The following is a 57,486-nucleotide window of genomic DNA, read 5'->3' as shown; positions in this document are numbered from 1 at the left end:
GGTTCAACATGATCGTGCTCTACACCGCGCTGCGGGCGATTCCGACGGAGTTGTACGAGTCGGCCCGGCTGGACGGCTGCTCCGAGGTGCAGATCGCGCTCCGGATCAAGATCCCGCTGCTGGTACCGGCGCTCGTGATGACCACTGTCTTCACCATGATCGCCACGTTGCAGGTGTTCAGTGAGCCGATGGCGCTCTCGCCGCTGACCAACTCGATCTCGTCGACCTGGACGCCGCTGATGAAGGTCTACCGCGATGCCTTCGCCACCGACGACCAGTACGCCGCCGCCGCCACCTCCGTACTGATCGCGGCCATCACCCTGGTGCTCTCCTTCGGCTTCCTGCGGCTGGTGCAGAACCGGGCATTCGGACAGGAGCGCTGAGATGGTGATCGAAAGCGCCGAGAGCACCACCACGAGGCCGGTGCCGGCCACCCGGACCGCCGCGAGCGGTCGGCCGAGCCGGCCGGGGCGGGCCCAGCTGGTGCCCACCGCCCTACTGCTGATCGGCGCGCTGTACTGCCTGCTGCCGGTCGCCTGGGTGCTGGTCGCGTCGACCAAGAGCGGGTCGACCCTGTTCACCACCTTCACCTTCGCCCCGAGCACCTCGCTGCTGAGCAACCTGACCGACCTGTCGACGTACGGCGACGGGATCTTCTGGCGGTGGATGCTCAACACCGCCCTGTACGCGGGCGTCGGCGCGGTACTCTCCGCGGCGGTCTCCGGGCTCAGCGGCTACACCCTGGCCAAGTACCAGTTCGTCGGCCGGTCGGTGGTGTTCAACGTGCTGATCGCCGGGGTGCTGGTGCCGGGGATCATCCTGGCCGTACCGCAGTACCTGCTGCTCGCCAAGGTGGGGCTCACCGACACGTACTGGTCGGTGCTGCTGCCCAGCATCGTCAGCCCGTACGGCATCTACCTGGCCCGGATCTACGCCGCCGCGGCGGTTCCCGACTCGGTGATCGAGGCGGCCCGGGTCGACGGGGCCAGCGAGTTCGGGATCTTCCGCCGGGTGGCGATGCCGATGATGGTGCCCGGACTGATCACCGTCTTCCTGTTCCAGTTCGTCGCCATCTGGAACAACTTCCTGCTGCCGTTCATCATGCTCGCCGACGACGACCGGTTCCCGGTCACGCTCGGGCTCTACACGCTGCTCAACCAGGGTTCGACCCAACCCGCGCTGTACCGGCTGGTGATCACCGGGTCGCTGCTGTCGATCATTCCGTTGGTGGCACTCTTCCTGTCGCTCCAGCGGTACTGGCGGGTGGACCTGATCTCCGGATCGGTCAAGGCGTAGGCGAGGTGTGTCACAACCGCCGATACCGCTGCCGCCGGCCGACACGGGGACAATGGCAGCGTGACCGCGCCTGATCGAAGCCGTATCCGCCGTGCCCGGCCCCGCCCGACCATGGACGACGTGGCGGCGGTGGCCGGGGTCTCCCGGGGCACCGTCTCCCGGGTGCTCAACGGGGGGCACAACGTCAGCGGCCCGGCGCTGGACGCGGTCCGCCGGGCGATCCGCAAGACCGGGTACGTGGTCAACCAGCACGCCCGGAGCCTGGTGACCCAGCGCTCGGACTCGGTGGCGTTCATCCTGTCCGAGCCGCAGGACCGGCTCTTCGAGGATCCGAACTTCAACATCCTGCTCCGCGGCTGCACCCAGGAGCTCAGCGAGCACGACATCACGCTGCTGTTGACCATCGCCGGTACCCAGGAGGACCGCAAGCGGGTCGGCCGGTACGTCACCGCCGGCCACGTGGACGGGGCGCTGGTGATCTCCAGCCACGCCGGCAGCCCGCTGCTGGACGAGTTGGAGGAGCGTGGCCTGCCCTTCGTGGCCTGCGGGCGGCCTCTCGGGCGGGACCGGGACGTCAGCTACGTGGCCGCCGACGACCGGGGCGGCGCCCGGCAGATGGTCAGCTACCTGCGGTCCCGGGGACACCGCACGATCGCCACCATCACCGGTCCGCTGGACACCTCCGGCGGGGTGGACCGGCTCGCCGGCTACCACGACGTACTCGGGGAGTCCGATCCGCGTCTCGTGGTGACCGGCGACTACACGCACGCGGCCGGCGAGGCGGCGATGGAGCAGTTGCTGCGCCAGGTACCCGACCTGGACGCGGTCTTCGTCGGTTCGGACCTGATGGCCACCGGGGCGATTGCCGCGCTGCACCGCGCCGGCCGGCGGGTGCCGGACGACGTCGCGGTCGGCGGCTTCGACGACTCCAAGGTCGCCACCACCTCCGTGCCCCGGCTGACCACCATCCGGCAGCCGTATGGCCGGATCAGTGCCGAGATGGTCCGGCTGCTCCTCAACCACCTGGCCGGCGACTCGTACGCGGCGGTCATCTTCCCCACCGAGCTGGTGGTCCGGGAATCCGCCTGACCCCCGGCCCGGATGCGGGCCGCCCGGCCGGCCGGCGGTTATGACCTGGGATACAAACCACTTAACAAACCGTACGTACGTACTGTTAGCTGGGTGGCGTGCAGCTCCTTCCCGCACCGGGCGCGGCCCGGATCCTCACCCTCGCCAGCCTGGTCAACACCATCGGCCGCGGCGTCTGGCTGACCGCCACCGCGCTCTTCCTGACCCGCTCGGTCGGGCTGTCGGTGGCGCAGGTCGGCGTCGGGCTCACCATCACCGCCGCGATCGGCCTGCTCGCGAGCACGCCGATGGGCTACCTCGCCGACCGGTACGGCCCGCGCGGCATCCAACTCGCCGCGCTGGTCGCCTCCGCCGGCTGTGGTGTGGCGCTGATCGGCGTCCGGTCGTTCCCCGGGTTCCTGCTCGTCGGCGCCGGAACGGCGGTCGCCGACGCTGCGGCCCGGAGTTCCCGGGGCGCCCTGATCGCCGGAGCCGTCCCGCCCGACCAGCGGGTCCGCACCCGCGCCTACCTGCGGGCCACCACCAACGTCGGGATCTCGGTCGGCACCGTGCTCGCTGGGTTCGCCATCGCCGCCGACAGCCGCGCGGGATACGTCACGCTTATCCTGATCGACGCGGCCACCTACCTCGTGGCGGCAGCGATCACCGCCCGGCTGACGCCGCTGCCGCCGATGCCGGCCCCGGTGCACGGTCCCCGGCTCGTCGGGCTGCGGGACCGGCCGTTCCTCGCCTTCACCGCGCTGGACGGCCTGATGTCGATGCACTTCGGCCTGCTCAACATCGCGCTGCCGCTCTGGGTCGCCGGACACACCTCGGCACCCCGGTGGCTCATCTCGGCGCTGTTCCTCGTCAACACCACGATGGTGGTGCTCTTCCAGGTACGGGCCTCCCGGGGCACCGAGGAGGTGGCGGGCGCGGCCCGGGCCTCCCGCCGGGCCGGAGTGGCGATCGCGGTGGCCTGCCTGCTCTTCGCCGCGAGTGGAGCCGTACCGACGGCCGCCGCGGTCGCGCTGCTGGTGACCGGCGCGCTGGTGCACGTGATCGGCGAACTGTGGCACTCGGCGGCCGGCTGGGGAATCTCGTTCGGGCTGGCCCCCGCCCACGCGCAGGGGCAGTACCAGGGCGTCTACGGAATGGGTCTGCAACTCGGCGGCATGGTCGCCCCGGTCGTGGTGACCACCCTCGCGGTCGGCTGGGGGATACCTGGCTGGCTGGTGCTCGGCGCGCTGTTCGTCGTACTCGGCGCGCTGGTGCCGCCGGTGGTGGGCTGGGCCGCCCGGACCCGGACAATGGAGCCGGTAACGGACCTGGCGGTTGCCACCTGACCCGGCTGCGGTACGCCGCCGGGCCGGACCCGGGCGAGGGCCGGTGATCCGCCCCGCCGCCCGCCCGATGATCTGGCAGGCTGGTAGGTGTGCTGATGGTTCCGGTACGCCAGCTCGGTGAGGCCGAGCGTGGCGCGGTGGAGCGGATCCTCGAACTCGACCCCTTCGCCGCCGCGCAGGTGGCCGAACGGGTCGCCGCGAACGGCCTGTCCTGGTGGCGGGCGGACGGCCGGGTGCTGGGCTACGGCTCCCGGGACCACATCGAGTCGCTCTGCTGGCTGGGCGGCCAGCTCACCCCCGTCTGCACCAACCGGTCGGCGATCGCGGCCTTCGCGGAGGCGCTCGGCGCGGAGGAACGGGGCTGCTCGTCGATCGTCGGGCGGGCCGACGGGGTGCTCGGGCTCTGGGAGCGGCTCTCCTCCCGGTGGGGCCCGGCGCGGGACGTACGCCCCAACCAACCGCTGCTGGCGACCGGCACGGTGCCGCAGGTGGAACCGGACCCGGACGTACATCCGGTCCGGGCGGGCGAAATCGACCGGCTCTTTCCGGCGGCGGTGGCGATGTACACCGAGGAGGTGGGCGTGTCGCCGCTGGCCGAGGATGGTGGGCGGGCGTACCGGCAGCGGGTCGCCGAGCTGGTCCGGGGACGTCGGGCGTACGCCCGGTTCGTCGACGGGCAGGTGATCTTCAAGGCCGAACTGGCGGTCGTCACCCGGCGCACCGCGCAGATCCAGGGAGTCTGGGTCGACCCGGCCTGGCGCGGCCGAGGCATCGGCGCCGCCGCCATGGCGGCGGTCGTGCGTGACGCACTCGCCCGGGTAGCCCCCACCGTCAGCCTCTACGTCAACGACTACAACACCCCGGCCCGCCGGGTCTACGAACGCTGCGGCTTCCGTTCGGTCGGCACCTTCGCCACCGTGCTCTTCTGAAGTGTAAGGAAGGGCCCCTTCTTATCGCTTTTTGTAGAAGAAGGGGCCCTTCTTAACACCTCAGCCGGCCCGGAGGTACTGGGAGGGCACGTTGGGGGCGGTGTTGAGGCGGGTCGCCGCCTTGCGGGGCCAGTACGGGTTGCGCAGCAGTTCCCGGCCGAGCAGCACCAGATCGGCATCGCCGTTCGCGACGATCGCCTCGGCGTGCTCGGGCTCGGTGATCAGCCCGACGGCGCCGGTGGGCACGCCGCTCTCCCGCCGGACGCGGGCCGCCAACGGCACCTGGTAACCGGGGCCGAGTGGGATGGTGGCGTCCGGCACCGCGCCGCCGGACGAGCAGTCCACCAGGTCGGCTCCGGCGTCGGTGAGAGCACCGGCCAGCAGCACGCTGTCCGCCACCGTCCAGCCGCCGTCGACCCAGTCGGTGGCCGAGATCCGGACCAGCACCGGTACGTCGTCGCCGACCGTGGCCCGCACCGCGCGGGTGGTCTCCAGGGCCAGTCGGCTCCGCCCGGCCAGGTCCCCGCCGTAGCCGTCGGTGCGGTGGTTCGTCAGCGGGGAGAGGAACTCGTGCAGCAGGTAGCCGTGCGCGGCATGGATCTCGACCGCCTGGAATCCCGCCGCGAGCGCCCGCGCCGCACCCTCGACGAAGGCGTCGACCACCCGGGCGATGCCGGTCTGGTCCAGGGCCTCCGGCACCCGGTACGACGGCAGGAACGGGTCGGCTTCCGGCCCCACCGGGGTCCAGCCGCCCTCGTCGTCCGGTACCCCGCCCTTCACGGTCGACCACGGCCAGTACGTCGAGCCCTTCCGCCCGGCGTGCGCGAGCTGGACGGCCGGCACCGCACCGGCAGCGGCGACGAACGCGGTGATCGGGCGCCAGGCGTCGACGTGGGCGTCCGACCAGAGTCCGGTGTCCCGGGGGCTGATCCGCCCCTCCGGTACGACGGCGGTGGCCTCGCTGATCACCAGGGCGACCCCACCCACCGCCCGGGAGCCGAGGTGCACCCGGTGCCAGTCGGTGGGCAGCCCGTCAGGACCGGCCGAGTACTGGCACATCGGCGACATCACCACCCGGTTCGGCAGTGTCACGCCCCGCATCTTCAACGGACTGAACAGAACGCTCATCGTGCTCCCTGCGGATCGCGTGTGGGTGTGAGGAAGGGCCCCTTCTTATCGCTTTCTGCATAAGAAGGGGCCCTTCCTCACACCTCAGGCTGGTACCGGGGCCGGGTCGCGGTCCCGGGTCGGTGCTTCGGCCGGCGGGTCGGCGGTTTCGGCCGGCGGGTCGGCGTCGATCAGTTCGCGCCGACCGGCATTGTCGTACGCGGTGCGGTCCAGGACACCTTCGCGGGCGGCGACGACGGTGGGCACCAGGGCCTGACCGGCGACGTTGGTCGCGGTGCGGATCATGTCCAGGATCGGGTCGATCGCGAGCAGCAGGCCGGCGCCGGCCAGCGGCAGACCCAGGGTGCTCAGGGTCAGGGTGAGCATCACCAGCGCGCCGGTCAGCCCGGCGGTCGCGGCGGAGCCGACCACCGAGACGAAGGCGATCAGCAGGTAGTCCAGCGGGCTGAGGCTCACCCCGAACACCTGGGCGACGAAGATCGCGGCCAGCGCGGGGTAGATCGCGGCGCAGCCGTCCATCTTGGTGGTCGCGCCGAACGGTACGGCGAACGAGGCGTACTCGCGCGGGACGCCGAGCCGCTCCACGGACTTCTGGGTCACCGGCATGGTGCCGACGGAGGAGCGGGAGACGAAGGCCAACTCGATGGCGGGCCAGGTGCCGGCGTAGAAGCGCAGCGGGTTGAGCCGGCCACCGAGGATGAGCACCAGCGGGTAGACCACGAGCAGCACGATCGCGCAGCCGACGTACACCGCCGTGGTGAACTTGGCCAGCGGCGCCAGCAGGTCCCACCCGTACGCCTCGACGGCGTGGCCGATCAGGCCGAGGGTGCCGATCGGGGCGAGCCGGATCAGCCACCACAGCGCCTTCTGGGTGATCGCCAGCAGCGCCTTGTTGAAGTTGACGAACGGCTCGGCGGCGGCGCCGACCAGCAGCGAGGCGATTCCGGCGACCACGGCCAGGAAGACGATCTGCAGCACGTTGTTCTCGACGAACGCGCCGACCGGGTTCTCCGGCACGATGCCGGTCAGGAAGTCCGTCCACGAACCCGTCCGTTCGGGCGCCTTGGCCGCACCGACGTCCAGGTTGACGCCCCGGCCCGGGTTGGTCAGCAGGCCGAGCCCGATGCCGACGGCGACCGAGATCAGTGCGGTGACTCCGAACCACAGCAGGGTCTTCAGCGCCAGCCGGGCGGCGTTGGCCACGCCGCGCAGGCTGACCACGCTGACCACCAGGGCGGTGAAGACCAGCGGCGGGACCGCGAGCCTCAGGAGTTGGACGAAGAGACTGCCGATGGTGTCCAGGGTGGTGCCGAGCCAGGAGACGTCGGCGGCCCGGGCCAGGTAACCCAGCGCGACGCCGAGCACGAGTCCGGCCAGAATTTGTATCGAGAATGGGATCTTGCGAAGAACAGAGGGCATCAGGGAATCCAAGAGGTCTGGGTCCGGCGGAGCGGATGTCCCGGTCAGCGGGTCCGCGGTCGCGGCCGGATGGTGGTCTGCGGTCCGGAGGGGCGCGTCAGCTCGGACAGCAGCCACTGGCCTGCAGTCGAAGATCGACATACAGGCGGACAGTCAGGAACCAGACGTTGTTCATCGCGGCATGACGATACGACGACGGAGGAGATTAGTGAAAGGACAGGAGTACGTGAGGCGCCTTACAAGCGACCGACGTCACATTCGGGGGCCGGTCGAAGGGCCGCCGGGACGGCCGGTGCGGGGCGGATCACCCGGGCCGCTGTCCGGCCGGTCACCCAGGGCGGTGGCGGGTAGGTCACCCGGGCCGGTGGCGGGTGGGTGACCCGGGCTGATGGCGGTGGGTGGGGTGGCGGCGCCGGTCGGCCGGACCGGTCCGAGCGCGATCGCGGTGGCCACTCCCCAGGCGGCCAGGTCGATCAGGAGCAGGCGTTCGACCGTACCCGTCAGGAGGCCCCGGCCGACTGCGAGCAGCGCGACCCCGGCGGTCAGCGACAGCGGCACGGCGACCACGGCGGCGACCGTGGCGAGCCGGCGCAGCGCCGGAGCCGCTCCGGGGGTCAGTGCCACCGCCAGGATGGCGAAGACGGTTCCGGCGACCGCCGCGATGCTCGCGCCGCCGTGCACCAGATCGGCGAGGGTGGTCCGGTCGAAGGGTGGCAGCGGACACTCGCTCCGGCAGCTCACCCCGGCGGACACCACCGTGGCCAGGCCGCTCGGGACGAGCAGCCCGGCCGCGAGTCGGAGCGCCGGGGGCAGTGCCACGGCGAGCAGCAGCAGGCCGGCGGCGATGGCCAGCAGACCCAGCCGGTACGTCCACGCGCTCGGGCTGGTCGAGGCGCCGGCCTCGCTGACGTAGCCGGCGAAGCCCGGGCTCGGCCCGGCGTCCACGGCGAGGGTTACCGCCACCGCACCCGCCAGCGCGCAGGCCCCGGCGGCGAGGGCAGACGTACTGCGCCGCAGATCGGCCTGCCGGGCCCTGTCCCGATCCCCTCCGGCGAGGTCGTGCGGCTCGGATCGGAATCGTTGCGCGGAGCCTTGGCGGTCACGTCGGAACGGCCCGGCGCCAGGGCGAGGATCGGTCACCGCGGCGCGGGTCGGGGCCGGGCCGCGCGGTCGGGCCACCCGGCCAACCGGTAGGCCGGTCGGGCCGACCGGTCATCGACACCGGTCTCCCGGTTGAACTGTGCCCCCGCCATGCGGCCAACCTATCCCGGCGGCCAGCGGCCGGTAGAACATCGGGTGCACAGGCCCTAAAGTGTTGGTCGATCACCACGATCCTCCCCCGGGGCTGCCGGCGCCGCCTGCCCGTGCAGGTCGTGGCCGAGCAGCCCTGCGCGGGCCGGAGTGACGAGCTGAGGCCGACATGCAACTGCCGGACGGGCTACCTGCGGACATCGACCTGACTCGGCCCAGCGCCGCCCGGGTCTACGACTACTTTCTCGGCGGCGCGCACAACTTCGAGATCGACCGGCACCTCGCCGAGCAGATCGCCGGGATGACCCCGAACCTGGCCGAGACGATGCGAGCCGGTCGGGCCTTCCTTCGCCGTGGGGTGCGGATGCTCGTCCAGGACGGGATCGACCAGTTCCTCGACATCGGCTCGGGCATCCCCACCGTCGGCAACGTGCACGAGGTCGCCCAGGCGATCAACCCGGAGGCCCGGATCGTCTACGTCGACATCGATCCGGTCGCGGTGGCACACAGCCGATCGATCCTGTCCGACAACGAGTACACCCGGGTCATCCACGCGGACCTGCGCGAGCCGGACCGGATCCTGGCCGAGGCGGAGAAGTCCGGCCTGCTCGACCTCGGCCGACCGGTCGCGGTGCTGCTCGCCGGGGTGGTGCACTTCATTCCGGACGCCGATCGGCCGGCGGAGATCCTGGCCACCCTGCGCGCCGCCACGGTGCCGGGCAGCTACCTGCTGCTCTCCCATTCGACGTACGAGGACCAGCCGCCGGAGATGCTCGACGCGCAGCGACTGTCGGCCCGTACGGCGACCGAGATCACGCTCCGCTCCCGGGCCGACATCACCGCGTTCTTCGGCGACTTCACGATCGTCGAACCGGGGGTGGTGCATCTGCCGCTCTGGCGTCCGGATGATCCGTCCGATCACGACGATCATCCGGAGCGGCTGGGCGCCTTCGGCGCGGTGGGCCGGCACGACCGCGGCGTACGGTAGCCGTGTCGACCTCCGCCCCGGCCGGTGACGGTGCCGACCGGTCCGAGCCGAACGCCATCGGCGACGAGTCGTGCGAGCCGGTTGACGAGTCGTGCGGGGCGGCCTACGAGTCCCGCGAGCCGGTTGACGAGTCCCGCGAGCAGGGGGGCGAGTTGCGTGGGCTGGGCGACGAGGAGTCGCGTGGGCCGGGCGGCGAAGAGGTGCGGCGGTGTCCGGAGGAGCGGTTCAGCGAGTCCGGCGTGCACCGGTATGCGGCGCGCTGGGCGACGGCGGTGGCCCGGCTCGGGTCCATTCCGACGAGTTGGAGCGAGAAGCAGCGGCTCCTGCTGGTGCTGACCGTCCGGCTGGCCCGGGCGGCGGTCGCCGAGCCGTTCGTCGCCGAGGCGGCGTACGAGGTGGGCCAGGCCATGGTCGACGGTGACATCGTCGATCCGGAAGTCGTCGACTGGTCGGTGCGCAGCCTCGCCGACGAGTTCCCGGCCCTGGTACTGCGGCCGGCACTTCCGGAGTCGACGATGGCGTCGCGGATTCCGGCCCTGCAGGGCGCCCTGGCGGCCGGGTTCGCCCAGGCGCTGCGGAGGCGCACGTTCGACCAGCAGGAGCGGATCGCCCAGGCCGCGTGGGCGGCGCGGGACCGGGTCGAGCGGGCGCTGCGGGACAGCGAGACACGGTTCCGGGCGGTCTTCGTCGACGTCGCGATCGGGATCGGGATCGCCGACGTCGACGGACAGATCATCGACGTAAACCGGTCCTTTGCGGAACTGCTCGGCTACACGGTGCCGGAACTACGCGAGATCAACGTCTCCTCGCTGTTCTACCAGGACGACGCGGCCGGGATGTGGGAGCTCTACCAGGAGTTGCTCGCGGGCCGGAAGGACGCGGTACGGGTCGAGAAGCGCTACCGGCGCAAGGACGGCAGCGCGGTCTGGACGGATCTGGCGGTCTCGCTGATCCGGGACGACGACGGTCGACCTCGGTTCACGGTGGCGGTGGCGGAGGACATCACAGAGCGGCGCGAGTTGCAACAGCGACTGCGCCACCAGGCATCCCATGATCCGTTGACCGGGCTGCCGAACCGGACCCTCTTCTTCGACCGGCTCGCCGAGGTCTTCGCCGGTGCGCAGCCCGACGATCGGGTCGGGCTCTGCTTCCTCGACCTCGACGGCTTCAAGGCGATCAACGACACCCTCGGCCACGACCTCGGTGATCACCTGCTGGTCGCCGTCGCCCGCCGCCTCGCCGACTGTGTGGCCGGGCAGGGACATCTGCTCGCCCGGATGGGCGGCGACGAGTTCGTGATCCTGATCAGTCAGAACGCCGGCTGCCGGGCCGTCCGGGCGGTGGCGGAGGCGGCGCTGGCCGTGGTCGCCGAGCCGGTACAGATCGGTGACCACGAACTGTCGGTTACGGCGAGCATCGGCATCGTGGCAGGCCCGATCGCGGCCACCACCGCGTCCGAGCTGATGAAGGCCGCCGATGTCACCCTCTACTGGGCCAAGGCGGAAGGCCGGGGCCGGTGGGCGACGTACGACCCCGAGCGTCGGGCCCGGGAGCAGGCCAAGTCGGCAATGGTCGTCGCGATGTCCGCAGCGCTGGAGCGGGACGAGTTCACCGTCGACTACCAGCCGATCGTCACCCTGACCGACGGGGAGATCTGCGCGGCCGAGGCCCTGGTCCGCTGGCGGCACCCCGAGCGGGGACTACTCGGCCCCGACGAGTTCATCGGCCTGGCCGAGGAGACCGGGCTGATCATCGAACTCGGCCGCTGGGTACTGACGCGTGCCTGTGAGGCGGCCAGTCGCTGGCTCCGGGACTTTCCCGACGCCCGGCTGGTGGTCAGCGTCAACCTGGCGGCCCGGCAGGCCGGCGATCCGAGCATCGTCGCCACGGTGTCCGAGGTGCTGCGCCGGACCGGCCTGCCGGCCGACCTGCTGCAACTCGAACTGACCGAGAGCGCGGTGATGGCCATTGCCGGAGAGCCGCTGCCCGCGCTGCGCAGGCTCGCCGCGCTGGGCGTACGGCTGGCGATCGACGATTTCGGCACCGGGTACTCCAATCTGGCGTACCTGCGCCGGCTTCCGATCCACAGTCTGAAGCTCGCCGGCCCCTTCGTCGACGGCATCCGGTCGAGCGACCGACAGGGTCTGGTGGACGGCCGGATCGTCGACGCGTTGGTGCGGCTGGCACACGCGCTGGGCCTGTCGGTGACCGCGGAGGCGGTGGAGACGGTCGGGCAGGCCGACCAGCTCCGGGCGCTGGGCTGCGACGCCGCCCAGGGCCGGCACTTCGGCGCGCCGGCACCGGAGAGTGAGATCACCCGGTACCTGGCGACCCGGGCGGACGGCCGACGGGAGCCGGTGGCCTGAGCCGAGCAGCTGACCCGACGGTGTGAGCGGAGCCGGTGGTTCGGTGCGGATCAATCGGCGTCAGTAGGGCACCCTGTAGGGCGTGGACATGACCGACACCGATGGCCTGGTGACCCTCCTGTGTGGCGTGACGATCGTGGTCGGCGTCTGCGGGGTGATCGTGCCGATGGTGCCCGGACTGATTTTGTGCTGGCTGGGCGTGCTGGTCTGGGCGTTCTTCGGCGACGGCGCGGGCGTGGGCCGCTGGGTGGTGCTCGGTCTGGCCACCGTGATCACGCTGATCGGGACGGTGATCAAGTATCTCTGGCCGGGTCGCAACCTCAAACGCAGTGGCGTACCCACCATCTCCCTGCTCGCCGGTGGCGTGCTCGGCATCGTCGGGTTCTTCGTCGTACCGGTGGTAGGGCTGGTCCTCGGGTTCGTTCTCGGGCTGTGGCTCGCCGAGCTGGCCAGGCTCGGCCAAGCCCGCCTCGCCTGGCCGTCGACGAAACACGCACTCCAGGCGGTCGGGCTCGCCCTGCTGGTCGAGTTGGCCGCAGCGCTCAGCATCACCGGCGTCTGGCTGGTCGGCCTCGTCCTCACCTGAGTGTCGCGGGACGGATCCGGATCGGCGTCGTCGGCACGTGGACGTGCTGCATCCCACCCGGGCCCTCCACGTAGCCCGAGCCGCTCCAGCTTGCCGCGCCGGTGACGAACGAGCCGGCGTAGCTGCGCAGCTCGGCGGCGTACCACCGGGGTTCGCCGTCGCAGACCTGTGGCTCCAGGTAGCCGAAGGCGTTCGTCTCGATGCCGTCCACGAGCTGTCGGACGCCGAGATCGACGACTCCGCGCTCCGGAACACCGTCCGGGTACGGACCACAGCTGTACCGCCCCACCAGGATGACGATGTCCGGCGTGTCGCCGAGCAGCGCGTACCGACCGGTGATCGTCAGCCCCGTCGCGGCGGCGGCGGACCTGTCGGTCTGGGCGGGCGATGCGCCACTCCGGGCGGGCGATGCGTCGGAGTGGGCGGTCGCCGGGGCGGCCGGACCGGCCAGCCCGGCCAGGGCCAACCCGAACCCGGCGAGCAGCCGTGGCAGCATCCTCGTCATGTCGTCTCCTCTCGTCGTCGTCGCCGCGCCGGATGCCGGCTCCGGCGCGGAGGCGGGTCGCGGTGCGAACGTGATCGCACGTCGTGACTGAGAGGGCACGCTAGGCCAGTGCGTCCCGTGGTGCCGGCCGAGGGCGGCGCACTGGGACATGCTGCGACTACCGACAAGCTGACCGAAGCGATCACCGACGAGGTCGACCAGGGGGAGTGGACAGCGGGTGCGGATCACGATGTTGGGCGGCTGTGCCGCTTATCCCACGGCCGAGCAGGGATGCAGCGGTTACCTGGTCGAGCAGGACGACTTTCGGTTGTTGATCGATCCCGGCTACGCCGTGTTGGCCCGGCTGCTGGCGTACGCCCCGGCCGATCGGATCGACGCGGTGTTCGTGAGTCACAGCCATCCGGACCACTGCGCCGACCTGCAACCGTTGCTGCGGGCCCGGGTGCTGACCGACCGTACCGGTCCGGCGTTGCCGGTCTTCACCCCGTACGGCAGCCTCGACCGGCTGCTGACGATAGACGAACCGGGCCTGATCGACGACGGCTACGAACTGCGGGAGTTCGATCCCGGCGCGAGGTTCGACATCGGCCCGTTCCAGGCGGTCACCTGGCGGCTGCCGCACTGGGTGCCCAACGCCGGGCTACGGATCGCGGCCGGTGGCCGGGTGCTCTCCTACACCGGGGACACCGGGCCCAGCCCGGAGCTGGTGCCACTGGCCCGGAACGCCGATCTGCTGCTCGCCGAGGCCAGCTTCGCCGACCGGCTGCCGGACCGGTACGCCGGGAACCTCTCCACCGCCACCGAGGTCGGCCGGTACGCGGCCCGGGCGGATGCGGGTGCGGTGCTGCTCACCCACCTCTGGCCCGGCGCCGATCCGGCCCGGTTCGTCGCGGCGGCCCGGGCCGGCTTCACGGGGTCGGTCACGACGGTCGAGCCCGGCCTGGTCGTCGACCTCGGTTAGCCCGGTCGCCCCAGCCGGGGACGGGAGTGGTGCGGCGGCGCGGGGCGGGCGTTGGCACGGTTGCCGCCGTGCTCGATGAGAGAGGTGACCGCGCCCCGCGCCGTCGCAATGACCGGGTCGTCCGAGGACCCGGCTTCGGGCCCCGCTTCGGGGCCCTGGTCCGGCCAGCCGGACCGGCGCGCCGAGATCGCGCGCGAAGTCGTCCGATCAGGCCAGGAAGCTGGCGCGCCGCAGTCGGCAGCGGCACGCGGTGTAGAACTCCTGCCATGTCACGGCTATGAGGATGCGCGTCATCGAGGGCGTCCGGCAAGGCAATTACCCGCCGGCCCGGGTACCGGGCGCCGGGTGGGACCGTGCGGTGACGCTGGGTGGGACCGTGCCGTGACGACGGGTTGGGACCGTGCGGTGACGCCGGGTGGGACCGTGCGGTGACGTCAGCCGGCCGTGAGATCCAGCTCGGGGAGCCGCTCGGTGGCGGCGGCCACGACGGTGTGCGCGAGCACCTGTGGCAGCGCGGCCCAGGTGGCCAGGCTCTCGATCGTGACCTGCTGCCGGTCGAGCAGTTCGACGGCCTTGCCGAGCAGGGACGGCGCTTCCCGGGGCCCGAGGTCGCCGGGTTCGGGGTAGCCCCACTGGGCGAGCAGGCCCATCCCGCGCCGGTACGTGTGCTCCCGATAGACGCCCAGGTCATGCCCCCGGTAGACCAGCGCCTTCAGGCTGACCCCCCAGCGGCGCTTGAGTTCGTGCAGCCGGTCGAAGTCGAGCCGGGCGGGCAACTCGTCGCGCAGTACGGCGCTCGGGGCCAGGAATTCGGAGGCGAACGCGCTGGCCTGCCGCTCCAGGAGCTGGCTGCCGGGTTCGGCGTCGTGGTGCATCAGCAGGTGACCGAGCTCGTGCGCGGCGTCCATCCGGGACCGGGCCTTGTCGTCCTTCGCCGGGTTGAGGAAGACGAACGGACGCTGGCCGTACCAGTGCGAGAACGCGTCGACCCGCTCGGAGACGTCGGGCAGGGCGAGGACGATCACCCCGGACGCCTCCAGCAACCGGACCATGTGCGGCACCGGAGCCGCCGCGAGGCCGAACGACTCTCGGGCGGTCGTGGCGGCCACCCGTACGTCGTCGGCACCGGCGGGTTCGGCCAGATCCAGTTGCGGCAGCCGCAGTCGGGGCAGCCGCAGGTGCCGTTCGACCACCTCGACCACCCGCCAGGCGATCTCGCCGAACGCCTCCGCCTGGTCCCGTTCGGCCTGACTCGTCGTCCGCAGGCTACGGAAGTGCGCCTGCCCGGGGGTGACCGGCGGAGGAAACCCGGCGGCGAAGAAGTCGACCGGCATCGACAGCGCCAGCGCCAGCCGGGCCAGTACCGCCGCCGACGGACGTGCCTGGCCCAGCTCGTACTGGCTGACCGCCGCCGCCGTGACCCCGATCTGCCGGGCGAGTTCGTTCTTCCGCATCCGTCGCCACCGGCGGGCCAGCGCGAGAGTGTGCGGGGCGAACGCCGCGGCGGCCGCGGCAGCGGGAACGGGCGGTCGGAGCCGGCCCGTCACGCGGACCGTCCGGCCGCACGGCCGGACTGCGGTGCGAGGTCGTGCTCGCCGCCGACGGGCAGGGTCCGAAGCTCCAGCTCGGGAATCGGGAACTCGTCGTGCCGGGGTTGCGGCACCGCGCCCTCGACCACCGGCAACGCCTGACCCGACGTGGTCGGCTCACCGAACCAGAGCAGCACCTCGAACCAGGGTGAGCCGCCGTCCCGGTTGTCCCGGGGCAGCCCGACGTAGGCGACCGCCTCGCCGGTGACGATGTCCCCGGTGTGTGCGATCCGGACGTGGCGTTTCGGCGGCACCACCCCGGCGAACACCTCGGGGAACTGCCCCTCGTCGTCGAAGGCCAACTGCCGGTCGCGGCTGTTCTCCACCGCGCCGCCGAGCCGGGCCTCGCTGCCCTCCCAGCGGATCGACTCGACGCCGCCCTGGAGCGAGTAGAGCCGTACCACGTACCCGGCGCAGAGGATCTCCAGCGAGTTGTCCTCGACCCGGACCCGGACCCCGTCCACCCCGGCGAACTCGGCCTGGCCCAGGTGCACGAGGTTGCGCCAGACGGTGGTGCCGAAACTCATGGCGTCGTCACCGAGCTCCGGCTCGTGCCGGTCCGCCGCCCGGCGGTACACCTGCTGGATCAGCCGGCCCAGCCGGTCCAGCACGCCTCGCTCGTTCAGCACCGCCACCGCGTCGCCCAGCAATCCCATGCCGGAAAACCTAGCCGATCCACCAGATGATATTGCCGAAATCAAGTGCCGACACGCCCACGACCCGGGGTGGCCCTGACAGTCGGTTGTGAGCGATCCGGCAGACCCGATCGGCAGGCTGCCGGCAAGGAGGTATTCGGGACATGATTTTTGTCGAACTCATCACGGCCAAGGGCAACCTGGATCCGGAGCAGCGTCTGCGGGTGGCCCAGCGGCTCGGGTCGATGCACGAACTGAGCGGTGGTGCCGAGGTACAGCCCGGCACGGCGGAGGTCTTCCGGTCGATGTTCCAGGTGGTGATCCACGAGCCGGCGGCGTGGGTGGTCGGCGGGGAACCGCTCGCGCCGGCCGATCCACCCCGGTACGTCGTCCGGGCGTACGTGCCGGCGCCGTGGCGCAAGGATCTCAGCCAGCCGCTCATCGCGCACGTGACGAGGGTGCTCTCGGAGTTGGGTGCGGGCGACGACCGGGCGGAACCGGGGCGTGGACCCGCCGTGCTGGTGCTGGTGCTCGGCATCTCGGAGGGCGCCATCGGTCTCGACGGGGTGCCCCGGACCTCCACCGACCTGGTGGAGATGCTCGGCGAGCCGTACCGGGACGACCTCGCGGCCGGCAGGGCGGTCAAGGATCCGCTGTGCGGGGTGGTCGTTCCGTTGAACGAGAAGGCGATCACCCTCGACCTGGACGGCACCCGGTACGGCTTCTGCTGCTCCGGGTGCCGGGACACCTTCGTCGCCCGACGACGCGGGGCGGGCGTACGGGTGTGACCCCGGGCGGGGCGGCTCAGCTGTCCCGGATCAGCCCGAGCGCGGCGTCGCGACCCAGGTGCCTGCCCCGGTCGTACGCGGTCCGGTAGCCCTCCGTGCCGAGCACGGCCGGCAGGTCCCGGGTCAGCCGGAGCACGTCGGGGTTCCGGGCGCTCGGCCCCCCGGAGAGGGCGTGCGCGGCGCCGAGGATCCGCGCCGCCCGCTCCGGATGGCCGGCGTGCCGGAGCAGGTCGGCCACGCCCACCCCGACCATGGCCACCATCGGCAGGTCGGGCATGGTGACCGCCAGGGCGTACGCCTGGCGGAGGTGCCGGGCGGCGGCGTCGAGGTCGCCGGTGGCGACGGCGAGCCGGCCCGCACCGGCCGAATACAACACCCGGTACGCCGGGTCGCCGTCCACGCCGGCCAGCGCGAGTTGGTGTGCCGCCTCGCGCAGGTCACCGTCGTACCGGGCCAGGTCCGCCAGGGCCAGCCGGGCCAGGGCGATGTGCCGGGTCGACGGCGCCTGGTCGAGCACGTCCAGCAGGTCGGCGCGGGCGGCCGTCACGTCGCCCGCGTCGACCCGGACCATCGCCGCCCAGATCCGCTGGTCGGCGTCGGTGCCGAGGACCCGGAGCAGGGTCATCGTCTCGTCCAGCGCGGCGACGGCCTCGTCGAAGTCACCGGCGGACAGCGCGGTGGAGGCCAGGGACATCAGCGACAGCGCCAGGCCCCAGCGTTCACCGGCCGCGCGGAAGCCCTCGACGGCGGTGCCCAGCGCCTGGCGGCCGTTGTGCCGGTCCCCCTCGGTGCCGAGCAGGAATGCCCGGACCAGCCAGAGCATCGCCCGGGTCCAGGGGTCGGGATGGGCCAGGTACCCGTCCAGCGCGGACAGCCCGACGCCGAACTCGCCGCCGACCAGCGCGAGGAGCGCCCGGACGAGGGCGGCGGTCGGGCCGGATCCGCGTACCGGTCCGGCCACCGCCGCCGCGTCGGCCAGGTCGCCCGACAGCATGGAGCTGAGCAGGAAACTCGCCACCGCCTCCAGTCGGATCTGCTCGGGTACCGCACCCGGTACCGCGAGCGCCCCGCGCAACCGGTTCGCCGCCTCGGCGTGATCGCCGTGGATCGTCCAGAACTGTCCGAGGGCGGCGCCGAGCCGTACCGCCGTCTCGGCGTCACCGGACTCGACGGCGAAGCGCAGGGCGGTGAGCAGGTTGTCGCGTTCGGCGCCGAGCCGGGCGATCCACGGCAACTGGCCGGCCCCGCGCAGGTGCGGCGCCGCCCGTTCGGCCTGGTCGAGGAAGCAGGCCGCGTACGCGGCCCTGGCCTCGGTGAGCCGACCGGTGGCGGTGACCCGCTCCAGCCCGTACGCGCGGATCGTTTCGAGCATGCGGTACCGGCCGTCGTCGTACTGGAGCAGGGACTTGTCGACGAGGGCGTGCAGGAGGTCCGGGCCGATCCCGACGTGCTCGGCGGCGGACGCGGTCAGGCTCGCCGGGAAGACCGCGAGCCGCCCGGCCGCCTCGCGTTCCGGTTCGGTGAGCAGATCCCAGCTCCAGGCCACGACCGCGCGCAGTGTCCGGTGCCGGGGCAGGGCGGTACGGCTGCCGCCGGTGAGCAGGGTGAACCGGTCGTCCAGCCGAGCGGCCAGGTCGTCGATGGACATCGAGCGGAGCCGGGCGGCGGCCAGTTCGATCGCCAGCGGCAACCCGTCGAGCCGGCGGCAGACCTCGGCGATCTTTCCGGCCGGAGGTACGACGGGTTGGACCGCCCGGGCCCGATCGGTGAACAGCCGTACGGCGGCGGCCGGATCGAGCGGAGGTACCGGGCAGATCGCCTCTCCGGTGATGCTCAGCGGCTCGCGGCTGGTGCCGAGCACCCGCAGTCGTGGACAGCGGCCGAGGAGTTCGGCGGCGAGCCGGGCCACCGCGTCGACGAGGTGTTCGCAGTTGTCCAGTACGAGCAGCGGCGCCGCGACCGACAGCGCCTCGACAAGCCGGGTGACCGGGTCGGCGACGCCCCGGAGCCCGAGCGCGTCCGCGACGGCGCGGGGAACCTCGCCGGGGTCGGTCAGCGGGGCCAGTTCCACCAGCCAGACCGGACCGGGCAGCTCGGCCAGCACGGCTGCGGCGAGCCGGGTCTTACCCACCCCACCCGGCCCGACCAGGGTGACCAGGCGGTACGCCCGGAGCTGTTCGTCGATCCGCCGCCGTTCGACGTCCCGGCCGACGAAACTGGTCAGCGCCACCGGCAGACCACCGGGCCCGGTGACACGACCGCTCGCGGCGGCATCCGGCCGCTCGCCGCGCAGTACCGTCAGGTGGAGTTCCCGCAGCTCCGGGCCGGGCTCGTTGCCCAACTCGTCGGCGAGGATCTGCCGGTACGCCGCATAGGCGGCCAGCGCCTCCGCCTGCCTGCCGTCGGCGTGCAGCGCCCGGACCAGCAGCCACCGCAGCCGTTCCCGCAGCGGGTGCGCCGTGGTGAGCTGCTCCAGTTCGGCTATCGCCGGCCGTACGGCGTCGGCCGCCAGTTCCGCCGCGAGCCGGTCCTCGATGGCCACCAGCCGCAGTTCCTGGAGCCTCGCGATCACCGCCCCGGCGTACCGGGCCTGGGCGACGTCCGCCAGCGGATCGCCCCGCCACAGCTCCAGCGCCTCGCGTAGGCGTGCCGTGGCGCGGGACGCGTCGCCGTCGTCCAGCGCCCGGCGGCCCGCCCGGGCCAACTGCTCGAACCGGAAGGCGTCCACCGCCGTGGCGGGGAGGTCGAGACGGTAGCCGGTCGGTGCCGAGCGCAGCACCGACCCGTCGGGGAGGAGCCGCCGCAGCCGGGAGGTGAGCGAGTGCAGGGCGTGGGTCGGCTGCCGTGGCCCGCCGTCCGGCCACAGTGCCTCGATCAGGGCCGGAGTGCTGACCACCCGGCCGGGGTCGAGGGCGAGCCGGATCAGCAACGCGCGCAGCCGTACGCCGCCGATGGGGACCGGCGTTCCGTCCGCCAGCACCTCCAGCGGGCCCAGCACCCCGATGCGCATGCGATCCACTCTGCCACCGACACGCCGGCGGACTTCGGGCGCGATCGGTTGACGTGGATCTCCGGCCGGCGGACGATCTCGGCATAGGCGTGGCGAGGGTCACAGTCTTCATCCGGCACGGTTGAAGGAGACACCGATGAGCGCACCTACCCAGCCGACCGGTACGCCAGCGGCGCCGGAGATCGGTCTCGACGAGCAACGCCTGGCCCAGCTCGGCTACCAGCAGGAACTGCGGCGGAAGCTCTCCGGGTTCTCCAACTTCGCGGTCTCGTTCTCGATCATCTCGATCCTGGCCGGTGCGATCACGTCGTACGGCATCGCGATGACGGCCGGCGGCCCGATGGCGATCACCCTGGGCTGGCTCTTCGTCGGCGGCATGGTCACCCTGGTGGCGCTCGCGATGGCCGAGATCTGCTCGGTCTACCCCACCGCCGGGGCGCTGTACTGGTGGGCGGCGGCGTTGGCCAAGCGGAACAAGGCCGCCTGGGCCTGGTTCATCGGCTGGTTCAACTTCCTCGGCGAGGTGGCGGTCACCGCGGCCATCGACTTCGGCGCGGCGATCACCACCTCGGCGTTCCTCAGCCTGACCTTCGGCCTCGAGGTGACGCCGGAGCGTACCTTCGTGGTCTTCCTCGTGATCATCGTCGCGCACGGGCTGTTGAACACCTTCGGGGTGAACCTGGTCCGGGTGCTCTCCGACGTGAGCGCCTGGTGGCATCTCGTCGGCGTCGCGACGATCGTCGGCGTGCTGGCGATAGTGCCCGACCAGCACAAGCCAATCTCGGAGGTCTTCTTCGAGGTCCGCAACGCCACCGGCCTCGACTTCGGCGGGGCGGCCGTCTACGCCGTACTGATCGGCCTGCTGATGGCCCAGTACACCTACACCGGCTACGACGCGAGCGCGCACGTCGCCGAGGAGACCCACGACGCGGCCCGCGCGGCGCCCCGGGGCATCGTGATGTCGGTGGTGGTCTCGGTGATCGCCGGATTCTTCCTGCTGTTCGCCATCACCTGGTCGATCCGGGACTACGACGCGCAGCGGCAGACCGAGCTGGGACTGCCACCGGCCCAGATCTTCATCGACGCGACCGGCGAGGAGACGGGGATCTTCCTGCTCTTCATCTGCGTGGTGGCGCAGTTCTTCTGCGGGATGGCGTCGGTCACCGCGAACTCCCGGATGACGTACGCCTTCAGCCGGGACGGCGCGTTGCCCGGCTCGCGGATCTGGCGCCGGGTCAACGCCCGGACCGGTACGCCGACCAACTCGATCTGGCTCTGTGTGGCCTGTTCGACCCTGCTGGTGCTGCCGTCGCTGTGGAACACCACCGCGTATCTGGCCGCCACCTCGATCGCGGTGATCGGCCTCTACATCGCGTACGTCGGACCGGTGTTCCTACGTCGCCGCAGCCCCGACTTCGCGCCGGGCCCGTGGAACCTGGGCCGGTGGAGTCCGTTGGTCGGTTGGCTGGCGATCGGCTGGGTGGGCGTGATCTGTGTCCTCTTCGTGTTGCCCACCTCGGGTCCGATCACGGCGACGACCTTCAACTACACGATCGTCGCCGTGGCGGTGGTGCTCGGCGCGGCCTGGCTGTGGTGGGTACTCAGCGCCCGGCACTGGTTCACCGGCCCTCGGCAGAACATCACGCCGAGCACCCCGCAGAACATCGCGCCGAGCACGGCGGAGAGCATCGCGCCGAGCACGGCGGAGAGCATCGCGCCGAGCAGCCCGGAGGAGGGGCGTTGACGGGCCGGGTCACCCCGATGCGGGTCGAGGAACTTCGGGTGGCGGTCGACGGCGGTGAGATCGACACCGTAGTGCTGGCCCTGGTCGACATGCAGGGCCGTCTCCAGGGCAAACGGTTCCACGCGCCGTACTTCCTCGCCGAGGTGCTCCGGCACGGCAGCGAGGGCTGCGACTACCTGCTGGCGGTGGACGTCGAGATGAACACCGTCGGCGGGTACGAGATGTCGAGCTGGGAACGCGGCTACGGCGACTTCGCGATGGTTCCCGACCTGACCACGCTGCGCCGGGTCCCCTGGCAGCCCGGAACCGCGATGCTGCTGGCCGATCTCGCCTGGCTGGACGGCAGCGGGGAGGTGGTCGCCTCGCCCCGGCAGATCCTGCGCCGCCAGCTCGACCGGCTCGGCACGCACGGGCTGACCGCGTACGCCGGCACCGAGTTGGAGTTCGTGCTCTACCGAGACTCGTACGAGGACGCCTGGCGCCGGGGTTACCGCGACCTGACCCCGGCGAACCTGTACAACGTGGACTACTCGCTGCTGGGCACCGCCCGGGTCGAGCCGCTGCTGCGGCGGATCCGGACCGAGATGGCCGGCGCGGGCCTGACCCCGGAGAGCGTCAAGGGCGAGTGCAACCTCGGCCAACACGAGATCGCCTTCCGGTACGCGGAGGCGCTGACCTGTGCCGACAACCACGTGGTCTACAAGAACGGGGCGAAGGAGATCGCCGCCCAGGAGGGTATGGCGATCACCTTCATGGCCAAGCCCAACGAGCGGGAGGGCAACTCGTGCCACATCCACTTCTCGCTCCGCGGGACCGACGGCTCCTCGGCGATGCTCGGTGACGGTCCGGCCCACCTCTCCGGCACGGGGCAGCGGGTGCTGGCCGGGCTGTTGGCGACGATGTGCGACTTCAGCCTGCTCTTCGCGCCGAACGTGAACTCCTACAAGCGTTATCAGCCCGGGTCGTTCGCGCCGACCGCGCTGCGCTGGGGCACCGACAACCGCACCTGTGCGCTCCGGGTGGTCGGGCACGGCCAGGGCATGCGGGTGGAGAACCGGGTACCCGGGGCGGACGTCAACCCGTACCTGGCGATCGCGGCGCTGGTGGCGGGTGCCGTACACGGGATCGAGGCCGGGCTCGACCTGGAGCAGGAGTTCACCGGCAACGCCTACGCCGACTCCTCCGCCGCCCGGGTGCCGGCGACGCTGCGCGACGCGCTCGTGCGCTGGGAGGACTCCACGACCGCGAGGTCGGCGTTCGGCGCCGAGGTGGTCGCGCACTACGCCAACCACGCGCGCGTCGAGCTGGCCGCCTTCGACGCCGCGGTGACCGACTGGGAGCTGCGACGTGGCTTCGAACGGCTCTGACCGGGGCGCCGATCCGGACGGGCGGTCGGCACCGGTCACCGACCCGGACGGGCGGTCGGCACCGGTCACCGACCTGGTCAATCCGGCGACCGGGCTGGTGGTGGCGACGGTGCCGGCGACCGGCGCCGCGCGGACGGACGCGGCGATCGACCGGGCGGCGCGGGCGTACGGGTCGTGGCGGCTGGTTGCGCCGGGGGACCGGGCCCGGCTGCTGCGCCGGTTCGCCGCCGAGGTCGACGCGCACCTGGAGGAGCTGGCCGAACTGGAGGTACGCAACTCCGGGCACACCATCGGCAACGCCCGGTGGGAGGCGGGCAACGTACGGGACGTCCTCGACTACTACGCCGGGGCGCCGGAGCGGCTGGTCGGCCGGCAGATCCCGGTGGCCGGCGGGCTGGACGTCACCTTCTACGAGCCGCTCGGCGTGGTCGGGGTGATCGTGCCCTGGAACTTCCCGATGCCGATCGCGGCCTGGGGTTTCGCCCCGGCGCTGGCCGCCGGCAACACGGTGGTGCTCAAACCGGCCGAGCTGACCCCGCTGACCGCGATCCGCCTGGCCGAGCTGGCTCTCGACGCCGGGCTGCCGCCGGACGTCCTCACCGTGCTGCCCGGCCGGGGGAGCGTGGTGGGCGAGGCGTTCGTCGCGCACCCGGCGGTCCGGAAGATCTGCTTCACCGGCTCGACCGAGGTCGGCACCCGGATCATGGCCGGCTGCGCCGCGCAGGTGAAGCGGCTGACCCTCGAACTCGGTGGCAAGAGCGCCAACCTCGTCTTCGCCGACGCCGACCTGGAGCGGGCGGCGGCCACCGCGCCGTACGCGGTCTTCGACAACGCCGGCCAGGACTGCTGCGCCCGGTCCCGGATCCTGGTCCAGCGCCCGGTGTACGACCGCTTCCTCGAACTGCTGGAGCCGGCCGTCCGCGCCTTCCGGGTGGAGGATCCGGCGCTGGAGACGGCCGAGATGGGGCCGCTCATCTCGGCCGGTCAACGGGAGTCGGTCTCGTCCTCGGTGGCTGGTGCCGAGGTCGCCTTCACCGGCTCCTGTCCCGAGGGCCCCGGCTTCTGGTACGCCCCGACCGTCCTGCTGGCCCGTTCGCCGGCCGAGCGGCACTGGCGGCAGGAGATCTTCGGCCCCGTCGTCTCGGTGTTGCCGTTCGACGACGAGGCCGAGGCGCTGGCGCTGGCCAACGACACCGAGTACGGCCTCTCCGGCTCGATCTGGACCCGGGACGTCGGCCGGGCGATCCGGGTGGCCCGGGGCGTGGAGTCGGGAAACCTCAGCGTCAACTCGCACTCGTCGGTGCGCTACTGGACGCCGTTCGGTGGAATGAAACGGTCCGGCCTCGGCCGCGAACTCGGCCCGGACGCCCTGCACGCGTTCACCGACGTCAAGAACGTCTTCATCGCCACCGACGACTAGGTGTCAACGCGGGCCGCCCGAGGCGGTCGGCGGGACGGTCGCCGGATGGCTGCCGGTCGGCGTGGCGACAGCGGCGGAGATCAGTCGTTCCGGGTCAGCAGATGTGGGGCGTGCTCGCGGACGGCAGCCAGCAACTTGCGTGCCGACGGGTTCACCATCGGCTGGCCCGCCACGGTCACCGTCGGCACGGTCTCGTTGCCGTTCGCCACCGACCGGACGTACGCCGCCGCATCCGGATCCCGCCAGATGTTGACCTTCGTGTACCGCAGCCGGGTGAAGAGCAGCTGGAACATCAACTTCATGCAGTACGGGCACCCCTGCCGCCAGTAGACGACAACGCCGTCCCGGTCCTCGGTCATGGCACTCCTCCGCTGTCGGCCCCGCTGGTCGGAGCGTAGCCGGGACCGCCCGGATCCAGACCTGCCGATCTGGTCCTCGACCACCGACGGGAGGTCGGCGAGGATGCCGGGAACGGTGGTGATCCGGAAGGGGAGTACGGCGATGACAAGTGATCGACTGGTCGGACGGGTGGCCGTGGTGACCGGCGCCGGCAGCGGGATCGGGCTGGCCACCGTACGTCGGCTCGCCGCCGAGGGCGCGTACGTGGTCTGCGTCGACATCGCGGCCGACGCCGGGCGGGCCGCCGCCGACGAGGTGGACGGCGAGTTCGTGGAGTGCGACGTGGCCGACGAGCCGGCCGTACGCGATCTGTTCGATCAGGTCGCGGCCCGGCAGGGACGGATCGACATCGCGTTCAACAACGCCGGCATCTCGCCGCCGGACGACGACTCGATCCTCGACACCGGCCTGGACGCCTGGGAACGGGTGCTCCGGGTCAACACCACAAGCGTCTACCTGTGCTGCAAGTACGTGATTCCGCACATGCTGCGCCAGGGCAAGGGGTCGATCATCAACACCGCCTCGTTCGTCGCGCTGATGGGGGCGGCGACCTCACAGATCGCCTACACCGCGAGCAAGGGTGGCGTGCTGGCGCTGACCCGGGAACTCGGCGTGCAGTTCGCCCGGCAGGGGATCCGGGTCAACGCGCTCTGTCCGGGGCCGATCGGCACCCCGCTGCTCCGGGAGCTCTTCGCCAAGGACCCGGAACGGGCCGCCCGCCGCCTGGTGCACGTCCCGATGGGGCGGTTCGGCGAGCCGGCGGAGATCGCCGCTGCGGTGGCCTTCCTGGCCAGCGACGACGCCTCGTTCATGACCGCCGCCCAGTTCGTGGTCGATGGGGGGATCACCGGCGCGTACGTCACCCCGCTGTGAGGTTGTCCGGTGAAGTCCGGATGTCGTGCGGGTCACCGAAGCGTGAGCACGTCCGGGGGCCGAGGTTAGGCTGGAGGCCATGACCGTCCGTGCGCCGCTGACTCCCGGCACGCTCTCCCCGTGGCGCCAGGTGCCGCCGCAAATCGTCCGTCCCGAGTACGTCGGCAAGAAGCGGCCGAAGGAGTGGCGAGGCTCGCACGTCCAGTCCGCCGAGACGATCGAGAAGATGCGGGTCGCCGGCCGGATCGCGGCCCAGGCCACCCAGCTCGCCGGGGAGCACTGCAAGCCGGGCGTCACCACCGACGAGATCGACCGGGTGGTGCACGAGTTCCTGATCGACCACAACGCCTACCCGTCCACGCTCGGCTACAAGGGCTTCCCGAAGTCCTGCTGCACGAGCCTGAACGAGGTGATCTGCCACGGCATCCCCGACTCGACCGTGCTGATGGACGGCGACATCATCAACGTCGACGTCACCGCGTATCTCGACGGGGTGCACGGGGACACCGACGCGACCTTCTGCGTCGGCGAGGTGGCGGAGCCGGCGCGGCTGCTGGTGGAGCGGACCCACGAGGCGATGATGCGCGGCATCCGCGCGGTCGTACCGGGCCGGCAGATCAACGTGATCGGCCGGGTCATCGAGTCGTACGCCAAGCGCTTCGGCTACGGCGTCGTCCGGGACTTCACCGGGCACGGCATCGGCGAGGCCTTCCACAGCGGCCTCTACGTGCCGCACTACGACAGCCCCCGGCCCACCGACATCATGGAACCGGGAATGACGTTCACCATCGAGCCGATGATCACCCTCGGCACCCACGAGTACGACATGTGGGACGACGGATGGACCGTGGTCACCAAGGACCGGCGCTGGACCGCACAGTTCGAGCACACGATCGTGGTCACCGAGGACGGTCACGAGATCCTCACCCTGCCGTGACGGACGCCTCCACCCGGGTCAGCGACCACCACCACGCGGACGTCTCCGGCGGCTGGCTGCGGCCCGCCGTCTTCGGGGCGATGGACGGCCTGGTCACCAACATCGCCCTGATCGCCGGCGTCGGCGGGGGAGGCGCCGAGCCCCGGAACATCGTGCTGACCGGGTTCGCCGGCCTCGTCGCCGGGGCGATCTCGATGGGTCTGGGCGAGTACACCAGCGTGCAGTCCCAGAACGAGCAGGTGGCCGCCGAGGTCGCCAAGGAGCGCCGCGAACTGGCACGGAATCCGGCCGGCGAGGCCCGGGAACTGGCCGACGCCTGGGCGGAACGCGGCCTGCCCCGCGATCTGGCCGAGCAGGTGGCGGACGCGCTCCGGCACAACCCGGAGGAGGCGCTCCGGGTGCACGTCCAGGAGGAACTCGGCGTCGACGTCGACGAGCGGCCCAGCCCGTGGACCGCTGCCTTCTCCTCGTTCATGTGCTTCTCGGCGGGCGCCCTGGTGCCGCTGGTGACGTACCTGCTGGGGTTCTCCAGCCTGTGGCTGGCGTTGGTGGTGGGCGGTCTCGGCCTGTTCGTCGCCGGTGCGCTGGTCGCCCGGTTCACCAAGCGGAAGTGGTGGGTGAGCGGCGGTCGGCAACTCCTGCTCGGCGCGGCGGCCACCGCCGCGACATACCTGGTCGGCCGGCTGATCGGGGTCGGTGTCAGCTGAGCCGGGATCAGTCGCCGAACAGGTCGGCGACCGTTCCGTCCACCGGGCGACCCCGGGCGGCCAACTCCGTGGCCTGGTCGCGCAGTACCGTGCCCAGTTCGGTCATGTCGGCCCCGGCCAGTCCGGTCCGGATCACCGCGTCGGCGTCGGTCCGGAAATAGGTGCGGGTGAAGAATCCGACCACGGTCGCCGCGGCCAGCCGGGCGGCCCCGAGCATCAGCAGCGCGGCATCGGTCTGGTACCACTCGGCTAGCCGGACCGCCCGGGTGTGCGCCGCGAATCCCCGGCACCACGCCTGCCGGGCGAGCGAGGTGAACTCCGCCGGGCGGGCCGCGGCCAACCGACCCAGGTGCGCGTCACGCAGCGCCGGCAGCCATCCGGTGGGATCGTGCAGCGGCTTCGTGCTGACGTACCGGTCCGCGACGAGCGGCCACGACGTCGAGAGGGTACGGGCCTGGGCCAGGTAGTCGTCCGCGCCGACCGGGGCGAGGTCGACCAGCACCCCGTCCAGCCGCCGGGTGGCCGGGCGCGGTCCCGTGCCCGGCCGGTAGGTGACCGCGACGAGGTTCACGTCACTGGTCTCGTCGTCGTCGCCGTGCGCGAGCGGGCCGTACACGCCGATCGCCAGGATGTCGGCCGGATACCGTCGGCGGGTCTGCCCGGCCACCTGCTCGGCGAGCAGGCGGCGGGGATTGGCGAGGTACGGATTCTCCTCCGACATCACGCCATTGTCGTGGATCTACCTCTGGCCGGGCAGGGTCGGTGCGAGTCGGAAGATGCGGATGTCGCGACCACCGGCCCGGCGCACGTAGGTCTGGTACGCCGGCCACTCGGCCACCAGCAGTTGCCAGAGCCGGTCCCGTTCCGCGCCGTCGACCAGGTGGGCCCGGACCGGTACCCGGGTGCCGGCGACGGTCACCGTGGCGGACGGCTCGGCGAGCAGGTTGAGGGCCCAGGCCGGATGCTCGGCCCGGCCCCAGTTGGACCCGATCACCACGTAGCCGTCGCCGTCCCGTACGTAGAGCAGCGGGTTGGTCCGCGGCTGTCCGGACCGGCGCCCGGTGGTGGTGATCAGCAACGACGGGATCAGGCCCAGCGCGACCACCCGACCCCGGGTCAGGCGCGCGACCAGGCGGTCGGCCGGGACCAGCAGCGGGGTGAAGGCGGCGAACCAGCGCCGGTGGCCGAGCCGGCGGACGAGTCTGCCCAGTGCGGATGCCGGCCTTCCCAGAGTGGACATCGACACAGTGTGCCGGCTGCGGGGTGCCGATGACACCACCAATCGGTGAGCGGCGCCGAATCGGGCCGCCCGGTGAACCCAGGTCAGCCCGGCTGGCGGCCGATCAGGCCGGTCGGCCGGGGAACGGCACGGTGGCCGGGGTGACCCCGGCCGCCCGCCGCCACCTGGTCGCGCGTACCGCCGTGTCGGTGAGCCCGTTCAGCGCGCTGTTGCGTTGCGCTCCCTCGGTGGCCGTCAGGGCGGCCCGCCACACCGCGCCGGTCCGCTCCTCGACCTCGACCGCCAGCCGGAGCGCGCTGGCCTCGTCGGTGACCGGAAACGGCAGGGCGTACGCCGGGGAGGCCACCGGAACCGGGCCGCCCTTGTCGGTCAGCAGCAGAATCAGGCTGTCCCGGCGGCTGCGGTGTGCGGCCTCGGCGGACCGGGCCTGGCTGGCCGCGTCGCCGTCCAGGTGCACCCCGATCGGCCCGTACGCGTAGATCGCCGCGTGTTCGGCGGCCAGCGCCGCCGCCAGTGCCTCGGACATCAGGCCACCCTCCCCGTCCGCCCGGCGGCGGTCGTCGTCCGGTCCACGGCCGGCCCGATCACGGTCGTCGTCCGGCCGGCGGCCGGCTGGGCCGTGGCGCGGTACCCGGTCATCGGAGCACCTCCAGATGGCTGGCCCGGGCCGCGGTGATCGACCCGACCAGCGCGGACCGGTTGGCCGGGGCCTCGGTGCACGCCTTCGCGGCGGCCTCCCGGCCCTGCTGTTCGGCCTCCCGTAGTTGCCCCAGGGCCGTGGCGGCGGTTCCGGCGCCGGGATCTCCGGCGGACGTCGAGGGCGCGACGGTGGCACTGGGCAGCGCCGTCCCGGTGACCCGGGCCAGTTCCGCGGCGTGTGCCCGGTGAGCCTCGGCGACCGGGCGGAGCGGGCCGTCCAACTCCGGGAACGCCGCGATCGCCGCCTCGTACCGGGCGGCGAGGTCGAGCGCCCCGCCGATCAGTGGCGCGAGTGGATCCGGAGCGGGCGGTGGGTCGGGCTCGTTGTCGAACAGACCGCATCCGGTCAGCGAGCCGGTGGCGCCGACCAGCGCCACCAGGGCGGTTGCTCGTACCACGTCGCGCCGGGACCGCCCCGCCGTCCCGTTCTTCTGGTTCGTGTCTCCGGTCCGCACCGATCAAGTCAACACCATCGGTGGTTGCGACGGCGTTAGCACGGGCGTCGTGGCCGCCTCGTCGGTGCGCCGATCGGGCCCCCGGCGGGCCAGCGCGTTACGCTCTGCGCAGCCGCCGGGCGAATCGGTCCGGTGGCACGCTGGTATGGCTGCCGGGACGGGGCCGATGATCGCGAGAGGGGGGCGGAGATGACGCAGCGTGGCCGTGCCACCGGCCGACCCAAGGCGGGTCCCCGCGCTTCGGGGCGCCCCCGCGACGACTCGTCCGCGCGCCGGCTCCGGCTCCGTGCCGTCATCGAACCCGTGGTGAACGCCGCCGGCTACGACCTCGAGGACCTTTCGGTGTCCCGGGCCGGTCGCCGGTACGTGGTCCGGGTGGTCGTCGACGGCGACGCGGGCGTCAGCCTGGACGCGGTGGCCGATGTCTCCCGGGCGCTTTCCAAGGCGCTCGACCAGGCGGAGGAGACCGGCGGCGATCTGGTCGCCGGGGAGTACCAGCTCGAGGTGAGTTCGCCCGGTGTGGACCGGCCGCTGACCCTGCCCCGGAACTGGCGGCGCAATGTCGGCCGCCTGGTGAAGGTGACCGTGCGCGGTGCCGGCGAGCCGGTGACGGCGGCCCCGGGTAACCCGGGAACGGCGACCGACCCGACCGGACGACCGACGACCGAACGACCGACTACCGACCGGCAGGTGACCGCTCGGGTGGTCGCCGCCGACGAGCACCGGGTGGTGCTGGACACTGACGCCGGACCGACCGGATGGGCGTACGACGACCTGGGGCCCGGCCGGGTCCAGGTGGAGTTCAACCGGCTGGACGAGATCGCGGAAGACGATCTGACCGACGCTGGCGATGATGACTATGACGACGACGTCGAAGACGGCGACGACGAAGATGTGGAGGGCGAGGAGCGGTGAACATCGACCTCGCGGCGTTGCGCGCCCTTGAGCGCGAACGGGAGATCCCGTTCGACACGATTCTCGCGGCGATCGAGACCGCGTTGCTGACGGCGTACCGGCACACAGAGGGGGCCCAGGCGAATGCCCGGGTCGAGATCGACCGTAAGACCGGCGCGGCCCTGGTGTACGCCCAGGAGCAGGACGCCGAGGGTGCGGTGGTCAGGGAATTCGACGACACTCCACACGATTTCGGTCGGATCGCCGCGATGACCGCGAAGCAGGTCATTCTGCAGCGGCTTCGGGAGGCCACCGACGAGGTGCACTTCGGCGAGTACGCGGGCCGGGACGGTGACCTGGTCACCGGAGTGGTGCAGGCGCACGAGGCGCGCAGCGAGAAGGGCATCGTCTCGGTCGACCTGGGCAAGGTGGAGGCGGTGCTGCCCCAGGCCGAGCAGGTTCCGGGCGAGCTGTACGAGCACGGGCAGCGGCTGCGGTGCGTGGTGGTGCACGTGGTGAAGGGCTTCCGAGGCCCGCAGATCACCCTGTCCCGTTCGCACCCGAACCTGGTGAAGAAGCTGTTCGCCCTGGAGGTGCCGGAGATCGCCGACGGAACGGTGGATATCGCGGCGATCGCCCGGGAGGCCGGTCATCGCACCAAGATCGCGGTTCGGTCCACCGTGTCGGGAGTCAACGCGAAGGGCGCCTGCATCGGCCCGATGGGTCAGCGGGTCCGCGCGGTGATGAGCGAGCTGCACGGTGAGAAGATCGACATCATCGACTGGTCGGAGGACCCGGCGACGTTCGTGGGCAACGCCCTGTCGCCGGCCAAGGCGCTCCGGGTCGAGGTCGTGGACGCGGCGACCCGGACGGCGCGGGTGACCGTACCTGATTTCCAGCTTTCGTTGGCTATCGGACGGGAAGGGCAGAATGCCCGTCTCGCCGCCCGCCTCACCGGCTGGCGGATCGACATCCATGCCGATACCGAGCAGGTGCCGAGTTCGGCACCCGCCGGCCGGCAGGGCGGTGCTGATCACGCAGCCGAGGCGGACGGAGCGATCTCGACCGGGTAGGGGTAGACTTTCTCAGTGGTACGACGCGCGTCGCCGGAGCGCACCTGTGTGGGCTGTCGGCAGCGGGCGCCGGCCGGCCAGCTGCTGCGGATTGTCGCGGTCGGCGATGAGACTGGTCACAGCCTCCGACCCGATCCGGCCCGTAGGCTGCCGGGACGGGGGGCGAACCTGCATCCCGACCCGGCCTGCTTCACGCTGGCGCTGCGGCGTCGGGCCTTTGGGCGGGCGCTGCGTATCGCTGGCGTCCCAGACGCGAGTGAGTTGGCCGAGCACCTCCAAGGCGTTGACAAACACGACCGGTCACCCGGCCGGGCGGAATCGACGCAACGGAACCCAAGCAAGGTAGGACGACCGACATGAGCACACGATGAAGTCCCAGAAATGACCAGGCTTCAAGTGCACGAGTGAGGTTGCTGCGGGTGCTGCCCGCACGACCTCGGAGTGAGGAGTGCAGTGGCAGGCAAGGCCCGCGTACACGAGCTGGCTAAAGAGCTCGGGGTCGAAAGCAAGACCGTTCTCGCCAAGTTGAAAGAGATGGGCGAGTTCGTCAAGTCCGCGTCAAGCACCGTCGAGGCCCCGGTGGCCCGGCGGCTGCGTGGCGCCTTCGTCGCGTCTTCGGAGCCGGCGGCACCCGCCGCTCCGTCAGCGCCTCCGGCCCCCAAGGCGACCCCGACCCCGGGTCCCGGGGAGCCAAGAGTCTCCGCCAAGCCGGGACCGCCCCGTCGGGTGGTGCCACCGGCGGCGAAGCCCAAGGGCCCCGTTCCGGGTCCGCCGCAGCCGGCGGCTCCGGTCGCCAAGCCGGCGAGTGCCCACGACATCGAGCTGGCCGCGGCCGAGGCTCGGGCCACGGCGTTGAAGGCCGAGCAGGAGGCGGCGGTCAAGGCCGCCCAGGCCGCTCGGCAGCAGCGCAACGACACGGTCCGGCGGGAGCCGCCGGCCGAGGGTGGCCCCACGTCCCGGCCGAGGCCGAACCCGGGCGCCGTTCCGCCGCGGCCGGGTTCTCCGGCCGGCGCGCGGCCCGCGCCGCCCGGTGCGCCGACGCCCGGTCCGGCCCGGCCCGGTGGCCGTCCGCCGGCTCGTAGCGGCGGCAACAACCCGTTCGGCATCACGCCGGGCGGACAGCGTCCCGCGGCTGGGGGCGGCCCTCGGCCCAACCCGGCCAACATGCCTCCTCGGCCGAGCCCGGCTTCCATGCCGCCCCGGCCCAGCCCGGCTTCGATGCCGACGCAGCGCCCCGGTCGTCCCGGTGGCGGCGGTCCTGGCCGTCCTGGTGGCGGTGCCGGTGCCGGTCGTCCCGGTGGTGGCGGCGGCGGGTTCCGCGGCGGCCCCGGTGGTGGCGGTGGCGGCGGCGGGTTCCGTGGCGGTCCCGGTGGGGGCGGCGGCGGTGCCGGCGGTGGCGGTTACCGAGGTGGTCCCGGTGGCGGTGCCGGTGCCGGTGGTGGCGGCTACCGAGGTGGTCCCGGTGGGGGCGCACCGGCCGGTGGCGCGGGTCGCCCCGGCGGTGGCGGTCGCGGCCGTGGCGGCGGTGCCGCGGGTGCCTTCGGGCGTCCGGGTGGCAAGCCGACCCGTGGTCGCAAGTCGAAGAAGCAGCGCAGACAAGAGTTCGACAATCTGTCCGCGCCGACCATGAGCTCGGGCGCCCCGCGCGGCCAGGGCCAGGTCATTCGGCTGCCGCGTGGTGCCTCGCTGTCGGACTTCGCCGACAAGATCAACGCGAACCCCGGTTCGCTGGTCCAGGAGATGTTCAACCTGGGCGAGATGGTCACCGCGACCCAGTCCTGCTCTGACGACACCCTGAACCTGCTGGGTGAGCACCTCGGCTTCGAGGTGTCGATCGTCAGCCCGGAGGACGAGGACCGCGAGCTGCTCGCGCAGTTCAACATCGATTTGGACGCCGAGGTCGCCTCCGAGCGGCTGGTCACCCGACCGCCGGTGGTGACCGTGATGGGTCACGTCGACCACGGTAAGACCAAGCTGCTCGACGCGATCCGTAAGGCGAACGTCGTCGAGGGCGAGGCCGGCGGCATCACCCAGCACATCGGTGCCTACCAGGTGCACGTGCCGCACGATGGTGTGGACCGGGCGCTGACCGTCATCGACACCCCGGGTCACGAGGCATTCACCGCCATGCGTGCCCGTGGTGCCCAGGTCACCGACATCGTGGTGCTGGTGGTCGCCGCCGACGACGGCGTCATGCCGCAGACGATCGAGGCGCTCAACCACGCCAAGGCGGCGGACGTACCGATCGTGGTCGCGGTCAACAAGATCGACAAGCCGGACGCCAACCCGGACAAGGTCCGCCAGCAGCTCACCGAATACGGTCTGGTCGCCGAGGAGTACGGCGGCGACACCATGTTCGTGAACGTGGCGGCCAAGCCGGGCATCGGCATCGAGGAACTGCTCGAGGCGGTCCTGCTCACCGCCGACGCGTCGCTGGAGCTGACCGCTCCGATCGACGGGCCGGCGCAGGGTGTGGCCATCGAGGCGCACCTGGACAAGGGTCGCGGTGCGGTTGCCACGGTGCTGGTGCAGAAGGGCACCCTGCGGGCCGGCGACTCGATCGTCGCCGGTGGGGCGCACGGTCGGGTCCGGGCCATGCTCGACGAGAACGGCAAGCAGGTCGCCGAGGCCGGGCCGGCGCGTCCGGTCATGGTGCTCGGTCTGACCGCGGTGCCGGGTGCGGGCGACACGTTCCTGGCGGCCGAGGACGACCGGACGGTGCGGCAGATCGCCGAGCAGCGGCAGGCACGGCGGCGGGCGGCGAGCTTCGCCAACTCCCACCGGCGGCCCAGCCTCGAGACGATCATGGAGCAGCTCAAGGAGGGCGAGAAGACCTCGCTCAACCTGGTGCTCAAGGGCGACGGTTCCGGTTCGGTGGAGGCGCTGGAAGACGCGCTGTTCAAGCTGGACATCCCGGAGGAGGTCCAACTGCGGATCATCCACCGGGGCGTCGGTGCCATCACCGAGAGCGACGTGATGCTGGCCAGCGCCTCGTCCGAGGCGGTGACGATCATCGGCTTCAACGTCCGGGCCTCGAACAAGGTCCGGGAGATCGCCGACCGCGAGGGTGTGGAGATCCGGTACTACACGGTCATCTACCAGGCCATCGAGGAGATCGACGCGGCGCTCAAGGGGCTGCTCAAGCCGGAGTACGAGGAGGTCGAGCTGGGCAGTGCGGAGATCCGCGACGTGTTCCGCTCGTCCAAGATCGGCAACATCGCCGGTTGTATCGTCCGGTCCGGTGTCATCCGCCGGAACGCCAAGGCGCGGCTGCTGCGGGACGGGGCGGTCGTTGCCGACAACGTCTCGATCAGCTCGCTCAAGCGGTTCAAGGACGACGCCACCGAGGTCCGCGAGGGCTTCGAGTGTGGTCTGACGTTGAGCAACTACAACAACGTCCAGGTTGGGGACATCATCGAGACCTTCGAGATGCGCGAGAAGCCGCGCGCCTGATCGAGATCGATGTACCGGTGGCCGGGGCCCGACGGGTCCCGGCCACCGGCCTGTCCGGGGGCGGCGGACCGGAAAAGCGATGATCAGCGAGGGCGGTATGCCGTACCCTTCCGGCCGTGTATACCGGAACCGCCGTTTTCGACCTGCTGCTGCCCGGAGACTCGCGCTCCCTGAAAGCGAAGAGGTCGTACGTCCGCCCCATCGTCGCCGCACTGCGGAAATTCGAGGTATCGGCCGCCGAGGTGGGCGCGCTGGACCTACACGGCCGGGCCCAGATCGCCGTCGCCGTGGTGGCCTCCGAGGCCGAACACATCAGCACGGTGCTGGACTCCTGTGAACGCCTGGTCGCCGGGCGGCCGGAGATCGAGTTGCTCTCCGTACGCCGACGGTTGCACGGCGCGGATGACTGATCCCGCGCTCCGTCACCCGTACCCCGGCCAGGCCCGCTGATGTCGACGGCGGCGGCACGGGCCCGGCGCGCGCAGGTAGTGTTCAGCAAGTCGGGCGGTCCGGCCGCGGCGCGTGGCGCCGTCGGTCCGGCCCGGAAGCGGGATGCCGTGGAGGTGCGGAGATGACGGACCAGGCGAAGGTGCGCCGGCATGCGGAACGCGTGCGGGAGCTGGTGGCTTCGGTGGTGCGTACCCAGGTCAAAGATCCCCGACTCGGCATGATCACGATCACCGACGCGCGGATCACCCCCGACCTGCGGGAGGCCACGGTCTTCTACACGGTGCTCGGCGACGCCTCCGAGCAGGCCGCCACCGCCGCCGCGCTGGAGAGCGCCAAGGGACTGCTGCGGAGCACCGTGGGCAAGGCACTCGGGTTGCGGCACTCGCCGAGCCTGGCGTTCGTCCTCGACAACGTGCAGGACCAGGTCAAGCAGATCGACGAGCTGCTGACCGCGGCCCGCACCGCCGACGCCGAGGTGCAGCGGCTGGCGGCGCAGGCCGAGTACGCGGGCGAACCGCAGCCGTACCGGGTCGAGGACGACGAGGACGCAGGCGAGGACGCGGACGACGACGAGGACCGGCCGTCGGCGGGCGGAACCGGAGCCCGGCCGTGAGCGGCGGAGCGTTGCTCGCCGACGCGCCCCGGCCGGCGGCGACGGAGCAGCCGACCGAGGCGGAGTGGGCCGCGGCGGTGACCGCGATCACGCAGCTGCCGGCCGATGGCCGGATACTGCTGATCTGTCACGTGAACCCGGACGGCGACGCCCTGGGCAGCATGCTCGGGTTCGGGCTGGGACTGCGCCGGCTGGGCGTACGCCAGTTGCAGGCCACCTTCCCCGGGCGCCCGGAGGTGCCGGAGCCGTTCCGGGAGATGCCCGGCCTCGACCTGCTGGTACCGGCCACCGAGGCGGACCCGGATCCGGACCTGGTGATCTGCTTCGACGTCGCCGCCGTGTCGCGGCTGGGTGACCTGGCCGACCGGCTGGACCGGGCCGGCGCCTCCGTGGTGCTGGACCACCACGCCTCGAACACCCGGTTCGGCGGGATCCACCTGGTCGACCCGGACGCCGCCGCGACGTCGGTGGTGGTGGAGAAGTTGCTCGTCCGGCTGGGAGTGCCGCTGGACCAGGGGATCGCCGAGTGCCTGTACGTCGCCCTGGCGACCGACACCGGCTCGTTCCGGTTCGACATGACCACTCCGGCGGTGCACGAGATGGCCGCCCGGCTGCTGGCGACCGGTATCCGACCCGGGGAGATCTCCCGGCGGATCTTCGACACCCGGCCGTTCGGCGCGGTCCGGCTCTACGGGGACGTGCTGGGGCGTACCCAGCTCGAACCGCTGGAGGCTGGCGGACACGGGCTGGTCTGGACGTACGCCACGCTGGCGGACCTGGCTCGGCACGAGCAGCGCCCGTACACGCTCGAGCCGCTGATCGACTCGGTGCGCTGCACCGCCGAGGCCGACGTGAGCTGCGTACTCAAGCAGGTCGCCGAGGGGGAGTGGGCGGTCTCCATGCGCAGCAAGGGCGCGATGGACGTGAGCCGGGTGGCGGTGGCCCTGGGCGGTGGCGGACACCGCCTCGCGGCCGGTTTCACCGCCTACGGGTCGGCGCCGGAGGTCATCGAGGCGATCCGGGCCGAACTGCGCCGGGACGGGGTCGAGCTCGACCGGGGCGGGGCCGAGGCGGCGGGAACCACTTCCGACCTGCAAGATCAGGAGTAACCGGGCGGGCGTCTAGCTTTCCGCCGGGGGGTACCACAGGGACAATTGGCGGATGGAACAGCAACCGGAGCTCGCCGCCGATGTGCCCCGGGCCTGGGACCGACCGGTCGTTTCGGTTCCCATCCTCACCTTTCTGTCCCTGGTCGGCGGGCAGCTCCCGTCGTTCTCGCCTCAGGCCAACCTCTACACGATCGGCACCGGCGGTGCGCTGGTGTGGCTCGGGCTCTCCAACCGGATGCCCCGGCGGACCGTCCCGCAGCGGCTGGGGTCCGGGGCCGTCTGGTGGATGCTGCCGGTCATGATCTTCGGAGTCTTCGAGGCCGGCACGTTCATGCTCGGCTCCCGGGACGACTTTCCGACCTTCTCGAAGATCGCCGACCCCCTGCTGGACGATTCGTTGATCCGCTCCGCCGTCTACTTCGCGTGGCTGTCGGCCTTCTGGGGACTGGTGCGCCGATGAAGCTTCTCGCGATCGGCGGGTTCACGGCGGCCCTGCTGTTGTTCGTGGTGGTGGAGTGGGCGGCCCGGCGGGAGGGGTCCCGGATCCCGACCCTCGGCGACGTCTGTGCCTACGTGATGCAGTACGAGGTCGGCCCGGTGCCGGTCGGCCGGATCGCCCTGTTGGGATTCTGGTGGTGGATGGGCTGGCACTTCTTCGCCCGCTGAGCAGGACCTACTGCCCAGTACCGTCCCGGATGGCGGGAATGGTGCACAGGATGTGGACCTGAACGATAGCTTGGGTAGTGGACCTGAACGATACCTAGGGTCGTGACCGCGCCCGTCCCACCCGCGCCGGGTGCGGCACTCCCATCGAGCATCGCCTGCCTCCAGGGTCAACCGACCCGGGCTCACGCTGTCCCGGCCACCTTGTCCGGCGATCCCGGACCTGCCACCGAGGACGATCAGCAGGACCCGCCGCAGTGGACCGCGTTCACGCGGACCATGTGCCCTGGAAGGAGCCCTCCCATGGCGGCCAAGCCGAACAAGCCCAAGCCCGAGAACACCGACGAGGCCCGCGAGCAGGCCCGTCGCGCAGTCCAGATGTCGATGGACACCCGTCAGTGATCGAGGTCGGGGTGGAATGACCACTCCGATCCCGCTTCCCGGGCCGGACGGCCCGGACCGCTCTCGGTCGACCACGATCCGCGTACCGGCCATCCGGTCGGGAAGTTCCGCCCGCACCGGCACGTCGGACGGCGTCAGCCCGTCCCGGTAGCCGGTGCGGACGTGATGGCGGCCCGGGTCACTTCCGCCAGGAGGGCAGCATCCGCTGGGACATCTCGCGCCAGAACCGCTGGATCTGGTGACGTGAGGTGAACCAGGAGACCGAGGCCGGCAGCCCGCGCCACCGGGCCGCAGCCAGGTCGATCTGGCGGGCGCAGAAGACCTCGTCCATCGGGTACACGAGGCCGTCGCTCTGCGGCGGCAGGGGGCAGAGCCGGTACGGGCAGTCGCCGAGGCAGGTCGACCCGGGCTCGGCCGGCCGGCTGGCCCGGGAGTTGCGGCCGGGCTGCATCGGGGTCGGGTCGACGGTGAGGCAGGGTGGCAGGTCGCCGCGGTTGGCCTGGACGAGCCGGCGGGCGCGCTCGGCCGGCGGGCTGTCCGGCCGGTCGGCGAGGTTCAGCAACAGCATCACGTCCGCGAGCAGGCGCTGCGCCTGTCTGGTCAGGACCATCCAACCCACCGCCTCCGGGCACCAGGAGTCCTGGTAGCGCCGGACGTTCGACTGCGAGGTGTACGAGCCGATCCGCCGGACGATGTCCTGCTCGTCGACCCAGCAGTACCGCTCCGGATGCCCGCTCCGAAGTGCCTGGACGCAGAGGTCTCCGGCCTTCCGGACGAACGGGTGCACGTCCGGCCGGTCCGGCGCCGGGGCCTCGGTGCCGCCGCCGGCGATGCTGAGCCAGAAGTCGACAAGCCCGCGTGGGTCGGTCGCCGGCCCGAACGGCGGGAGTCCCCGGCGCGGGTCCTCCGGCAGCGACAGCAGGGTGAGTGCCTGTACGAGTGCGAGCTGGGAATACCAGAACCGGCTCTGCCGCAGCGCGGTCTCGGCATGTTCGACCAGCCGTTGCCGGTGTGCGGAACGGTCTTCCGGGACCCGGCAGTTGCCGGCCAGCCGGAAGCCCTGGGCGAGGTTCATCTCGTCGATGATCCGGTCTTCGGTGTCCTGGTGCGCCAGCAGATCGAGCCAGTGCCGCAGGTTCTGCCGGGCGGCCTCGTGGTCCTCCGGGCTGCTGTCCGGCCCGCTGTGGATGCAGTACAGCGGGGCCAACCAGGCGAGCATCTGACGCTCCTCGGGCGATCTCGCGGGCGGGGCCGGTTCGCCGGGCGGCCCGGTGGCGGCTCCGCGTGCGGTCGGCGGCGCGGGCCCCGGCCACCCGGGCAGCCCTCGCACCGTGCCCGGCCCGAGGCGGACGATCTCGCGTACCGCGGCGAGCCGGATCCGGTACGACGACGCCGCCTGGTGGATCATCTGGAAGAACCGGGGGTATTCCGGCTGCGGGAGATCGTGCTCGCCGGCCCGCCGTCGGCTGTCGAGTAGCTGGGCGGCGGCGCCGAATCGGCGGATCAGGACCTGCTTCGCCTCCTCCAGCGGCCGGTCGGTGATCGAATGGTCTTCGTGGAGGTCGGGCCAGCGCTCGGCGATCTGGCCGACCAACTGCCCGTGCCGGGACTCGGCGAGGCGACTGTCGATGTCCAGTACGGCGGCGAACGTCTCGACGGCCTTGGTCCGGTCCCCATGGAAGATCTTGACTCCGCCGCGTCGGATGTCGATCGGCGTGCTCCACCGGGTGGCGGCGTCGTGCAGCCGGTCGACGACCTGCCTGGCCGTTGCCTGCCGGACCGGGTCGTCGGCGGCGTGGCAGGAGTAGAGGGTCAGGGCGGCGAGTAGTTCCCGGGCTGAGCCGTGCCCGAGCGCCAGCGTCAGGAAGAACCACTGGCTCTCGGGATCCGTCTGCTGCTCCGGTCCCGGTTGCCGCTCCGGTCCCGGTTGCCGCTCCGATGGCGCGCCGTGGAACGGCGGAAGGACGGCATCGAGGAGCCGGGCACCCAGGTACGCCTGGATGACGCCGTGCTGGAAGCGGATCTCGTCCTCCTGGCAGATCACGATGCCCAGCTCCCGCCCGGTGGTGACGGCCAGGCCGAGGTCCTGGGCGTTGGCCGGGTTGAGCCGGAACAGCCTGCTCCGCAACGCCCGGCTCAGGCAGTCCCGCAGGGCCGCCACGCTCTGCCCGTCTCCGTCGGTGCTGCCGGGTGGACGTTCCGGCTCTCCGGGCGTCCACCCGGCGGCTGCCCGCGGGGCGTCGGCCGTCAGCCGGACGCGCGCTCCCCGCGGGCCGGTTCCGGCGGCCGGACCACCGTCGCCGGGCACGAGGTCGGCGATCCGTACCGAGAGGCTGCCGCGGGCCAGCCCGACGCAGGCCAGGGCGGACAGTAGCTCGATGGCGTCCGCCCGTTCGCGTTCCGGCAGGCCGTAGTCCTCCTGCACGGCACCGTCGACGAGGGCGGTACGCCAGAGTTCCAACAGCCGCCAGCGGACGGTGGCCCGATCGGGGTGGGTGTGGTCGACCGCGTCGTCCGCCAGGTTGCCGAGATGGCCGCTCGCGCCGAGGTCCCGGATGATCCGCAGGTACGCCGGGGAGTCGGCGATGTCGGCGGCCTTGACGAGCCGGATGATCCGCTCCCAGCCCGGCTGCGTCGAGTTGAGCGGCGACACGTACTCCATCGCGGCCCCCTCGCTCAAGGGTTCCAGTTGCAGCAGGAACGCGTTGAGACCGCGGAGCGGGTCATGCGGACGGGACGCGATCACCAGCGGCAGGCGTACCTCGACGGCCTGTTGGATGGCCGCCCGGATCGCGCTGTCCCGGTCGCCGCTCGGGTCCCGGGGCCGTGCCTCGTCCAACCCGTCGGCGAGTACGACGATCCGGTTCTCCCGGAGCAGATAGCGCCAGATCCGGTCGGCGTCACCCTCGGCCCACAGCCAGGCGTCGGTGATCTCCTGGAGCCGCTTGCGGGCGAGGGCGAGGAAGTCCAGCCTCGTGCCCGGGTCGACGGCGCCCAGGTCGATGCCGACGGGCAGCACGCCATGCTCGGCGAGCAGTGCGGCCAACTGGACGAGGGTCACGGTCTTGCCGGTGCCGACCCCGCCGACCAGCAGCAGCGGTCGCTGGTCCCGCCGGTCCCGGAGGCGTTGGATGAGCAGCCGGCAGAGGTCGTCGCGGCCGACGATCCGGTCGATGCCCCGTCCGGCGGTCGGCACCATGCGGTGTGGCTCGAACCGGGCCCGCCGTCGGTAGCGGCGATACACCCGGCGATACCGCCAGAGGACGAAGAGCGTGATCGCGAGGGCGGCGGAGAGGAGGTTGAAGAGGAACGACTTCACCTCTCCGCAGTAGTAGCCACGGGGTCGGTCGGCGGAGCAGAACTCCTCGAACCGCAGGGGGCCGATCCCGGGCCGGTCGAGGACCGCCATCAGGATCGAGAAGACCACCCAGGTCAGCAGCAGCACCGTGCCGCCGACGGCCAGCAGCCACCAGGGAAACCGGTGCCACCAGTGGGTGTCGGCGTGGCGCTGCTCGGCGTGCCTCCGGCTCACCGGCTCCTGGAGGTGCTGGTGCCAGGTCCGGAACAGCCGTCGGCGCTGCCGGAGCCAGAGGACCATCCTGGGCGCCGGTCCGCGATCCCACCAACTCTGCACGACCTGACCCTCCGTGCCGTACTAGACGGGCCGGCCCGCGCCGAGACGGGCCTAAGTTGGACAGAACGAGGCAAAGTAAGGCTAGTTCAGAGAACGGCTGCCGGGTGCCGGGTCCGGGAGCTGGCCGAGCGGGCGATCGAGCGGCGGAGGGCCCTCCGGCGTCCGACGGGATCTGTGCCGATCCGAGGTCGGCACGGGTGGCCCGGTAAGTCCAGCTGTGCCTTGTGCTCCTTACGTCCGCCATGCCAGTATCGGTCGCGATGAGCCAGCCCACCGTCCCGACACCCACCGCCGCCACCCCGACGTCCGGTGCCGCCGAGGCGTCCGTCCGGCGGATCGCCGGGCTCGCCCTGCCCGCGCTGGTGGTACTGGCCGCCGAGCCGCTCTACGTCCTCGTCGACACCGCCGTGCTGGGCCACCTCGGCTCGGTACCGCTCGCCGCGCTCGCCGTCGGCGGCCCGGTGATGACCCTGATCGTCTGGATCGGCACGGTGACCGCGTACGGCACCACCGGGCGGGCGGCCCGGCGATTCGGGTACGGCGACCGCTCCGCCGCCGTCGCCGAGGGCGTCCAGTCGTCCTGGCTCGCCCTCGCCGCCGGACTGCTGCTGGCCGTCGTCATGCAGTTCGCGGCCGGCCCGCTCGCACGTACCGTGGCCGGCGGTGAATCCCCCGAGGTGGCCGACGGCGCGGCACTCTGGCTGCGGATCGCGGCCATCGGCGCCCCCGGCCTGCTGCTGGCGGCGGCCGGCAATGGCTGGATGCGTGGCGTGCAGGACACCCGCCGGCCGCTCTACTTCGTGCTGGGGCCCAATCTGCTCTCCGCCGTGCTCTGCCCGCTGCTGGTCTATCCCGCCGGCCTGGGCCTGGCCGGCTCGGCGGTGGCCAACGCGGTGGCGCAGACCCTGTGCGGGCTGCTCTTCGCCGGTGCGTTGGTCGCCGAGCGGATCCCGCTGGCCCCCCGGCCCGGGGTGATCGCCCGCCAGCTCGTGCTCAGCCGGGACCTGTTGATCCGGGGCGCGGCCTTCCAGGCCAGCTTCCTGTCGGCGACCACGGTGGCAGCCCGGTTCGGGGTCGCCGCGGTCGGCGCCCACCAGATCGCGTTGCAACTGTGGTTCTTCACCGCACTGCTGCTGGACGCGCTGGCCATCGCCGCACAGTCGCTGGTCGGGGCCGCGCTCGGCGCCGGGGACGCGGCCACCGCCCAGGTGCTGGCCCGCCGGGTCGCGGTGCTCGGCGGGCTCTGCGGAGTCGCCTTCGCGGTAATCATCGCGGCCGGTGCCGGAGTCGTGCCGGCCTGGTTCAGCGCCGATCTCCAGGTACGGGAGCAGGCCATGGTCGCCTGGCCCTGGTTCGCCGGGATGCAGCCGCTGGCCGGAGTCGTCTTCGCCCTCGACGGGGTACTGATCGGCGCCGGTGACATCCGCTACCTCCGCAATCTGACCGTGCTGAGCGCACTCGGCGTCTTCCTGCCGGCGATCTGGCTCACCTTCGCGTTCGACCTCGGACTCGGTGGCATCTGGGCCGGCCTCACCCTCTTCGTCGTGGCCCGCCTGGTCGGGCTGCTGCTCCGGATGCGCTCCGGCCGGTGGCTGGTGCTCGGCGCCATCCGCTGACCTCCGGCCACCGGTCGGCGGTGCGCGGGCAACCGGCGGGCTCGCCGATGTTCCGGCGGCCGGTTGGTCCGCGTCACGGATGGGCGGGGCGCGGGTCGGGCCGCCGGGCCGTCTGGCACGCTTGGCGCTCGTGAGCGTGGACGGTCTGATCGTGGTCGACAAGCCCGGCGGCATGACGTCGCATGACGTGGTCGCCCGGATCCGCCGGCTGGCCCGGACCCGCCGGGTCGGGCACGGCGGGACGCTGGATCCGATGGCCACCGGAGTACTGGTGATCGGGGTCGGCCGGGCCACCCGGCTGCTGACGTACGTGATCGGCGCCGGCAAGAGCTACGCCGCGACGATCCGGCTCGGCCAGTCGACGGTCACCGACGACGCGGAGGGCGAGGTGGTCAGCGCCGCCCCGGCCAGCGAGGTCACCGACGCCGCCGTCCACGCCGGTCTCGCCGCGATGACCGGCGAGATCGACCAGGTGCCGAGCGCGGTCAGCGCCATCAAGATCGACGGCCAGCGGGCCTACAAGCGGGTACGCGACGGCGAGACCGTGGCCCTCGCGGCACGCCGGGTCACGGTCTCCCGACTCGAACCACTGGCCGTCCGGCGGGAGTCGGTCGACGGGATCGCCGTACTCGACGTGGACGTGATGGTGGACTGCTCGTCCGGGACGTACATCCGGGCGCTGGCCCGGGATCTCGGTGCCGGGCTCGGTGTCGGCGGACACCTCACCGCGCTGCGGCGTACCGCGGTCGGCGGGTTCACCCTCGTCGAGGCGCTGACCCTGCCGGCCCTGGAGGAGCGGGCTCCGGACGTGGTCAACCTCTCGGTCGAGGCGGCGGCCCGGCGGTTCTTCCCGGAGCGCCGGGCGAACGCCGACGAGGCCAAGGTGCTCTCGCACGGAGGTCCGCTGGAGCCGGCCGGCATCGTCGGCCCCTACGCGGTCTTCGACCCGGAGGGCGGCTTGATCGCTATCGTCAGCGAGCGGGCCGGACGGGCCCGGGCCGAGATCGTGCTCGCGCCGGCCTGAGCACACCAGGCGGGCAGGAAGGAATATCAGGAATGCAGCGGTGGCGGGGGTACCACGGGGCACCGGTCGGCTGGGGCCGGTCGGTCGTCACCATCGGCGTCTTCGACGGGATACACAAGGGTCACCAGGCGATCATCGGGCACGCCGTGAAGCGGGCCCGGGACATGGGCGTGCAGTCCGTCGTGGTCACCTTCGACCCGCATCCGGCCGAGGTGGTACGGGCGGGCTCGCACCCGGCCGTGCTGACCGAACCCGCCCGCAAGGCAGAGCTGATCGAGGCGCTCGGGGTGGACGTACTCTGCGTGGTGCCGTTCACCCCCGACTTCTCCCGGCTGTCGCCGGAGGCGTTCGTGCACGACGTACTGGTCGAGCAGTTGCACGCCGCGCTGGTGGTGGTCGGGGAGAACTTCCGGTTCGGGCACCGGGCCGCCGGTGACGTGGCGCTGCTGGAGCGGCTGGGCCGGACCTTCGGGTTCGGTGTCGAGGGGGCGCCGCTGGTCTCCGACGAGGACACCGTCTTCTCGTCCACCTACATCCGGGCCTGCGTGGCCGCCGGCGACGTCACCGCCGCGGCGGCGGCCCTCGGCCGGTCGCACCGGCTGGAGGGCGTGGTGGTCCGGGGCGACCAGCGGGGCCGGGAGATCGGCTTTCCGACTGCCAACCTGCTCTGCCACCGCTACGCGGCGGTGCCGGCGGACGGGATCTACGCGGCCTGGCTGATCCGCCGGGGCGGCCGGGCGGGGCAACGCGCGGAACGGCTGCCCGCCGCCGTCTCGATCGGGACGAACCCGACATTTTCCGGCCGTGAGCGTCGGATCGAGGCGTACGTCCTGGACTTCTCCGACGATCTCTACGGTGAGCGGCTCGCCCTGGACTTCGTCGCGTACCTCCGGGAGATGCGCTCCTACGACGGCATCGAGCCGTTGGTCGCGCAGATCGCCGAGGACGTCGCCCAGACCCGCCGGGCCCTGGCCTGACCCGGCGCTGACCCGGCGCTGACCTGGTCTGACCTGGGGATCTTGGCGGCTCGACGCGGCTCCGACCGGAACCCGTGAGCCCTTGACTCGGACGAACCGTGCCAGGCTGGTAACCTGACGGGGACGTCGGGTTACCGGCGTGGCCTCGCGTGCCTGCACGACGCCGCGGGTGCGAGGTCGTCCACCCCCGGTCCCCGGACCGGATCCGTGGACGTACGCGACAATCCAGGAACAGGGAGATATGGCGCTCGACCAGGAAGCAAAGAGCAAGATCCGGCAGGAGTACGCGACCGTCGAGGGTGACACCGGGTCGCCCGAGGTGCAGGTCGCGGTGCTGACCAAGCGGATCGCCGACCTCACCGAGCACCTGAAGGTGCACAAGCACGACCACCACAGCCGTCGTGGTCTGTTGCTGCTGGTCGGCCGCCGCCGCCGGCTGCTCAACTACATGCAGAAGAAGGACATCAGCCGCTACCGGTCGCTCATCGAGCGGCTCGGCCTGCGGCGGTGACCTGAGCGGGGGAGTGGCCGTCTGAGGTGTCGCTGCCACTGGCGCGTACCGACGGACGGCCGCTCCACCCGCCTCGTCGCCACCCCACCAGGGGCCAGCGCGACCACCCGACGGGGAGCCGGTCGACGCACCGGTCCTCGGTAGTGGCCCCCGGGCCGGCCGGCATCGCCGGCGCCCCGGGCGCTTCGATCGAAGACCGGCCGTCTGAGCAGCTCCTCTGGCCACGGTCCCGCGCCGGGACGTACCGGCGCGGAGGGAGGTCGCAGCCCCCGATCGAAGGAGTGCTAGCGCACCATGACCGAAACACCAGGTACCAACAACACGCTCGGCAGCGAGCATCGCACCGCAGTGATCGACAACGGGTCCTTCGGCACCCGTGAGATCACCTTCTCGACCGGCCGGCTCGCCCGACAGGCCGCCGGCTCCGTCATCGCCCAACTCGGCGAGACGGTCGTCCTCTCCGCGACCACGGCGGGACGGCAGCCGAAGGAGCAGTTCGACTTCTTCCCGCTGACCGTCGACGTCGAGGAGCGGATGTACGCCGCGGGTCGCATCCCCGGCTCGTTCTTCCGCCGCGAGGGCCGGCCCAGCGAGGACGCCATCCTCACCTGCCGGCTGATCGACCGGCCGCTGCGCCCCTCGTTCGTCAAGGGCCTGCGCAACGAGGTCCAGGTCGTCGAGACCGTGCTGGCGCTCGACCCGCAGCACCCGTACGACGTCGTCGCGATCAACGCCGCGTCGCTCTCCACCAAGATCTCCGGCCTGCCGTTCTCCGGCCCGATCGGGGCGACCCGGATGGCGCACGTGGACGGCCAGTGGGTCGCCTTCCCGACCGTCGAGGAACTGGGCCGGGCCACCTTCGACATGGTCGTCGCCGGCCGGGCCCTGCCGGACGGCGATGTCGCGATCATGATGGTCGAGGCCGAGGCAACCGAGCACACCGTCGCGCTGGTCGCCGGTGGCGCCCCCGCGCCGACCGAGGAGGTCGTGGCGAGCGGTCTGGAGGCCGCCAAGCCGGCCATCCGGGAGCTGTGCCGGGCGCAGAGCGAGCTGGCCGAGGTCTCGGCCAAGCCGGTCGCCGAGTTCCCCGTCTTCCTCGACTACCACGACGACGTCTACGACGCCGTTGTCGGTGCCGCCCGTGGTGAGGTCACCGAGGCACTCAAGATCGCCGGCAAGGCGGATCGCGAGGAGGCTCTGGACCGGATCAAGGAGCGGGTCGTCGAGCAGCTCGCGGCCGACTTCGAGGGCCGGGAGAAGGAGATCAGTGCGGCGTTCCGCTCGCTGAACAAGTCCGAGGTGCGGGCCCGGGTGCTCCGCGACCAGGTCCGGATGGACGGTCGCGGCGTACGCGACATCCGTCCGCTGACCGCCGAGATCGCGGTCCTGCCCCGGGTGCACGGCTCGGCACTGTTCGAGCGCGGCGAGACGCAGATCCTCGGCGTCACCACGCTCAACATGCTGCGCATGGAGCAGGCGCTGGACACCCTCTCCCCGGAGAAGCACAAGCGCTACATGCACAACTACAACTTCCCGCCGTACTCCACCGGTGAGACCGGCCGGGTCGGTGCGCCGAAGCGGCGCGAGATCGGGCACGGGGCGCTGGCCGAGCGGGCACTGATTCCGGTGCTGCCGAGTCGCGAGGAGTTCCCGTACGCGATCCGTCAGGTCTCCGAGGCGCTCGGCTCGAACGGGTCCACCTCGATGGGCTCGGTCTGCGCCTCCACCCTGGCGCTGCTCTCGGCCGGTGTGCCGCTCAAGGCGCCGGTGGCCGGCATCGCGATGGGGCTGATCTCGGACGAGGTCGACGGCAAGACCCAGTACGTGACGCTGACCGACATCCTCGGTGCCGAGGACGCCTTCGGCGACATGGACTTCAAGGTCGCCGGCACCAAGGAGTTCGTCACCGCGCTCCAGCTCGACACCAAGCTCGACGGCATCCCGTCCGACGTGCTGGCCGCCGCGTTGCAGCAGGCGTACGAGGCCCGGCAGGTCATCCTGGGCGTGATGGAGGACGCGATCGAGGCTCCGGCCACGATGTCGGACTACGCCCCCCGGGTCACCACCGTCAAGATCCCGGTCGACAAGATCGGCATGGTGATCGGCCCGAAGGGCCAGACCATCAACGCCATCCAGGACGAGACCGGTGCCGAGATCTCGATCGAGGACGACGGCACCATCTACGTCGGCGCGACCAACGGTCCGTCGGCCGAGGCCGCGGTCGAGCGGATCAACGCGATCGCGAACCCGACGCTGCCGAAGGTCGGCGACAAGTTCCTCGGCACGGTGGTGAAGACGGCCGCGTTCGGCGCGTTCGTCTCGCTGCTGCCCGGCCGCGACGGCCTGCTGCACATCTCCAAGGTGGGCGACGGCAAGCGGGTCGAGCGGGTCGAGGACTTCCTGAACGTCGGCGACAAGGTCGAGGTGTCGATCGCCGACATCGACGCCCGCGGCAAGATCTACCTGGACAAGGTGCGGCCCGAGGGCGAGGAGGCGCCGGCCCAGGCGCCGGGCGGCGAGCGTCCGGCCAGCCGGGACCGGGGCGACCGGGGCCCGCGTGACCGGAGCGACCGCGACCGTGGCGACCGTGGCCCGGCCCGGGGTGACCGCGAAGGCGAAGGCGGCGGCGGCAACGGCGGCGGCGAGGGCGGTGCCGGCGGCGAGCGCCGTCGCCGTAACCGGCACAGCTGATCCATCACGCCCGCGCTGACCTGCGCCGCACGTGTGCGCAGGTCAGCGCGGTGCATGCCGCACGTGCCGGCACCGCTTCATCGAGCTAGGAGCCATGGTCCCTTGAGTCGGGCGAAACGAGCGTCGATCCCCGGCGCCAGCGGCGTTCCCACCAGCATCCCTGCCGGCTCCACCGCGGTCGGCCGTGCCGGCTCTGCCGTTGGTGCTGGACCGGCCCGCGCGGTGACCCGGGTGGTGGACAGCGATCCACTCGGCGGCACGGTACGCCGCACGGTGCTGCCCAGCGGGCTCCGGGTGCTCACCGAGGCCATCCCCACGATGCGCAGCGTGTCGTTCGGCATCTGGGTGGCGGTCGGCTCGCGGGACGAGACCCGGCCCCAGTCCGGCGTCTCGCACTTCCTGGAGCACCTGCTGTTCAAGGGCACCCGGAAGCGCAGCGCCCTGGACATCTCGGCCGCGATCGAGGCGGTGGGCGGCGAGACGAACGCCTTCACCACCAAGGAATACACCTGCTACTACGCCCGGGTGCTCGACGAGGACCTGCCGCTGGCCATCGACGTGATGTGCGACCTGGTCGCCGACTCGGTGCTGAACGCCGCGGATGTCGAGACCGAGCGCGGGGTGATCCTCGAAGAGATCGCCATGCACGACGACGAGCCCGGCGACGAGGTGCACGACCTGCTCGCCCAGGCGATCTACGGAGACCATCCGCTGGGCCGACTGATCTCCGGCACGGAGGAGACGGTCTCCCCGATGTCGCGCCGGCAGATCCAGGGCTTCTACCGGCGCCGCTACACCGCGCCGTCGATCGTGATCGCGGCGGCGGGCAACCTGGACCACGCCGAGGTGGTCAAGCTGGTACGGCAGGCGGTCCGGGGCACCCCGCTCGACAGCGAACCCGGCACGCCGGCGCCGCTGCGGCCGGCAGACTCACGGGTCCGGACGGGCCGGCCCGGCAACCTGGTCGAGCACAAGGAGACCGAGCAGGCCCACGTGGTGCTCGGCTGTCCGGGCATCGGCCGACTCGACGATCGGCGCTTCGCGCTCGGCGTACTCAACAACGTGCTCGGCGGTGGCATGTCCAGCCGACTCTTCCAGGAGATCCGCGAGCGCCGGGGCCTGGCCTACTCGGTCTACTCCTACTCCAGCCAGTACGCCGACAGCGGTCTGTTCGCCGTCTACGCCGGCTGCGCGCCGGGCAAGGTCGACGAGGTGCTGGAGTTGATCCGCGCCGAACTCGCCGAGGTCGCCGCGCACGGGGTCACCGACGCCGAGTTGGCCCGGGGCAAGGGCATGGCGAAGGGCTCCTACGTACTCAATCTGGAGGACACCGGGTCCCGGATGAGCCGGCTCGCGAAGGGGGAACTCCTCTTCGGCGACCTGCTCTCCGTCGACGACCTGCTGGCCCGGATCGACGCGGTCGACGCGGACGAGGTCAACGCGCTCGCGGCCGAGCTGTTGTCCCGGCCGATGTCGCTGGCCGTGGTGGGGCCGTTCGGCGCGGGTGACTTCCCGGCCGAGGCCGGCTGAACCACCTGCCGCCTCGGCGTACCGGTGATCCGGGGCGCCTTCCCGGCGTGACGGTGATCCGGGGGACACCTCCGGACGGACCTGCCGGGTGGGATAGGTTGTGCCGCGTGAGCGACGAGCGTGAAGCCCAGGCCGGATCGTCCCCGGAGCCCTCGAGCCCGCTGTCGGGGGATCCGTTGCGGGTCGGGGTGCTGGGGGCCCGTGGCCGGATGGGCATCGAGGTGTGCCGGGCGGTCGACGCCGCCGAGGACCTCGAACTGGTGGCGATGATCGACCAGGGCGACTGGCTGTTCAACGCCTCCGACGCGGGTGCCGAGGTGGTGGTCGACTTCACCACCCCGGACGTGGTGATGGACAACCTGCACTGGTGTATCGAGCAGGGCATCAACGTGGTCGTCGGCACCAGCGGCTTCACCGAGCAGCGACTGGACCGGGTGCGTACCTGGCTGTCCCACAAGCCCGGGGTCGGGGTGGTGATCGCCCCCAACTTCGGGATCGGCGCGGTCCTGATGATGCAGTTCGCGGCGCGGGCGGCCCGGTTCTTCGAGTCGGTGGAGATCATCGAGCAGCACCATCCGAAGAAGCTCGACGCCCCCAGCGGTACCGCCACGCACACCGCGCGGTTGATCGCCCAGGCCCGTGCCGAGGCCGGGTTCGGAGCCGCGCCGGACGCCACCAAGGACGAGGTGCCGGGCGCGCGGGGCGCGGAGATCGACGGGGTACGGGTGCACGCGGTTCGGGCCGCCGGTCTGGTAGCCCATCAGGAGGTGCTGTTCGGCACCACCGGTGAGACGCTCACCATCCGGCACGACTCGTACGACCGCACCTCGTTCATGCCCGGCGTCCTGCTGGCCGTCCGCTCGGTCCCGCAGCGTCCCGGCCTCACGGTCGGCATCGACGATCTCCTCGCCTGAGGCGTCCTGCGTCAGGTGTTAAGAAGGGGCCCTTCTTATACAAAAAGCGATAAGAAGGGGCCCTTCCTTACCTGCGGAGGGTGGCGGTGCCGGCGTGGTCGACGGTGATGTCGACCGGGTTGCCGGCGACCCGGAGCCTTCGGACGGTGATCGCGCCGAAGGGTGTGGTGGCGAGGGGCCGGAGTTCGATCCGGTTGGCTGGTACGTCGGGGTAGAGGCCGACCGCAGCCTGTAGCAGGACCACGGCGGCTGCGGCGGACCAGGCCTGGGGGCGGCAGGCGGCGGGGTACGGCAGTGGTCGGCCCAGTGTCGTCCGGTCGTCGCCGCCGTACAGTTCGGGGAGCCGGTAGTCGAACGCCTCCGCTGCGCTGAGCAGACCGTCCGCCAGTCGGGCGGCCTGGGTGGCGAATCCTTCGGCGGCCAGCCCGCCGATCGCGATCGCGGTGTCGTGGGCCCAGATCGATCCGCAGTGGTACGAGAGCGGGCTGAAGCCGGCGTCCTCGGCCGACATCGTGCGCAGCCCGAATCCGCCGGCCAGGGCGGGCCCGCCGAGCAGGTCGGCGACCTGGGCCGACTCGGTACGGGAGAGCAGGCCGGTGCCGAGCAGGTGGCCCAGGTTGCTGGTGAGCGAGTCGACCGGCCGTTTGTCCCGGTCCAGCGCCAGGGCGGGGTGGGCGCCGAGCGGACCGTCCACCCAGAACCGGGCCCGGAACCGCTCGGCGAGTGCGGCGGCGTACTCCCGCCAGCGCTGGCCACCGGGCCGGTCGAACGCGTCGAGCAGGGCGGCGCCGTCCAGTGCCGCGCGATGGGCGTAGCCCTGCACCTCGGCCAGGGCGATGGGTGGCCGGGCGAGGCTGCCGTCGCGGAACCGGACCGAGTCGTGCGAGTCCTTCCAGCCCTGGTTGGCCAGCCCCTGTCCGCTGTCGTCGAGGTATTCGACGAAGCCGTCGCCGTCCGGGTCGGCGTGCTCGGCCAGCCAGCCCAGTGCGGCCTCCAGGTGCGGCAGCAGCGGGACGATCTCCTCGTCGGCGAGTCCCCAGCGCCAGGCGTCGTGCAGCAGGCTCACCCAGAGCAGGGTCGCGTCGATCGTGCCGTAGTAGGCGGCGGGCAGTCGCAGTCCGTTGCCGACCGCGACGAACTCGTGCCGGCGCAGCTCGTGCATGATCTTCCCGGGCGCCTCGCCGGACCGTACGTCGATCCGGCTGCCCTGCCGTCGGGCCAGTACCCGCAGCGTGCTGGCGGCGAGGTCGGTGCCGAGCGGCAGCAGCATCCTGGCCGCCCAGAGGCTGTCCCGGCCGAACAGGGTGAGGAACCACGGCACTCCGGCGCCGATGAACACCTCGTGTGGCGTGTCGGCCTCGGCGAGCCGGAGCGCACGGAGATCGTCCAACGAGCGGTCGAGCAGCCGGGCCAGTCGGGGGTCGTCCGCCCTCACCTCGGGCCGGGACCAGGCGGGTTCCCGGGCCGGCGTCACCACCACCGCCCGGGGGTCGTCGACCAGGAGGCGCCAGCGCAGCACGGTCCGGCCGCGTGGCGGCAGGTCGATCGACCAGGAGAGCGTCGGTACGGCCGGTTCCGGGTCCGCGACGACGTCGGTCGGATCGGTCGGGCTGGCCGAAGCACCCGCCTCGATCCCGGTGTGCGCACCGGCGCCGTCCCCGGTGACCGTGACGGTGATCCCCTCGGCGGTCCAACTGAGCTGGTCGGGCTGGCCGCTCTTGGCGTCGAGCGGGCTGACCGGGATGCCCGACTTGACCATCTCGATCGGTGCCAGGTCGCAGCCGAGTCGGAGGGTGACGGTGGCCCGTACCGGGTCGGCGGCGGTGGAGACGACGTGGATCTCCTCGGTGAGTCCACGTGGCACCGCCCGCCGGATCCGGTCGATCCGTACGGTCGGGTCGGGGCCGGGATCGCCGAGCCAGCGGGCGAGTGAGACGAACCGGGCGCCGTGCGGGCCGTCCGGAGCGTTGCCGATGGCCTCCGGTTCCCGGCCGTCGATCCGGAGTTCGGCCTGGCGGAGCACCCGGGCGTCGGCGTGGAAGACCCCCTGTACGCCGGCGGGTCTCAGTTGGCCGTCCGCGTCGGTCAACGCGCTGGTCGGAGCCAGGACGACTCCCACGAGATCGTGCAGCAGCGGTTGCAGGTGCTGGTCGGCCACGAGGAACTCCTGATCAGGGGGTGGAACGCGGTGCCTTGACAGATCGTCGCGGGAGGTGCAAAGTGCGAAACATTCCAGCAACTTGAACGATCCAATGATGCCTTATTTCGTTTGGATCGTTCAAGAGGGGTGATGAGGGAAGTTATGTCGGAAAAAGTGACGATCGCGACAGTGGCCCGCCGGGCGCGGGTCAGTCGGCAGACCGTCTCCAACGTGCTGAACGCCCCGCACATGGTCCGGGAGGAGACCCGGGAACGGGTGCGGGAGGCGATCGTCGCGCTCGGCTATCGGGCCAACCAGGCCGCCCGGCAGATGCGTACCGGACGGTCCCGGCTGATCGCGGTCCGGATCGAGCCGACCCGGGACGGGGTGAACGGCTCGGTCCTCGACCGGTTCCTGCACGGGCTGACCGAGGCCGCCGACAGTGCCGGCTACCGGGTGATGCTCTACACCGCCGCCGACGCCCGCGCCGAGATCGACGCGTACGACAGCCTGCTCGGCGCGTACGACCTGGATGCCTTCGTGCTCACCGGCACCGACCACGGCGACGCCCGGACCGCCTGGCTGGCCGAGCGGGACGTGCCGTTCGTGACCTTCGGACGTCCCTGGGACAACCCGGCGGACACCGCGTCGCGGCACCGGGCCGCCATCCCGGCCGCACACCCGTGGGTCGACGTCGACGGTGCCAGCGGAGTCGCCCAGGCCACCCAACGACTGCTCGACACCGGCCATCGGCGGATCGGCTTCCTCGGCTGGCCGGCCGGCTCCGGGGTGGGCGACGACCGCCGCTCCGGTTGGGTCACCGCACTACGGTCGGCCGGGCTCGACCCGACCGGCCTGGACCGGGCCGCCCCGGACGGGTTCGCCCAGGGCGAGGCCGCGGCCCGGGACCTGCTCGCCGCCGCCGAGCCACCGACCGCGATCGTCTGCGCCAGCGACTCGCTCGCGCTCGGCGCCCTCCAGGCGGTACGCGCACCCGGCGGGTGGCCGATCAGCACCGGCGGAGGGCCGGAGGTCGCCATCACCGGCTTCGACGACACACCGGTGGCCCAGGCCATCGGGTTGACCAGTGTCAGCCAGCCGCTGGCCCAGGCCGCGGCCTGCTGCATGGACCTGCTCGCCGACGTGCTGGACGGTGGCCGGCGAGGCACGGCCAACGGGCGGCACGGACCCGACCCGAACCCCGACGGCGGCGCGGCGCGGACCGGCGGAACGCCGGACGGGCCGGACCAGGTGCTGTTGCGGCCGTCGCTGGTGGTGCGGCAGAGCGGCTGACCGCCCGTCGGGAGCGGAGCGGCGCAGTGCCGTCGCCGGCAGAGCCGGGCCGGACGGAATCGGACCGGAATCCCGTAGACCACGGCCACCGTACGAGCCGGTGGCAGAAGGACCGACAGACGCATATCCCGGAAGATCCGCATCCCCCACCAGGAGAGTGAGATGGCAAGACGATTCATCCGCCGGGCAGCCGTGGCGGGCGTCGCCGCCGCGACGCTGTTGACCTCCGCCGCCTGCGGTAGCGGCTTCGACGACGACAGCGCCGGGGACACCCAGAGCAGTGGACCGGCCGCGTTGCAGATCATGATCGGCTCCTCGGGCGACGCCGAGACGAAGGCGGTGCAGGAGGCCGCCGCCGGCTGGGCAAGCTCGTCCGGCAACACCGCGACGGTCACCCCGGCCCAGGACCTCGTCCAGCAGCTCGGCCAGGCGCTGGCCGGGGACGCCCCGCCGGACGTCTTCTACGTCGACGCCGGCCGGTTCGCCGACTACGCCAACGTGGGCGCGCTGGAGCCGTACGGGGACCGGCTCGCCGACGCCGACGACTTCTACCCGAGCCTGCGTACCGCCTTCACCCACGACGGCAAGCTCTACTGCGCCCCCAAGGACTTCTCCACGCTCGCCCTCCAGGTCAACACCGACCTCTGGGCCAAGGGCGGCCTGACCGACGCGGACATCCCGACCACCTGGGACCAGTTCACCGCGACGGCCCGCAAGCTCAAGGCGAAGGGCATCACCCCACTCACGATCGGCGACACCCGGGACCGGATCGGCGCGTTCCTCAAGCAGTCCGGTGGCTGGATCACCAGCCCGGACGGCAAGCAGGCCACCGCGGACAGCCCGGAGAACCTCCAGGCCCTCCAGTACGTCAAGAGCCTGCTCACCGAGGGCCTCGTCCGGTACCCGAAGCAGCTGGACGCGGGCTGGTCCGGCGAGGCGTTCGGCAAGGGTCAGGCGGCGATGACGATCGAGGGCAACTGGATCAAGGGTGCTCTGCAGAACGACTTCCCGAACATCAAGTACACGGTGCATCCGCTGCCGGCCGGGCCGAAGGCCAAGGCAACGCTCTCCTTCACCAACTGTTGGGGCATCGCCGCGAAGAGCAAATACAAGGAGCAGGCGATCAAGTTCGTCGAGGCGATGACCTCGGTGGACCAGCAGATGACCTTCGCCAAGACGTTCGGGGTGATGCCGTCCCGGCAGGCCGCCCGGGAGCAGTACACCCAGGCGTACCCGGCGGACCGGGCCTACATCGACGGCGCCGAGTACGCCCAGGGGCCGGTGAACGCCCCGAAGATGGACAGCGTGCTGGCCGACTTCGACACCGGCCTGCAGGGGCTGGACCGGGGTGACCCGAAGGCGCTCCTGGAGCGCGTACAGAAGAACACCCAGGCCGCGCTCGGCGGCTGACCATGCCGGCTGGCCCCGGCTGCGGCCCGCCCCCGTGTCGTGGCCGGGGCCAGTCCCATCGATCTCCGATCCCCGCCTCCGACGGGATCCCCCAGCTGGTGAAGGAAGGAACATGGCGACCGACGTACTGACCGGATCGGGTGACGCGGGCCGGACCGCGTCCACCCCGACACCCCGGCGTACCCGACGGCCGGGTGGGATCCGCAGCGCGGAGGCAACCGCCGGCTGGATCTTCGTCGTACCCGTGGTGGTGATCCTCGGGTTGTTCATGCTGGTGCCGATCCTGATGGCGCTCTGGGTGAGCCTCACCGACTGGAACGGCCAGGGCAGCCCGTTCACCGGCAAGGTGCCGCTGGTCGGCCTGGACAACTACACCGACCTGTTCACCCGGGAGGGGCTGGCCCGGCAGAACTTCATGACCTCGATCCGGAACAACCTCTACTACGTCGGGATCGTGGTGCCGGCACAGACCGTGCTCGCACTCTTCCTCGCGTTGGTGGTGAACAACCGGATGCTGCGCGGGCGGTCGTTCTTCCGGACCGCGTTCTACTTCCCGTCGGTCACCAGCTCGGTGGCGATCAGCGTGGTGTTCCTCTTCATCTTCGCCAACTCGGGGGCGGTGAACCGGCTGCTGGGACTCTTCGGTATCGACGGTCCGGCGTGGTTCGCCGACTCGCGGGGCGTACTGCACCTCCTGCTCGGTGCGGTCGGCGTGGACACCCCACCGGAGTCGCTCACCGGAGGCGGGCCCTTCGGGCTGCCCTGGTGGGACTGGCTCTCCGGGCCCAGCGTGGCGATGTGCTCGATCATCATCCTGGTCGTCTGGACCACCTCCGGCACCTTCATGCTGATGTTCCTGGCGGCGTTGCAGAACGTGCCGGAGTCGCTGGAGGAGGCGGGCCGGCTGGACGGGGCGACCCGCTGGCAGCGCCTGCGGTACATCACCCTGCCGTCCATCCGGCCGACCCTGTTCACGGTGCTGGCCCTGGGCATGATCGGGAGCTGGCAGGTCTTCGACCAGATCTACGTGATGAGCCAGGGTGACCCGGCCAAGACCACGCTGACCCCGGCCTACCTCTCCTACCGGACCGCGTTCCGGGACTTCGAGTACGGCTCGGGCGCCGCCATCACGTTCGTACTGTTCCTGATCATCATCGTGCTGACCGTCGGGCAGAGGTGGCTGCTGCGCGAGCGCGATTCCGGGCGCGGGATCCGCTGGCCCGGGCGGCGGGGCCGCGAGACCGGACGGAGGTCCTCCAGATGGCCGTACTGACCGAACCGGGGCCGGGCGCGGTGGGCCGGGCACCGGACCGGGAGGGCCGCCGGCCGCGCCGGGACCGTGGGCCGGGCGCCCTGGCGACCAGCTTCGCCGGGTACGCCGTA

General features: G+C 71.8%; 50 protein-coding genes (2 of these 50 running past the window's edge). 36 read left to right on the top strand and 14 right to left on the bottom strand.

The window, feature by feature from the left end:
- The 5 genes from ACFP2T_RS14250 to ACFP2T_RS14230 all read left to right on the top strand — a co-directional run.
- Positions 1–383: the final stretch of a carbohydrate ABC transporter permease gene (locus ACFP2T_RS14250; RefSeq protein WP_377421573.1), read on the top strand. 547 nt of this gene lie to the left of the window's left edge; 383 of the gene's 930 nt are visible here — the last part of the coding sequence; its start codon lies off the left edge, out of view; its stop codon occupies positions 381–383.
- Position 384: 1 nt separating this feature from the next.
- On the top strand, positions 385–1,296 hold the full coding sequence (locus ACFP2T_RS14245) for a carbohydrate ABC transporter permease (RefSeq protein WP_377421571.1): 912 nt from the start codon (positions 385–387) through the stop codon (positions 1,294–1,296).
- A gap of 60 nt (positions 1,297–1,356) precedes the next feature.
- Positions 1,357–2,385: a LacI family DNA-binding transcriptional regulator gene (locus ACFP2T_RS14240; RefSeq protein ID WP_377421569.1), complete on the top strand. Its 1,029-nt coding sequence runs from the start codon at positions 1,357–1,359 to the stop codon at positions 2,383–2,385.
- Between the two features lie 98 nt (positions 2,386–2,483).
- Positions 2,484–3,710, top strand: a complete 1,227-nt coding sequence (locus ACFP2T_RS14235) for an MFS transporter (RefSeq protein ID WP_377421567.1) — start codon at positions 2,484–2,486, stop codon at positions 3,708–3,710.
- Between the two features lie 89 nt (positions 3,711–3,799).
- Positions 3,800–4,639 carry a GNAT family N-acetyltransferase gene (locus ACFP2T_RS14230; RefSeq protein ID WP_377421565.1) on the top strand — a complete coding sequence of 280 codons (840 nt, stop codon included), beginning with the start codon at positions 3,800–3,802 and terminating at the stop codon, positions 4,637–4,639.
- Between the two features lie 60 nt (positions 4,640–4,699).
- Here ACFP2T_RS14230 and ACFP2T_RS14225 read toward each other — a convergent pair whose 3' ends face one another.
- The 3 genes from ACFP2T_RS14225 to ACFP2T_RS14215 form a co-directional block, all read right to left on the bottom strand.
- Positions 4,700–5,767 (bottom strand): NADH:flavin oxidoreductase/NADH oxidase, encoded by a 1,068-nt coding sequence (locus tag ACFP2T_RS14225; protein ID WP_377421564.1) that lies wholly within the window; start codon positions 5,765–5,767, stop codon positions 4,700–4,702.
- A gap of 84 nt (positions 5,768–5,851) precedes the next feature.
- Positions 5,852–7,186 carry a dicarboxylate/amino acid:cation symporter gene (locus ACFP2T_RS14220; protein ID WP_377421562.1) on the bottom strand — a complete coding sequence of 445 codons (1,335 nt, stop codon included), beginning with the start codon at positions 7,184–7,186 and terminating at the stop codon, positions 5,852–5,854.
- A gap of 252 nt (positions 7,187–7,438) precedes the next feature.
- Positions 7,439–8,326 carry a DUF998 domain-containing protein gene (locus ACFP2T_RS14215; RefSeq protein ID WP_377421560.1) on the bottom strand — a complete coding sequence of 296 codons (888 nt, stop codon included), beginning with the start codon at positions 8,324–8,326 and terminating at the stop codon, positions 7,439–7,441.
- Between the two features lie 280 nt (positions 8,327–8,606).
- Here ACFP2T_RS14215 and ACFP2T_RS14210 point away from each other — a divergent pair, with 280 nt between their 5' ends.
- The 3 genes from ACFP2T_RS14210 (at position 8,607) to ACFP2T_RS14200 (ending at position 12,377) form a co-directional block, all read left to right on the top strand.
- Positions 8,607–9,425: an SAM-dependent methyltransferase gene (locus tag ACFP2T_RS14210; RefSeq protein WP_377421559.1), complete on the top strand. Its 819-nt coding sequence runs from the start codon at positions 8,607–8,609 to the stop codon at positions 9,423–9,425.
- A 200-nt stretch (positions 9,426–9,625) separates the two neighbouring features.
- A complete protein-coding gene (locus ACFP2T_RS14205; RefSeq protein ID WP_377422816.1) occupies positions 9,626–11,791 on the top strand; it encodes a putative bifunctional diguanylate cyclase/phosphodiesterase in 2,166 nt (721 codons plus the stop codon).
- An 82-nt stretch (positions 11,792–11,873) separates the two neighbouring features.
- Entirely contained in the window at positions 11,874–12,377 is a 504-nt protein-coding gene (locus ACFP2T_RS14200) for a DUF456 domain-containing protein (RefSeq protein WP_377421557.1), read from the top strand.
- Here the strand turns inward: ACFP2T_RS14200 and ACFP2T_RS14195 are convergent.
- On the bottom strand, positions 12,370–12,882 hold the full coding sequence (locus ACFP2T_RS14195) for a hypothetical protein (protein WP_377421556.1): 513 nt from the start codon (positions 12,880–12,882) through the stop codon (positions 12,370–12,372). The two genes, ACFP2T_RS14200 and ACFP2T_RS14195, sit on opposite strands and share 8 nt — an antisense overlap.
- A gap of 217 nt (positions 12,883–13,099) precedes the next feature.
- Here ACFP2T_RS14195 and ACFP2T_RS14190 point away from each other — a divergent pair, with 217 nt between their 5' ends.
- A complete protein-coding gene (locus ACFP2T_RS14190; protein WP_377421554.1) occupies positions 13,100–13,843 on the top strand; it encodes an MBL fold metallo-hydrolase in 744 nt (247 codons plus the stop codon).
- 434 nt (positions 13,844–14,277) lie between these two features.
- On the opposite strand, the gene ACFP2T_RS14185 is transcribed toward ACFP2T_RS14190, so the two are convergent.
- Together ACFP2T_RS14185 and ACFP2T_RS14180 are read right to left on the bottom strand one after the other, a co-directional pair.
- Entirely contained in the window at positions 14,278–15,390 is a 1,113-nt protein-coding gene (locus tag ACFP2T_RS14185; protein WP_377421552.1) for an XRE family transcriptional regulator, read from the bottom strand.
- A complete protein-coding gene (locus tag ACFP2T_RS14180; RefSeq protein ID WP_377421550.1) occupies positions 15,387–16,088 on the bottom strand; it encodes a hypothetical protein in 702 nt (233 codons plus the stop codon). Before ACFP2T_RS14180 ends, ACFP2T_RS14185 begins: the two co-directional genes overlap by 4 nt.
- 143 nt (positions 16,089–16,231) lie before the next feature.
- Here ACFP2T_RS14180 and ACFP2T_RS14175 point away from each other — a divergent pair, with 143 nt between their 5' ends.
- Complete coding sequence (locus ACFP2T_RS14175; RefSeq protein WP_377421549.1) at positions 16,232–16,855, top strand: hypothetical protein; 624 nt, start codon at positions 16,232–16,234, stop codon at positions 16,853–16,855.
- Between the two features lie 16 nt (positions 16,856–16,871).
- On the opposite strand, the gene ACFP2T_RS14170 is transcribed toward ACFP2T_RS14175, so the two are convergent.
- On the bottom strand, positions 16,872–19,865 hold the full coding sequence (locus ACFP2T_RS14170) for an AfsR/SARP family transcriptional regulator (protein ID WP_377421547.1): 2,994 nt from the start codon (positions 19,863–19,865) through the stop codon (positions 16,872–16,874).
- A 136-nt stretch (positions 19,866–20,001) separates the two neighbouring features.
- Between ACFP2T_RS14170 and ACFP2T_RS14165 the strand changes: the two genes are divergently transcribed.
- The 3 genes from ACFP2T_RS14165 (at position 20,002) to ACFP2T_RS14155 (ending at position 24,396) form a co-directional block, all read left to right on the top strand.
- Positions 20,002–21,609, top strand: a complete 1,608-nt coding sequence (locus ACFP2T_RS14165; RefSeq protein ID WP_377421545.1) for an amino acid permease — start codon at positions 20,002–20,004, stop codon at positions 21,607–21,609.
- A gap of 17 nt (positions 21,610–21,626) precedes the next feature.
- Positions 21,627–22,976, top strand: a complete 1,350-nt coding sequence (locus ACFP2T_RS14160; RefSeq protein ID WP_377422813.1) for a glutamine synthetase family protein — start codon at positions 21,627–21,629, stop codon at positions 22,974–22,976.
- Positions 22,977–23,049: 73 nt separating this feature from the next.
- Positions 23,050–24,396, top strand: a complete 1,347-nt coding sequence (locus tag ACFP2T_RS14155; protein ID WP_377422811.1) for an aldehyde dehydrogenase family protein — start codon at positions 23,050–23,052, stop codon at positions 24,394–24,396.
- A gap of 80 nt (positions 24,397–24,476) precedes the next feature.
- Here ACFP2T_RS14155 and ACFP2T_RS14150 read toward each other — a convergent pair whose 3' ends face one another.
- A complete protein-coding gene (locus ACFP2T_RS14150; protein ID WP_377421544.1) occupies positions 24,477–24,755 on the bottom strand; it encodes a mycoredoxin in 279 nt (92 codons plus the stop codon).
- A gap of 142 nt (positions 24,756–24,897) precedes the next feature.
- Between ACFP2T_RS14150 and ACFP2T_RS14145 the strand changes: the two genes are divergently transcribed.
- The 3 genes from ACFP2T_RS14145 (at position 24,898) to ACFP2T_RS14135 (ending at position 27,312) form a co-directional block, all read left to right on the top strand.
- Complete coding sequence (locus ACFP2T_RS14145) at positions 24,898–25,668, top strand: 3-oxoacyl-ACP reductase (RefSeq protein ID WP_377421542.1); 771 nt, start codon at positions 24,898–24,900, stop codon at positions 25,666–25,668.
- Between the two features lie 79 nt (positions 25,669–25,747).
- Positions 25,748–26,605, top strand: a complete 858-nt coding sequence (gene map / locus ACFP2T_RS14140; RefSeq protein ID WP_377421540.1) for a type I methionyl aminopeptidase — start codon at positions 25,748–25,750, stop codon at positions 26,603–26,605.
- Positions 26,602–27,312: a VIT1/CCC1 transporter family protein gene (locus tag ACFP2T_RS14135; protein ID WP_377421538.1), complete on the top strand. Its 711-nt coding sequence runs from the start codon at positions 26,602–26,604 to the stop codon at positions 27,310–27,312. Before map ends, ACFP2T_RS14135 begins: the two co-directional genes overlap by 4 nt.
- 7 nt (positions 27,313–27,319) lie before the next feature.
- Here ACFP2T_RS14135 and ACFP2T_RS14130 read toward each other — a convergent pair whose 3' ends face one another.
- The 4 genes from ACFP2T_RS14130 to ACFP2T_RS14115 form a co-directional block, all read right to left on the bottom strand.
- Positions 27,320–28,033, bottom strand: coding sequence for a nucleotidyltransferase domain-containing protein (locus ACFP2T_RS14130; RefSeq protein WP_377421537.1), 714 nt, complete (start codon positions 28,031–28,033; stop codon positions 27,320–27,322).
- 18 nt (positions 28,034–28,051) lie between these two features.
- A complete protein-coding gene (locus ACFP2T_RS14125) occupies positions 28,052–28,552 on the bottom strand; it encodes a nitroreductase family deazaflavin-dependent oxidoreductase (RefSeq protein ID WP_377421535.1) in 501 nt (166 codons plus the stop codon).
- A 103-nt stretch (positions 28,553–28,655) separates the two neighbouring features.
- The gene (locus ACFP2T_RS14120; RefSeq protein ID WP_377421533.1) at positions 28,656–29,078 is read right to left on the bottom strand and encodes a ferritin-like domain-containing protein; all 423 of its coding nucleotides are present in this window, start codon (positions 29,076–29,078) and stop codon (positions 28,656–28,658) included.
- A gap of 109 nt (positions 29,079–29,187) precedes the next feature.
- Positions 29,188–29,706: a hypothetical protein gene (locus tag ACFP2T_RS14115; protein WP_377421531.1), complete on the bottom strand. Its 519-nt coding sequence runs from the start codon at positions 29,704–29,706 to the stop codon at positions 29,188–29,190.
- Between the two features lie 189 nt (positions 29,707–29,895).
- On the opposite strand from ACFP2T_RS14115, the gene rimP reads away from it, so the two are divergent.
- The 9 genes from rimP to ACFP2T_RS14070 all read left to right on the top strand — a co-directional run bounded on the left by rimP (position 29,896) and on the right by ACFP2T_RS14070 (position 37,964).
- The gene (gene rimP, locus ACFP2T_RS14110) at positions 29,896–30,621 is read left to right on the top strand and encodes a ribosome maturation factor RimP (RefSeq protein ID WP_377421530.1); all 726 of its coding nucleotides are present in this window, start codon (positions 29,896–29,898) and stop codon (positions 30,619–30,621) included.
- Entirely contained in the window at positions 30,618–31,673 is a 1,056-nt protein-coding gene (gene nusA / locus ACFP2T_RS14105) for a transcription termination factor NusA (RefSeq protein WP_377421528.1), read from the top strand. Before rimP ends, nusA begins: the two co-directional genes overlap by 4 nt.
- Before the next feature lie 15 nt (positions 31,674–31,688).
- Positions 31,689–32,033 (top strand): YlxR family protein, encoded by a 345-nt coding sequence (locus tag ACFP2T_RS14100; protein ID WP_377421526.1) that lies wholly within the window; start codon positions 31,689–31,691, stop codon positions 32,031–32,033.
- A 93-nt stretch (positions 32,034–32,126) separates the two neighbouring features.
- Positions 32,127–35,126, top strand: coding sequence for a translation initiation factor IF-2 (gene infB / locus ACFP2T_RS14095; RefSeq protein ID WP_377421524.1), 3,000 nt, complete (start codon positions 32,127–32,129; stop codon positions 35,124–35,126).
- Positions 35,127–35,242: 116 nt separating this feature from the next.
- The gene (locus ACFP2T_RS14090; RefSeq protein WP_377421522.1) at positions 35,243–35,536 is read left to right on the top strand and encodes a DUF503 domain-containing protein; all 294 of its coding nucleotides are present in this window, start codon (positions 35,243–35,245) and stop codon (positions 35,534–35,536) included.
- A 161-nt stretch (positions 35,537–35,697) separates the two neighbouring features.
- Positions 35,698–36,189 carry a 30S ribosome-binding factor RbfA gene (rbfA, locus tag ACFP2T_RS14085; RefSeq protein WP_377421520.1) on the top strand — a complete coding sequence of 164 codons (492 nt, stop codon included), beginning with the start codon at positions 35,698–35,700 and terminating at the stop codon, positions 36,187–36,189.
- Positions 36,186–37,298: a DHH family phosphoesterase gene (locus tag ACFP2T_RS14080; protein WP_377421518.1), complete on the top strand. Its 1,113-nt coding sequence runs from the start codon at positions 36,186–36,188 to the stop codon at positions 37,296–37,298. Before rbfA ends, ACFP2T_RS14080 begins: the two co-directional genes overlap by 4 nt.
- A gap of 52 nt (positions 37,299–37,350) precedes the next feature.
- A complete protein-coding gene (locus tag ACFP2T_RS14075; protein WP_377421516.1) occupies positions 37,351–37,758 on the top strand; it encodes a hypothetical protein in 408 nt (135 codons plus the stop codon).
- The gene (locus tag ACFP2T_RS14070) at positions 37,755–37,964 is read left to right on the top strand and encodes a DUF6186 family protein (protein WP_377421513.1); all 210 of its coding nucleotides are present in this window, start codon (positions 37,755–37,757) and stop codon (positions 37,962–37,964) included. Before ACFP2T_RS14075 ends, ACFP2T_RS14070 begins: the two co-directional genes overlap by 4 nt.
- A gap of 577 nt (positions 37,965–38,541) precedes the next feature.
- Here the strand turns inward: ACFP2T_RS14070 and ACFP2T_RS14065 are convergent.
- Positions 38,542–41,961 carry an NACHT domain-containing protein gene (locus ACFP2T_RS14065; protein WP_377421511.1) on the bottom strand — a complete coding sequence of 1,140 codons (3,420 nt, stop codon included), beginning with the start codon at positions 41,959–41,961 and terminating at the stop codon, positions 38,542–38,544.
- A 296-nt stretch (positions 41,962–42,257) separates the two neighbouring features.
- Here ACFP2T_RS14065 and ACFP2T_RS14060 point away from each other — a divergent pair, with 296 nt between their 5' ends.
- From ACFP2T_RS14060 to dapB, 7 genes are all read left to right on the top strand, one after another.
- On the top strand, positions 42,258–43,613 hold the full coding sequence (locus ACFP2T_RS14060; protein WP_377421509.1) for an MATE family efflux transporter: 1,356 nt from the start codon (positions 42,258–42,260) through the stop codon (positions 43,611–43,613).
- Between the two features lie 79 nt (positions 43,614–43,692).
- Positions 43,693–44,637, top strand: a complete 945-nt coding sequence (truB, locus tag ACFP2T_RS14055; protein ID WP_377421507.1) for a tRNA pseudouridine(55) synthase TruB — start codon at positions 43,693–43,695, stop codon at positions 44,635–44,637.
- Between the two features lie 32 nt (positions 44,638–44,669).
- Positions 44,670–45,614: a bifunctional riboflavin kinase/FAD synthetase gene (locus tag ACFP2T_RS14050; protein ID WP_377421505.1), complete on the top strand. Its 945-nt coding sequence runs from the start codon at positions 44,670–44,672 to the stop codon at positions 45,612–45,614.
- 241 nt (positions 45,615–45,855) lie between these two features.
- Complete coding sequence (rpsO, locus tag ACFP2T_RS14045) at positions 45,856–46,125, top strand: 30S ribosomal protein S15 (protein ID WP_377421503.1); 270 nt, start codon at positions 45,856–45,858, stop codon at positions 46,123–46,125.
- Positions 46,126–46,419: 294 nt separating this feature from the next.
- Positions 46,420–48,816, top strand: a complete 2,397-nt coding sequence (locus tag ACFP2T_RS14040) for a polyribonucleotide nucleotidyltransferase (RefSeq protein WP_377421501.1) — start codon at positions 46,420–46,422, stop codon at positions 48,814–48,816.
- Positions 48,817–48,918: 102 nt separating this feature from the next.
- Positions 48,919–50,346 carry a M16 family metallopeptidase gene (locus ACFP2T_RS14035; protein ID WP_377421499.1) on the top strand — a complete coding sequence of 476 codons (1,428 nt, stop codon included), beginning with the start codon at positions 48,919–48,921 and terminating at the stop codon, positions 50,344–50,346.
- A 161-nt stretch (positions 50,347–50,507) separates the two neighbouring features.
- Entirely contained in the window at positions 50,508–51,260 is a 753-nt protein-coding gene (gene dapB, locus ACFP2T_RS14030; RefSeq protein WP_377422809.1) for a 4-hydroxy-tetrahydrodipicolinate reductase, read from the top strand.
- 67 nt (positions 51,261–51,327) lie between these two features.
- Here the strand turns inward: dapB and ACFP2T_RS14025 are convergent, their stop codons facing one another.
- A complete protein-coding gene (locus tag ACFP2T_RS14025; protein ID WP_377421498.1) occupies positions 51,328–53,418 on the bottom strand; it encodes an amylo-alpha-1,6-glucosidase in 2,091 nt (696 codons plus the stop codon).
- A 144-nt stretch (positions 53,419–53,562) separates the two neighbouring features.
- Between ACFP2T_RS14025 and ACFP2T_RS14020 the strand changes: the two genes are divergently transcribed.
- The 4 genes from ACFP2T_RS14020 to ACFP2T_RS14005 all read left to right on the top strand — a co-directional run.
- The gene (locus tag ACFP2T_RS14020; RefSeq protein ID WP_377421496.1) at positions 53,563–54,693 is read left to right on the top strand and encodes a substrate-binding domain-containing protein; all 1,131 of its coding nucleotides are present in this window, start codon (positions 53,563–53,565) and stop codon (positions 54,691–54,693) included.
- 162 nt (positions 54,694–54,855) lie between these two features.
- Complete coding sequence (locus tag ACFP2T_RS14015; RefSeq protein ID WP_377421494.1) at positions 54,856–56,103, top strand: sugar ABC transporter substrate-binding protein; 1,248 nt, start codon at positions 54,856–54,858, stop codon at positions 56,101–56,103.
- 112 nt (positions 56,104–56,215) lie between these two features.
- Entirely contained in the window at positions 56,216–57,376 is a 1,161-nt protein-coding gene (locus tag ACFP2T_RS14010) for a carbohydrate ABC transporter permease (protein ID WP_377421492.1), read from the top strand.
- Positions 57,364–57,486, top strand: the 5' portion of a protein-coding gene (locus ACFP2T_RS14005; RefSeq protein WP_377421490.1) for a carbohydrate ABC transporter permease. Its footprint extends 792 nt past the window's final position; the window shows 123 of its 915 coding nt (coding positions 1–123); its start codon is at positions 57,364–57,366; the stop codon falls past the right edge of the window. The genes ACFP2T_RS14010 and ACFP2T_RS14005 overlap by 13 nt, the downstream gene beginning before the upstream one ends.

Source organism: Plantactinospora solaniradicis, assembly GCF_042658085.1.
Classification (GTDB): Bacteria; Actinomycetota; Actinomycetes; order Mycobacteriales; family Micromonosporaceae; genus Plantactinospora; species Plantactinospora solaniradicis.
This window is presented reverse-complemented; position numbering and strand designations above follow the sequence as displayed.

Bases quoted from the DNA above. Each gene is read 5' to 3' on its own strand.
- ACFP2T_RS14065 (WP_377421511.1), bottom strand. From the start codon at position 41,961: ATGGTCCTCTGGCTCCGGCAGCGCCGACGGCTGTTCCGGACCTGGCAC.
- ACFP2T_RS14245 (WP_377421571.1), top strand. From the start codon at position 385: ATGGTGATCGAAAGCGCCGAGAGCACCACCACGAGGCCGGTGCCGGCC.
- ACFP2T_RS14160 (WP_377422813.1), top strand. From the start codon at position 21,627: ATGCGGGTCGAGGAACTTCGGGTGGCGGTCGACGGCGGTGAGATCGAC.
- ACFP2T_RS14145 (WP_377421542.1), top strand. From the start codon at position 24,898: ATGACAAGTGATCGACTGGTCGGACGGGTGGCCGTGGTGACCGGCGCC.
- rpsO (WP_377421503.1), top strand. From the start codon at position 45,856: ATGGCGCTCGACCAGGAAGCAAAGAGCAAGATCCGGCAGGAGTACGCG.
- ACFP2T_RS14130 (WP_377421537.1), bottom strand. From the start codon at position 28,033: ATGTCGGAGGAGAATCCGTACCTCGCCAATCCCCGCCGCCTGCTCGCC.
- ACFP2T_RS14150 (WP_377421544.1), bottom strand. From the start codon at position 24,755: ATGACCGAGGACCGGGACGGCGTTGTCGTCTACTGGCGGCAGGGGTGC.
- ACFP2T_RS14165 (WP_377421545.1), top strand. From the start codon at position 20,002: ATGAGCGCACCTACCCAGCCGACCGGTACGCCAGCGGCGCCGGAGATC.
- ACFP2T_RS14070 (WP_377421513.1), top strand. From the start codon at position 37,755: ATGAAGCTTCTCGCGATCGGCGGGTTCACGGCGGCCCTGCTGTTGTTC.
- map (WP_377421540.1), top strand. From the start codon at position 25,748: ATGACCGTCCGTGCGCCGCTGACTCCCGGCACGCTCTCCCCGTGGCGC.
- ACFP2T_RS14060 (WP_377421509.1), top strand. From the start codon at position 42,258: ATGAGCCAGCCCACCGTCCCGACACCCACCGCCGCCACCCCGACGTCC.
- ACFP2T_RS14040 (WP_377421501.1), top strand. From the start codon at position 46,420: ATGACCGAAACACCAGGTACCAACAACACGCTCGGCAGCGAGCATCGC.
- ACFP2T_RS14220 (WP_377421562.1), bottom strand. From the start codon at position 7,186: ATGCCCTCTGTTCTTCGCAAGATCCCATTCTCGATACAAATTCTGGCC.
- rbfA (WP_377421520.1), top strand. From the start codon at position 35,698: ATGACGGACCAGGCGAAGGTGCGCCGGCATGCGGAACGCGTGCGGGAG.
- ACFP2T_RS14175 (WP_377421549.1), top strand. From the start codon at position 16,232: ATGATTTTTGTCGAACTCATCACGGCCAAGGGCAACCTGGATCCGGAG.
- ACFP2T_RS14180 (WP_377421550.1), bottom strand. From the start codon at position 16,088: ATGGGATTGCTGGGCGACGCGGTGGCGGTGCTGAACGAGCGAGGCGTG.
- truB (WP_377421507.1), top strand. From the start codon at position 43,693: ATGGGCGGGGCGCGGGTCGGGCCGCCGGGCCGTCTGGCACGCTTGGCG.
- ACFP2T_RS14075 (WP_377421516.1), top strand. From the start codon at position 37,351: ATGGAACAGCAACCGGAGCTCGCCGCCGATGTGCCCCGGGCCTGGGAC.
- ACFP2T_RS14120 (WP_377421533.1), bottom strand. From the start codon at position 29,078: ATGTCCGAGGCACTGGCGGCGGCGCTGGCCGCCGAACACGCGGCGATC.
- ACFP2T_RS14210 (WP_377421559.1), top strand. From the start codon at position 8,607: ATGCAACTGCCGGACGGGCTACCTGCGGACATCGACCTGACTCGGCCC.
- ACFP2T_RS14050 (WP_377421505.1), top strand. From the start codon at position 44,670: ATGCAGCGGTGGCGGGGGTACCACGGGGCACCGGTCGGCTGGGGCCGG.
- ACFP2T_RS14170 (WP_377421547.1), bottom strand. From the start codon at position 19,865: ATGCGCATCGGGGTGCTGGGCCCGCTGGAGGTGCTGGCGGACGGAACG.
- ACFP2T_RS14225 (WP_377421564.1), bottom strand. From the start codon at position 5,767: ATGAGCGTTCTGTTCAGTCCGTTGAAGATGCGGGGCGTGACACTGCCG.
- ACFP2T_RS14020 (WP_377421496.1), top strand. From the start codon at position 53,563: ATGTCGGAAAAAGTGACGATCGCGACAGTGGCCCGCCGGGCGCGGGTC.
- rimP (WP_377421530.1), top strand. From the start codon at position 29,896: ATGACGCAGCGTGGCCGTGCCACCGGCCGACCCAAGGCGGGTCCCCGC.
- ACFP2T_RS14125 (WP_377421535.1), bottom strand. From the start codon at position 28,552: ATGTCCACTCTGGGAAGGCCGGCATCCGCACTGGGCAGACTCGTCCGC.
- ACFP2T_RS14010 (WP_377421492.1), top strand. From the start codon at position 56,216: ATGGCGACCGACGTACTGACCGGATCGGGTGACGCGGGCCGGACCGCG.
- ACFP2T_RS14195 (WP_377421556.1), bottom strand. From the start codon at position 12,882: ATGACGAGGATGCTGCCACGGCTGCTCGCCGGGTTCGGGTTGGCCCTG.
- ACFP2T_RS14015 (WP_377421494.1), top strand. From the start codon at position 54,856: ATGGCAAGACGATTCATCCGCCGGGCAGCCGTGGCGGGCGTCGCCGCC.